The sequence below is a fragment of the Streptomyces sp. NPDC002734 genome (assembly GCF_040295685.1).
Lineage (GTDB): Bacteria > Actinomycetota > Actinomycetes > Streptomycetales > Streptomycetaceae > Streptomyces.
In genome coordinates this window covers 56,584-98,213 of sequence record NZ_JBEOVU010000030.1, presented here as the reverse complement: position 1 = coordinate 98,213, position 41,630 = coordinate 56,584, and the positions used below count along the sequence as shown (strand labels likewise).

The window sequence follows — 41,630 nt, the reverse complement described above, 5'->3', positions numbered from 1 at the left end:
TTTGTACTGACCCTCTCGGGCTTTCCTCCGGGCGCTTCCTTCGTTTCCGACTCTATCAGACCGTTTCCGTTCCGATTTCCTCGGTGCTTTCCAGGTCCTTCGCCTTTCGGCGTTTTCCCTTTCCGGCGGTTCCGACTTTATCAGAAGTTCTGAGTCGGTTTTCCCGCCCTCCGGGTCAGGCACCCCCGGACGCCGTAAGCGTTGCGGGTGCCCCCTGGGCGGGAGCCGTAAACGTACTGGAGGGGAGCGCCCATGTGCAAATCGAGGCGCTCCCCTCCTGGTTCACGCGTGGATCACGCGCTGACCAGGGCTCAGACGTCGACCACGACCGGCAGGATCATCGGCCGGCGGCGGTAGGTGTCGGACACCCACTTGCCCAGGGTCCGGCGGATGAGCTGCTGCATCTGGTGCGGCTCGACCACGCCCTCCTGGGCCTGGCGCTCGAGCACCTCGACCAGCTTGGGCAGGACGTCGCCGAAGGCCTTGTCCTCGATGCCGGAGCCGCGGGCCTGGATGTGCGGGCCGGCGCTGATCTTGCCGGTGGAGGAGTCCACCACCACGAAGACCGAGATGATGCCCTCGTCGCCGAGGATCTTGCGGTCCTTGAGCGCGGGCTCGCCCACCCCGCCGACGGACAGACCGTCGACGTAGACGTAGCCGGCCTGCACCTTGCCGGTGATCCTGGCCTTGCCGTCGATCAGGTCGACGACCACGCCGTCCTCGGCGATCACGATGCGGTCGTGCGGGACGCCGGTCAGGGCGCCCAGCTCGGCGTTGGCCCGCAGGTGACGCCACTCGCCGTGCACCGGCATCAGGTTCCGCGGGCGGCAGATGTTGTAGAAGTACAGCAGCTCGCCGGCCGAGGCGTGGCCCGAGACGTGGACCTTGGCGTTGCCCTTGTGGACGACGTTGGCGCCCCAGCGGGTCAGACCGTTGATCACCCGGTAGACCGAGTTCTCGTTGCCCGGGATGAGCGACGACGCCAGGATCACCGTGTCGCCCGGGACGATGCGGATCTGGTGGTCCCGGTTGGCCATGCGGGACAGCGCGGCCATCGGCTCGCCCTGCGAACCCGTGCAGACCAGGACCACCTCGTGGTCCGGCAGGTCGTCCAGCGTCTTGACCTCGACGACCAGGCCCGGCGGCACCCGCAGGTAGCCGAGGTCACGGGCGATGCCCATGTTGCGGACCATCGAGCGGCCGACGAAGGCGACTCTGCGGCCGTACTCGTGGGCGGCGTCGAGGATCTGCTGGACGCGGTGGATGTGGCTCGCGAAGCTCGCCACGATCACGCGCTTGCGGGCGCCGGCGAAGACCGACCGCAGCACGTTGGAGATGTCGCGCTCCGGCGGCACGAAGCCGGGGACCTCGGCGTTCGTCGAGTCGCTGAGCAGGAGGTCGATGCCCTCCTCGCTCAGCCGCGCGAAGGCGTGCAGGTCGGTGAGGCGGCCGTCCAGCGGGAGCTGGTCCATCTTGAAGTCGCCGGTGTGCACGACCATGCCCGCGGGGGTGCGGATGGCCACCGCGAGAGCGTCCGGGATGGAGTGGTTGACCGCGACGAACTCGCAGTCGAAGGGGCCGAGGCGCTCCCGGTTGCCCTCCGAGACCTCCAGGGAGTACGGACGGATCCGGTGCTCCTGGAGCTTGGCCTCGATCAGCGCCAGGGTCAGCTTGGAGCCGACCAGCGGGATGTCCGGCCGCTCGCGCAGCAGGTAGGGAACGGCGCCGATGTGGTCCTCGTGCCCGTGGGTCAGGACGATGGCCTCGATGTCGTTCAGGCGGTCCCGGATGGACGAGAAGTCCGGCAGGATCAGGTCGATGCCGGGCTGCTCCTCCTCGGGGAACAGCACGCCGCAGTCGACGATCAGCAGGCGGCCGTCGAACTCGAAGACGGTCATGTTGCGACCGATCTCGCCGAGACCGCCGAGCGGGGTGACCCGCAGTCCGCCCTTGGCAAGCTTGGGCGGCGGGCCGAGTTCAGGGTGCGGATGACTCAAAAGACTCTCCTCACCACGTACGCCACGTGCCCGGGGGCACGTGGCGCGCGTGACGTTCGTGCGTAAGCAGTTGTCGTGTGAAGGTGCAGGCGCGATCGCCCTGCGTATTCAGTTGTGAAGTCCGGTGCTCAGAGCTGTACCCCGCCCTCGACCAGATCGATCTTGAGCTGGTCGAGCTCTTCGGGGCTCAGCTCCACGAGCGGGGCGCGCAACGGGCCGGCGGGCAGTCCCTGCAGGGCAAGGGCCGCCTTGACGGTCATCGCGCCCTGGGTGCGGAAGACGCCCCGGATGACGGGGAGCAGCTTGTGGTGGATCTCGGCGGCCTTGTGCACGTCGCCGCCGAGGTGCGCCTCGAGCATGGCGCGCAGGTCGGGGGCGACCAGGTGGCCGACGACCGAGACGAAGCCGACCGCGCCGATCGACAGCAGCGGCAGGTTCAGGATGTCGTCGCCGGAGTACCAGGCCAGTCCGGAGCGGGAGAGCGCCCAGCTCGCGGCGCCCAGGTCGCCCTTGGCGTCCTTGTTGGCGACGATGCGCGGGTGCTCCGCGAGGCGGACCAGCGTCTCCGTGGCGATCGGGACGCCGCTGCGGCCCGGGATGTCGTAGAGCATCACCGGCAGGCCGGTGGAGTCGGCGATCGCCGTGAAGTTCTGGTACAGGCCTTCCTGCGGAGGCTTGTTGTAGTACGGGGTCACGGTGAGCAGGCCGTGCGCGCCGAGCTCCTCGGCCGCGCGGGCCAGCTCGATGCTGTGGCGGGTGTCGTTGGTGCCGACGCCTGCCACGACGTGGGCGCGGTCGCCGACCGCCTCCAGGACGGCCCGCAGGAGGGCCGCTTTCTCCGCGTTGCTGGTGGTGGGCGACTCACCGGTGGTGCCGTTGACGATGAGACCGTCGTTGCCGGCGTCCACGAGATGGGTGGCAAGCCGCTGGGCGCCGTCGAGGTCGAGCGCGCCGTCCGCCGTGAACGGAGTCACCATGGCGGTAAGGACCCTCCCGAAGGGGGTCTGCGGAGTGGAGGTCGGTGCCATGGCTAACACGCTACTCGCTGCACCGGGCCTGGTGCGCCGTCGGGGGCCGGACATTGTGGACGAACGGGATCCCGGCACTGCCTGCTCGGGGGTTCAAGCAGTGCCGGGTCCGTATCGTCAGGCTAGATGAACTTCTCGAAATGCCGCAATCCGGACACTTCGAGCGAGGGGCGCGTTCGCCTTCGCGGGAAGGCCCGGGCGAGGGCCGTCGGTGTGCCCGCCGAGCACGTCAGGGGGCGACCCGGCCGTTGGTGTTGAAGGCCTCGTAGGTGAGCGGCATGAGCTTGGCCCACGACTGCTCCATCTGCTCCGCGACCATCTCGATCTCCCGCTGGGGGAACGACGGCACCCGGGCCAGCTCGTGCTTGGTGCGCAGGCCGAGGAAGTGCATCAGCGACCGGGCGTTGCAGGTGGCGTACATCGAGGAGAAGAGCCCGACGGGCAGGACCGCGCGGGCGACCTCGCGGGCGACGCCTGCGGCCAGCATCTCCTGGTAGGCGCGGTAGGCCTCCTGGTAGGCCTCCGTCATGGTGCGGGTGACCGTCTCCTGCTGCTCGGCGGTGCCGTCGACGAACTCGTACTTGCCGGGCCGGCCCTGCTGGACCAGCTTGCGGTCGGCGCCGGGGACGTAGAAGACGGGCTCGAGCTGCCGGTAGCGGCCGCTCTCCTCGTTGTAGCTCCACCCCACCCTGTGCCGCATGAACTCACGCATGACGAAGATCGGCGCGCTGACGAAGAAGGTCATCGAGTTGTGCTCGAAGGGGCTGCCGTGCCGGTCCCGCATGAGGTAGTTGATCAGCCCCTTGGAGCGCCCGGGCTCCTTCTCCAGCTCCTCCAGGGACTGCTCGCCCAGGGTGGAGACCCGGGCGGCGAACAGCACGTCGGCGTCCGAGGCGGTGTGCTTGACCAGCTCGACGGTGACGTCGCTGCGGAAACTTGCTGTGAGGTCGTCGGCGGGGGTGTCGGTCACGGTGGAGGTTTCCTTCGGCAGGGATCTCGGCGGTGGGTTCGACCCGGGTGGGCGGCCTTCGGCAGGCAGTCGCTCACTCTACGACGACGGCATGCGCCGATTGGACCCCGTCCGCGGCTTTCGGCCGCCGCCGGTGGCGGCGTGGGGGCAGCCCCTGGGTGGTGGGCCCGGACGCGGCTCGGTAGCCTCACCGGAGTTCGTTCGTGTGTATGGATCGTGGATCGAGTGAGGACCCGCCGTGCCCCTGCCCTTTCTGACGGCCGACCGCGCGTTCGACGAGCAGGCCGACGACGTCGTCCTCCCGTTCCACGACCGGCAGCGGTGGCGGCGGCCCTACCGGCCGGGGCCGTACCGGGTCGGGCTGGCCGCGCTGGTGCTGCTGCTCGCCTCGTTCGTGCTGGTGGCGGCGGTGATCATCGCCGCGACGACCTCGGTGACGACCGCCTGGGTGTGGTTCGGTCTGGCGGTGCTGATGATCGCCGGCGCGCTGCGCGGGCTGCGGACCGGCGTCTGGGTGAGCTCGGCGGGTCTGCGGCACGTGATGTTCTTCGCCACCCGCACCACTCCGTGGGCCCGTGTGGGGGCGCTGCGGGTCCTCCAGCAGCCTGTCCGGTGGATGGGGCTGCCGAGGACGGTGCAGGGCCAGGGACTCGTCCTGCAGCCCCGTGGCGGGCGCGGTGGCGCCGCCGCGGACGGCCGGGTGGTGCTGCTGAGCACGCACGGCGCGGACTTCCTGGGTCAGCCCGAGGTCTTCGACCGTGCGGCGGACACCGTCGAGGCGTGGGCGGACGAGTACCGGACGGTTCCGGGACGCTGAGGACGCCGCAACGGCCCCGTCGCCCGGTGGGCGGCGGGGCCGTCGTCGTGTGCCGGGCCGGCGGCGGCCGTCAGCCGCGGGTGCCTGCGGTGGGCCGGCCGTCGTGCAGCTGGATGGCGCGCTGCATGGCCTTGCGGGCGCGGGTGGTGTCGCGGGCGTCGTGGTAGGCGACGGCGAGACGGAACCAGGAGCGCCAGTCCTCCGGGGCGGCTTCCGTCTCGGCCTTGCGGCGGGCGAAGACGGCGTCCGCGGAGTCGCGGTCGATGCGGCCGCTGGGGGTGCGCTCCAGGTCGTCGACCGGGAGGCCGCCCTCGGCCTCGAGTTCGGCGGCGAGGGCGCCGGCCCGCTGGGCGAACCGGGTGTTCGCCCAGAGGAACCACAGGCCGACGGCGGGCAGCACCAGCACGGCGCAGCCCAGGGTGACGGTGAGCGGGGTGCCGACCTGGACGAGCATGACGCCGCGGCTGCCGGCCAGGACGAAGTAGGCGATCAGGGCCAGTGCGGTGACGGCGTAGGTGATCTTCGCGCGCATGGGTCAGCCCAGGTCCAGGAAGTGCTCGAGCCCGAAGGTCAGGCCCGGGGTGTCCACCACGCGGCGCACGCCGAGCAGGACGCCCGGCATGAAGCTGCGGTGGTGCAGGGAGTCGTGGCGGACGGTGAGGGTCTCGCCCTCGCCGCCGAGCAGGACCTCCTGGTGGGCCAGGAGGCCGCGCAGCCGGATGGCGTGCACGGGGACGCCCTCGACGTCGGCGCCGCGGGCCCCGTCCAGGGCCGTGGCGGTGGCGTCGGGCATCGGGGCGCTGCCGGCCGCCCGGCGGGCCTCGGCGATCAGCTGGGCGGTGCGCTGTGCGGTGCCGCTGGGCGCGTCGGCCTTGTCGGGGTGGTGCAGTTCGACGACCTCGACGGACTCGAAGTACGGCGCGGCGAGCTGGGCGAACTTCATGGTGAGGACGGCGCCGATGGAGAAGTTCGGCGCGATCAGGACGCCCGTGGAGGGGGACGCCTTGAGCCAGCCGTCGAGGGCGGCCAGGCGGTCGTCGTTCCAGCCGGTGGTGCCGACGACGGCGTGGATGCCGTTGCCGACGCAGTACTCGAGGTTGGTCATCACGGAGTCGGGGGTGGTCAGCTCGACGGCCACCTGGGCTCCGGAGGAGGTCAGGACCTCCAGGCTGTCGTGGCGGCCGAGGGCGGCCACCAGCTCCAGGTCCTCGGCGTCCTCGACCGCCTTGACGGCCGCGGAGCCGATGCGCCCCTTGGCGCCGAGTACCGCCACTCGCAGCTTGCTCATGTTGCTCCTGCTTCCTTTCGCGGGCCCCGCGGGGTCCGGTCGACGAAGGTCCGGTCGGCTCAGGACACGGCCTCGTGCAGCCGGGAGGCCTGCTTGTCCTTGAGGGGGCCGATGACCGAGAGGGAGGGACGGCGGCCCAGGATGTCCCGGGCGACCTCACGGACATCATCGGGCGTGACGGCGTCGATGCTCGCGAGGACGTCGTCGACGGACATCTGGTCGCCCCAGCAGAGCTCGCTCTTGCCGATGCGGTTCATCAGCGCGCCGGTGTCCTCGAGGCCGAGGACGGTGGAGCCCTTGAGCTGGCCGACGGCGCGGGCGATCTCGTCGTCGGGGAGGCCTTCGGCGGCCGCCCGGTCGAGTTCGTCGCGGCAGATCTTCAGCACGTCGGGCACCTGGCTGGGCCGGCAGCCGGCGTAGACGCCGAAGAGGCCGCAGTCGGCGAAGCTCGAGGTGTACGAGTACACGCTGTAGGCCAGGCCGCGCTTCTCCCGGACCTCCTGGAAGAGGCGGGAGGACATGCCGCCGCCGAGGGCGGTGTTGAGGACGGCCAGGGTCCAGCGGCGGTCGTCGGTGCGGGCGATGCCGGGCATGCCGAGGACGACGTGCGCCTGCTCGGTCCTGCGGGCGATCAGGTCGACCTTGCCGGCCGCGCGCAGGGTGCGGCTGCCGGTGCGGGGGCCGACCGGGACGGCCTCGTGGTCGGTGAGCAGTCCGGCCTTCTCGAAGGCGGTGCGGACCTGCCGGACGACCTTGGCGTGGTCGACGTTGCCGGCCGCGGCGACCACCAAGCGGGTGGGGTCGTAGTGCTTCTTGTAGAAGCGCCGTATGCGGTCGGCGGTGAGCGCGTTGACGGTGTCGACCGTGCCGAGGACGGGGCGGCCGAGGGGGGTGTCGCCGAGCATGGTCTGCGCGAACAGGTCGTGCACGCAGTCGCCCGGGTCGTCCTCGGTCATCGCGATCTCCTCGAGGATGGCGCCGCGTTCGACGTCGACGTCCTCCTCGCGGATCAGGGAGCCGGTGAGCATGTCGCAGACCACGTCGATCGCGAGCGGGAGGTCGGTGTCCAGCACGCGGGCGTAGTAGCAGGTGTACTCCTTGGCGGTGAACGCGTTCATCTCGCCGCCGACCGCGTCGACCGCGGCCGAGATGTCGAGGGCGCTGCGCCGGGAGGTGCCCTTGAAGAGCAGGTGCTCGAGGTAGTGGGTGGCCCCGTTCAGCGCGGGCGTCTCGTCGCGGGAGCCGACGTTGGCCCAGATGCCGAAGGTGGCGGAGCGCACCGAGGGGAGGGTCTCGGTGACGACGCGCAGGCCGCCGGGGAGGGTGGTGCGGCGGACGGTGCCGCTGCCGTTGGTGCCCTTGATCAGGGTTTGGGTACGGGCGACGGCCCGCACCGGGGAACCGGTGCGGGCCGTCGTCGTGGAGCTACGAGAGGTCACTTCTCGCTGTCGTCCTTGTCTGCCTGCTCGGAGTCCTCGCCCTCGATCACGGGGATCAGGGAGAGCTTGCCGCGGGAGTCGATCTCGGCGATCTCGACCTGGACCTTCTGGCCCACACCGAGGACGTCCTCGACGTTCTCCACGCGCTTGCCGCCGGCCAGCTTGCGGATCTGCGAGATGTGCAGCAGACCGTCCTTGCCCGGCATCAGGGAGACGAACGCGCCGAAGGTCGTGGTCTTGACGACCGTGCCCAGGTAGCGCTCGCCGACCTCCGGCATCGTCGGGTTGGCGATGGCGTTGATCGTGGCGCGGGCGGCCTCGGCGGCCGGGCCGTCGGAGGCGCCGATGTAGATGGTGCCGTCGTCCTCGATCGTGATCTCGGCGCCGGTGTCCTCCTGGATCTGGTTGATCATCTTGCCCTTGGGGCCGATGACCTCACCGATCTTGTCCACCGGGATCTTGACGGTGATGATCCGCGGGGCGTTCGGGGACATCTCGTCGGGCCGGTCGATGGCCTCCATCATCACGTCGAGGATGTGGAGACGGGCGTCGCGGGCCTGCTTGAGGGCCGCGGCCAGGACGGAGGCCGGGATGCCGTCCAGCTTGGTGTCGAGCTGGAGGGCGGTCACGAACTCCTTGGTGCCGGCGACCTTGAAGTCCATGTCGCCGAAGGCGTCCTCCGCACCGAGGATGTCGGTGAGGGTGACGTAGTGGGTCTCGCCGCCGATCTCCTCGGAGATCAGGCCCATGGCGATGCCGGCGACCGGGGCCTTGAGGGGCACACCGGCGTTCAGCAGCGACATGGTGGAGGCGCAGACGGAGCCCATGGAGGTCGAGCCGTTGGAGCCGAGGGCCTCGGACACCTGACGGATCGCGTAGGGGAAGTCCTCGCGGGCCGGCAGGACCGGGACGATGGCGCGCTCGGCGAGGGCGCCGTGGCCGATCTCGCGGCGCTTGGGGGCGCCGACGCGGCCGGTCTCGCCGACGGAGTACGGCGGGAAGATGTAGTTGTGCATGTAGCGCTTGCGCGTCACCGGGGAGAGGGTGTCCAGCTGCTGCTCCATGCGGAGCATGTTGAGGGTGGTGATGCCCAGGATCTGGGTCTCGCCACGCTCGAACAGGGCGGAGCCGTGCACGCGCGGGATGGCCTCGACCTCGGCGGCCAGGGTGCGGATGTCGGTGACACCGCGGCCGTCGATGCGCTTCTTCTCCTTGATCACGCGCTCACGGACCAGCTGCTTGGTGAGCGAGCGGTACGCGGCGGAGATCTCCTTCTCGCGGCCCTCGAACTCCGGGAGGAGCTTCTCGGCGGCGAGCGCCTTGATGCGGTCCAGCTCGCCCTCGCGCTCCTGCTTGCCGGCGATGGTGAGCGCCTGCGAGAGCTCGGGGCGGACGGCGGCGGACAGGGCCGCGAACACGTCGTCCTGGTAGTCCAGGAAGATCGGGAACTCGCCGGTCGGCTTGGCGGCCTTGGCGGCGAGGTCGGCCTGGGCCTTGCAGAGCACCTTGATGAAGGGCTTCGCGGCGTCCAGACCGGAGGCGACGATCTCCTCGGTGGGGGCCTCGGCGCCGCCCTCGACGAGCTTGACGGTCTTCTCGGTGGCCTCGGCCTCGACCATCATGATCGCGACGTCGCCGTCCTCGAGGACGCGGCCGGCGACCACCATGTCGAAGACGGCGTCCTCGAGCTCGGTGTGCGTCGGGAACGCGACCCACTGGCCGCGGATCAGCGCGACGCGGACGCCGCCGATCGGGCCGGAGAAGGGCAGGCCGGCCAGCTGTGTGGACGCGGACGCGGCGTTGATCGCCACGACGTCGTACAGGTGGTCGGGGTTGAGCGCCATGACGGTGGCGACGACCTGGATCTCGTTGCGCAGGCCCTTCTTGAAGGACGGGCGCAGCGGGCGGTCGATGAGGCGGCAGGTGAGGATCGCGTCCTCGGAGGGCCGACCCTCACGGCGGAAGAACGAGCCGGGGATCTTGCCGGCGGCGTACATCCGCTCCTCGACGTCCACCGTCAGGGGGAAGAAGTCGAGCTGGTCCTTGGGGTTCTTCGAGGCGGTGGTCGCCGACATCACCATGGTGTCGTCGTCCAGGTAGGCCACGGCGGAGCCGCCGGCCTGCCGGGCCAGGCGGCCCGTCTCGAAGCGGATGGTGCGGGTGCCGAAGGCGCCGTTGTCGATGACGGCCTCGGCGTAGTGGGTCTCGTTCTCCACCAGTGTTCTTCTCCTCGTCTTTCGTCCCGGGCTGCCCGTGTGGCAGGGGGACGTCGGCGGAGAAGCGCGCCGTACCTTGCGGGCCGGTCTTCGATCGAAGCTCCCGGGTGTGTCTCCCCGGGGGCCACTACCGAGGACCGGCGGCGGCGAGGTGCGCTTCCCCTCGTTCGGGTGAACCGCTCGCGTGAGCGGTCCGGTCGTGCGGCCAGTGATACGTGGTACCCCGTGTGGGTCCGACGCTCACCGGTGATCATGGTGTGTCGTGCGTGGTGCGTTGTGCTACCACACTACAAAGTGTGGGTGACACCTCGCACGTTTCCGTACATACGGCAAAGGGAGCGGTCCCCTACCCGGGAACCGCTCCCCTCACGGCGTCTTACTTGGCGCCGCCGGCCGCACCACGGCGGATGCCGAGGCGGTCGACCAGGGCACGGAAGCGCTGGATGTCCTTCTTGGCCAGGTACTGCAGCAGACGGCGACGCTGACCGACCAGGATGAGCAGACCACGACGGGAGTGGTGGTCGTGCTTGTGGCTCTTCAGGTGCTCCGTCAGGTCGGAGATGCGGCGGGTCAGGAGCGCGACCTGGACCTCGGGGGAGCCGGTGTCACCTTCCTTGGTGCCGAACTCGGTCATGATCTGCTTCTTCGTAGCGGCGTCGAGCGACACGCGTACTCCTTGGTGATGTCCTGATGGCCGCCGAGTGCCCCCGGTCTGTGTCTCGGGGGAGCTTCCGTTACTCGGGAGGCGGGGATCCGCTGGGCGCGTCCTCCAGACCGCCGTCGGGCAGGTCCGGTGGTGCGTACACAAACGGCCGTCGCCCAGAGTACCAGGCCGGACAGGGGGCCCTGGGCCCGGGTCGCACAAGTCGGCCGGGGACCCCGGCGCGCGCACTAGGGTACGTCGCGGATCGACCCGGCCCGGTTCGGGCCCGTTCGGAAGGGGCTTCGCATGGCGGAGACAGAGGAAGACGTGAAGGCCCGCAAGGAGCGGGAGCGGGACGAGTTGTACGCGCTCGACATCTCCGGGGTGGAGTGGCGCAGCGCGCCCGGGACGGAGCGGGACGAGGAGCGGGTGGAGATCGCCCACCTGCCGGGCGGCGCGGTGGCGATGCGGTCGTCGCTGGACCCGGGGACGGTGCTGCGGTACACCGAGGCGGAGTGGCAGGCCTTCGTGCTGGGCGCGCGGGACGGGGAGTTCGACCTCGAGCCCGCCGCCGAGGGCTGAGCGGAGGGGCGACCCCGAGAAACGCCGAGGGCGGGCGCGACGGTCCGCGCCCGCCCTCGGCGTGTGGCGCCCGGCCGGCCTGCCGCCGGGCGACTGGGTCAGCTGGTCATCGCCCGGGCGGCCTCGTAGACGCCGAAGACCGCGAGGGCCAGCGGGACCAGGGTCAGCAGGACGAAGGACTCGGCGATCTCCAGGAACCGCCCCCAGAACGGGGTCGGGCCGCCGCGCGGGGCGATCAGGCCGATGCCGGTGATCAGCGCCGTCGCGGCGGCGACGGCGGCGACCAGCCACAGGGTGCGCAGCTCCAGGGCCGACGGGTCGGCGGTGGCCGGCGGGTTGAGCGCGAGCCCGAGGCCGAGCAGCACCAAGGAGGCGAGGCCGGCCGCGAGCAGCGGGCCCACCTGCGCGGTGTAGCGGAACAGGGTGGCCCGCATGATCAGCGCGATGCCGGTGGCCAGGGCGAGGAGCCGCGCCCACAGGCCGTCGGAGAAGCCGAGCACCGCGCAGGCGACGACGGCGACCAGGGCGCAGCCACCGACGAGACCGACCAGCAGTTCGTGGCCGCGGCGGGTGCGTTCCTCGATGCGGTGCAGGTCGACCGGTTCCTGCGGCTCGGTCTCCAGAGCGCCGTAGGCGCTCGCGGTGCCGGTCTGCGGCGGGTCGAAGCCGATGGGCAGGCGGGCGAAGCGCAGGGACATGCCGGGCAGGAAGGCGAGGGCGCCGACGGCGAGCGGGGCGCACAGGGCGGCCGTCTCGGTGGCGTTCCAGCGCAGCGCGAGGGCGGCGAACAGGGTGGCCACACCGATCGCCGAGGCGACCACGCAGGCCACGAAGGGGCCGTCGCCGCGCGGGGAGCACAGCGTCAGGACCACGGCGGCGACCAGGACGGCGGCGCAGGCCAGCAGGACCTGGAGCTTGCCGATGCCGCTGCCGTCGGCGAGCGGCAGCAGGCCGGAGCCGGCGACGCCCATGTTGGGCAGCGCCCCGAGGCCGAGCGCGAGGGCGGCCTGGCGGTCGTCGTAGACGCGGGCGCGGACGCAGGCCAGGACGACGAGAACCACTCCGGCGATGGCGGCGAGGACGCCCGGCAGGCCGTGCATGTCGTGGCCGGGGTGTGAGGTCCAGGCGACGAAGGCGAGAAGGGCGGGCAGCACTCCCCCGGCGACCAGGCCGCCGGTGCGGGTGAGGTCGCCGGACCACAGGGTGTGGTCGCGGGAGACGGCGGAGGCGACGGCCTCGGAGACGTCGTCGAAGACGGCGGGCGGCAGCGAGGCGGAGAAGGGCCGCAGGGTGAGCAGCTCGCCGTCGAGGATGCGCTGGGCCGCGAAGGAGCGGGCGCTGTCGAGGACGGTGCCGTCGCGGCGGACGAGGTGGTAGCCGACGGGCGCCCCTTCGGCGGGGCTCTGCCGGGAGAGCCTGAGGATCTCCGGGTAGAGGTCGGCGACCGGGATGTCGTCGGGCAGCGCCACGTCGATGCGGCTGTCGGGCGCGACGATGGTGACCCGGCAGAAGCCGAGTCCGGAGGCGGCGCCCGTTCCGGACGGGCCCGCGGGTCCGGGACCGGCCTGTCCGGTGGCCGGCGCGGAGGCCGTGGTGCTCACCTTCTGCTCCCCCTCGGTGGTGGTGTGCTGTGGTGGTCTGCGGTGGCGGGTGCGCGTGACGGATTCGTGTGGCGGGTGCGGCGGTCCGGTGACCGCGGGTGGCGCATGGGCGTCCCCGCGGCGGCCGAACGTCCTTGTTGTCCGGTGTCGTTCACGTGTGTCCGCGCCAACCTGCGGCCCTGGCCGTCCGGTCGGGGCGAACATCCGGCACCATACCGCTCACCGGTGCTGCGTGGACTCAGTAGGATCACGCCGCGGCCCGCATACCCGGACCACGGGGAGCCCTGGACAACGGCAGGGCCCGGCAAGGGGATTGGTGACCAGTGAGCCACATCGTCGTGAAGCGTCCGCCGAGGGCGCTGCCGTCCGAGGTGCCCACGGAAGAGATCGTGCTGCAACCACCGCCGGAGTTGCCGCGCGGGCATCAGGAGAGCGTGCTGATGCAGTTGCTGCCGACGCTCGGCATGGGCGGTTCGGTGGTGTTCTTCTTCATGAGCGACAAGCCGTTCATGAAGATCATGGGCATGGTGATGATCGCCTCCACGATCGCCATGTCGGTGGCGATGGTGGTGCGGTTCCGGCGGGGCAACCAGGGGCAGCTGGCCGATCTGCGGCGTGACTACCTGGGTTATCTGACGATGACCCGGCAGCGCGCTGTGGACACCGCGAACGCGCAGCGGGACGCCCAGTACTACCTGCACCCCTCCCCCGAGCAGCTGTGGGCGCTGGTCGCCGAGGGCAGCCGGGTGTGGGAGCGGCGGCCCGGCGACGAGGACTTCGCGCAGGTGCGGATCGGCCTGGGCCCGCAGCAGCTGGCGTCGCCGCTGATCGCTCCGCAGACCGGGCCGGTGGACCAGTTGGAGCCGTTGACCGCGGGCGCGATGCAGCGGTTCGTGGCGGTGCACTCGACGCTGGAGGACCTGCCGATGGCGGTGTCCCTGCGGGCGTTCCACCGGGTGACGGTGAGCGGCGAGCAGGAGTCGGTGCGCGCCCTGGTGCGGGCCATGACGGGGGCGCTGACCTCGCTGCACTCCCCGGAGGACATGGTCCTGGCGGTGGCCGCGGGCCAGGGCGCGCTGGAGCACTGGGAGTGGGCGAAGTGGCTGCCGCATGCCCAGGCTCCCGGCGCTCCGGACGGGGCGGGTTCGCGTCGGCTGATCTCCGGGGATCCCCGGGTGCTGGAGGACCTGCTGTCGGGCAGCCTGTCGGGCCGGCCCCGGTTCCATCCGGCGGCTCCTCCGCTGCCGGAGACGCCGCATCTGGTGCTGGTGCTGGACGGGGTGTCGCTGCCGCACGACTCGGTGCTGGCGAGCCCGGAGGGTCTGCAGGGCGTCACGCTGATCGAGGTGGTGCCGGGCGAGCAGGTGGGCGCTCCGGGCGACCTGGCGATGTCGGTGCACCCGTCGTCGCTGCGGCTGGAGTCGGCGCACGGCGCGGTGTACGAGGGGACGCCGGACACCATGTCGTACGCGTCGGCCGAGGCGCTGGCGCGGCAGCTGGCTCCGCTGCGGATGGCGTCGGGCGGTGACGACGACGAACCGCTGCTGGCGAACCTGGAGTTCACCGACCTGCTGAACCTGGGCGACGCCGCCTCGGTGGACCCGAAGCGGACCTGGCGGCCGCGGGCGCTGGCGGAGCGGCTGCGGGTGCCGATCGGCGTCGGCGAGGACGGCCGTCCGGTGATGCTGGACCTGAAGGAGGCCGCGCAGGAGGGCATGGGCCCGCACGGCCTGTGCGTGGGCGCGACCGGTTCCGGCAAGTCGGAGCTGCTGCGCACCCTGGTGCTGGGCCTGGCGGTCACGCACTCGTCGGAGACGCTGAACTTCGTGCTCGCCGACTTCAAGGGCGGCGCGACCTTCGCCGGCATGGCGCGGATGCCGCACGTGGCGGCGGTGATCACCAACCTGGCGGACGACCTGACGCTGGTGGACCGGATGGGCGACTCCATCCGCGGTGAGCTCAACCGCCGGCAGGAGATGCTGCGCGACGCGGGCAACTACGCCAACATCCACGACTACGAGAAGGCCCGCGCGGCGGGCGCCCCGCTGCAGCCGATCCCCTCGCTGGTGCTGGTCATCGACGAGTTCAGCGAACTGCTCAGCGCGAAGCCGGACTTCATCGAGATGTTCGTGCAGATCGGCCGCATCGGCCGATCGCTCGGCGTGCATCTGCTGCTGGCCTCGCAGCGTCTGGAGGAGGGACGGCTGCGCGGTCTGGAGACCTATCTGTCGTACCGGATCGGTCTGCGGACGTTCTCCGCGGCGGAGTCGCGGGCGGCGCTGGGCGTTCCGGACGCCTACGAGCTGCCGAACGTGCCGGGTTCCGGCTTCCTGAAGTTCGGCACCGACGAGATGGTGCGGTTCAAGGCGGCCTACGTCTCCGGCGTCCACCGTTCGGGGGCGCAGCAGGCGGCGCTGGCCGGCGGGCCGCTGCCGGTGGACCGGCGGCCGGTGCTGTTCACGGCGGCCGAGGTGCCGGTGCGCTACGCGCAGGTGCCGCGGCAGCGGACCGAGTCCGAGAGCGCGGCCGGCGACGACGCGCTGGCGGACACGGTGCTGGACGTGATCGTGAAGCGGCTGGAGGCGCAGGGGCCGGCGGCGCACCAGGTGTGGCTGCCGCCGCTGGACAGTCCGCCGTCGCTGGACGGTCTGCTGCCGGGCCTGACGGCCGTGCAGGGCCGTGGCCTCACCCAGCCCGGTTACGAGGGCGCGGGGCGTCTGGTGGTGCCGGTGGGCATCGTCGACAAGCCGTACGAGCAGCGGCGTGATCCGCTGTGGGTGGACTTCTCGGGCGCGGCCGGTCACATGCAGATCCTGGGCGGTCCGCAGTCCGGCAAGTCGACGCTGCTGCGCGCTCTGGTGTCGTCGTTCGCGCTGACCCACACCCCGCAGGAGGTGCAGTTCTACGGGCTGGACTTCGGTGGCGGCGGCATGGTGTCGATCGAGGGGCTGCCCCATGTGGGCGGCGTCGCCTCGCGGCTGGACCCGGAGCGGGTGCGGCGCACGGTGGCCGAGGTGTACGGCGTTCTGAACCGGCGTGAGGAGTACTTCCGGGCGGCGGGCATCCCGTCGATCGCGGAGTTCCGCCAGCGGCGGGCGCGCGGCACCATCTCGATGACGGACCAGCCGTGGGGCGACGTCTTCCTGCTGATCGACGGCTGGGGCAACTTCAAGGGCGAGTACGAGGCGCTGGAGCCGATCGTGCTGGAGATCGCGGCGCGCGGTCTGGGCTACGGCGTCCACCTGGTGCTCACCGCCTCGCGGTCGATGGAGGTCCGCTCGAACCTCAAGGACCAGCTGATGAACCGCCTCGAGCTGCGGCTCGGCGATCCGATGGACTCGGAGTTCGACCGCAAGGTGGCGGCGAACGTGCCGTCGGGCGTCCCGGGCCGCGGTCAGTCGCCGCAGAAGCTGCACTTCATGGCGGCGGTGCCGCGCATCGACGGTCTGACCTCGGACTCGGACCTGGCGGACGCCACGGCGGCGCTGGCCTCCGAGGTGACCCGGCACTGGACGGCGCCGGGAGCGCCCAAGGTGCGGCTGCTGCCGCGGCAGCTGCCGCTGGCGGAGCTGCCGGCCGGCGACCGCTTCCCGGAGCGGGGCGTGGCGTTCGGGCTGGACGAGAACACGCTGGAGCCGGTGTTCCTCGACTTCGACCAGGACCCGTTCTTCCTGGTGTTCGGCGAGAGCGAGTCCGGCAAGTCGAACCTGCTGCGGCTGCTGATCAAGCAGCTCACGCAGCGCTACCCGGGCGACGCGTGCAAGCTGTTCGTGGTCGACAACCGGCGTTCGCTGCTGGACGTGACGCCGGACTCGCATCTGGCCGAGTACATCCCGATGTCCAACACGATGGACCACCACATGGCGGCGCTGGCGGACCTGATGCGGCGCCGTGCGCCCACCGCCGACGTCACCGCGCAGCAGCTGCGGGACCGCAGCTGGTGGAGCGGGCCGAACGTGTTCGTGGTCGTCGACGACTACGACCTGGTGTCGACCTCGCAGGGCAACCCGCTGGCCGGGCTGACCGAGCACCTGCCGTTCGCGCGCGACGTGGGCGTGCGGTTCATCATCGCCCGCTCCACCGCGGGCGCCGGGCGGGCGGGCTACGAAGCGTTCATCCAGCGGATCAAGGAGCTGGGCGCCCAGGGCCTGGTGCTGGCGGGCGACCCCGGCGAGGGCGACCTGCTCGGCGGGGTGCGGCCCCGGCCGATGCCGGCGGGGCGGGGCGTCTTCGTCTCGCGCCGGCGCGGCAAGCCGCTGGTCCAGACGGGACTCGTGCCGGAGGGGATGTACTGATGGGCGGCCTGATGGTGTTCGGGCTCCTCGTCGCGCTGATACCCGGCGTGCTGGGGCTCCTCGACCAGAAGAAGATGTGGTGGCGCTTCCAGGCGAAGAACTACGCCCACCCGGAGCACAACGAGCCTTCGGAAGGGGCATACCGACGGCAGCGGGTCGCGCTGATCTGCTGCTCGCTGGGATTCGTGGCGCTGATCGTCTGGCTGTGGGCGACGGCGCCGTCACCGAGCTGAAGTGGGGGAGATCATGGCATGGGACGAGTGGGAGCAGCTGAAGTCCGACGCGGCGGAACGCGCCTCGGGCAACATGCAGCTGAACCGGTTGCCGGACGACATGGGCGGCGGCTCCGGCCGGCCGCCGTCGTCCGCGGGTGACCTGGAGGTCCACCAGAAGGACCTGGTCGCGATCGGCAAGGAGGCGCACACCCTCTACGACCAACTGTGGGACAAGGCCCGCCTCAAGGAGGCCGTCGACGGCGCCGCCGGCGACCTCACCGGCCAGGGCTTCGCGCTGGGCGCCGGGCTGAGCCACGTGTCGCTGAGGTGGAGCACGCAGCTGAACTCGCTGCTCGACGCCTGTGCGCACATCAGCAACCACATGCAGGTGACGCGCACGATCCACGCCAACGACGAGGACTACATCCTGCGTCAGATGAGCAGCATCACCGCCTTGGACGCGGGCTTCGACGAGCGGGTCGGTGACCCCGGGAAGCCGAACCCGGCCTACGGCGACAAGAGCGACAAGAACTGACAGGGGGAGGCCGACGATGGACCTCAGTGCGCTCCGATTCGCCAATTTCGCTCAGCTCGACGCAGCCGTCGAGGAGTGGGGGTTGGTTGCCAAGAACCTCGAGACCCTGGCCAAGGACGCCCAGGACGGCTTGCGTGCCTCGGCGAACAAGGCCAACTGGTCCGGCGAGAACAGCCAGGTGACCAAGGAGTTCATCGGCAAGACGGCCGGGGAGTTCCAGGACGCCCACACCCAGGCCACCACGATCCACAACATCCTCAAGGACACCACTGGTGAACTGAAGTCCCTCAAGCAGCAGTTGACGGACGCGATCGAACGCGGTCTGAAGAAGAACCTGACCGTCATGGACACCGGCAACGGCGGCTTCACCGTGACGATGAACGTCCACCCCGACCGTGCCGCCAAGGGTCACACCCCACCCGAGCACGACGCGAGCGACGTCACCGCCCTGCGGGACGAGGTGCAGGGGATACTCACCAAGGCCACCGAGAGCGACGAGAGCGCCCGCAAGGTCCTCACCGCGATAGCCGACCAGAGCCGTCTGGGCTTCTCCGACGCCAAGTACTCCGACCGCGACAGCGCTGCGGACGCGGTGCGGGACGCCGAGGAACTGGCCAAGCTGGCCAAGCAGAAGCCCGAGGACATCTCCCCCGAGGAGTTCGACCGCCTCAACGCGGGCCTCAAGGAGCACGCCGGCGACCCGCTGTTCGCCGAGACCTTCGCGACGACTCTCGGTCCGAAGGGGGTGCTGGACTTCTGGACCGGCATCAACGATCGGCTCGGCACCGGGGAGCACCTGTTCCGCGCGCGGGAGGATCAGTTCGACGACCTCCAGAAGAACCTCAGTCTGACCCTGGCCGCCGCCACGCAGAGCGACTCCCCGGCGATGGCCGACTGGCAGACCAAGATGATCGCGCTGGGCGACAAGCCGGTGCGGGAGGGCTACAGCCCGCTCGGCTTCCAGGTGATGAGCAACCTGATGCGCGCAGGCGACTTCGACGACAGCTTCCTCACCCGCTACGGCACCGCACTGATGGAGACCGAGCGCAGCCGGTCCTACAACGGGGACTACGCGGAGCAGGCGTGGGGAGGCCGCATCCATTGGGACCCCTGGCTCAACCACATGGGCGAGGACAGCGGCGACGATCCGGTCACCGGGTACCTCAAGGCGCTGTCGAACAGCCCGGACGCGGCCACGAGCTTCTTCAACCAGGAGTTCATCGCCAAGGACGCGGAGAACAACCCGTTCGAGCGGGACACCGACGGCAACGGCAAGAAGGGCGCCGTCGGCCTCACCAACTTCCAGTACCTCTTCGAGGAGCGGGACTGGCCGCCGGAGTACGGACCGGAGGACGACAAGGTCCACATCGGCAAGAACTACCTCGGCCTCGCGCTCGAGGCGGCGACGACCGGACATCCGGCGGGCGAGATGCCGACACTGGACACGCCCGCCCACAACGCGGAGCAGGCCAGGCTGTTCGAGGCGATCACCGCTTCGGTGTCGGAGGACGCGGGACGGCTCACCGACCGCGGCTACATGTCCGACAGCATCGGCCAGATCACCTCGGAGTACCTGCCCGACATCAACCGTGCGCTGACCGACGACTCCGACGGGGACACGGACCGCCTGTATCCGGTCTCCGGGACCGCGGCGGAGGTGACCCATCGTGACGCGACGCGGCTGATGTTCACCCTCGGCCAGAACCCGGAGGCCTACGCGGCGGTCGAGGTCGGCCAGAAGACCTACATGGGTAACTTGATGGAGTATCACCTGAACCCCGACCTGCCGGAGGCGCTGCGCTACTCGGAGGACCCGCAGTTCGTGGTCGAGCAGATCGGCAAGGGCTCCGGCGAGGTGTCCGGGACGCTGGCCCAGGGCCGGGCCGAGGAGGTCGCGGGCGAGGCCGAGGAGAAGGACAAGGCCTACGAGCAGTCCGTCGCCCAGCGCAAGAACGTGATCTCGGGTGTCGTCGGCACGGCGGCCGGGGTCGGTGTCTCGTTCATCGCTTCCCCCGTGGCGGGCGCCGCGGTCAGCGGCGTGGTGGGCGGGGCGACAAGTGTGATCCTCGAGGGGGTCTTCGCCGACGCCGAGGGCAAGGCCAAGGAGGAGGCCGGCCCGGTGATGGGTGAGCTCTGGGAGAGCGGCAAGGACAGCAACGCCAAGTACACGGAACTGGCGGCCGAGACGGCGGCGAAGAACTACCACCTGGACTTGCCGGACGTCGGCGAGTGGGCCCGCGACGGGGCCCGGGAGGGGTTCACCGACTCCGGTGTGAACGTCGGCGCTACGGCGGCGGACCTGAAGACGGACATCTGAGTCCCCGCCCAGGTCGTCTCCGGCCCCCTTCCGTCATCTCCCCCCTGCAAGGAGCACCGTCATGAAGTCGTCCGCCCGGACCCGGACCGTCGCCCGCACCTGCGCCGTGATCGGCGCCTCCGTCGTCATGGCCGTCGGCCTGACAGGCTGCGGAGGCGGGGAGCGGGAGTACGCCGTGCCGAAGAGCCTTTGCGGGGTCGAGGTACCCGCCGACGAGCTGGCGCCCTTCCTGCCCGCCGGCAAGAAGATCGAGGTCAAGGAACGGGACGCGACGGACGAGCTGAGCTGGAAGACGGGCTGCATGGTGTTCGTGGACGGGAAGGACGTCCTGGCCACGACGGTGGAGTGGAACGAGCCGGACACCCGCACGGGCGACTTCGCCGGAGGTGTCACTCTGAAGCATCCGGACCACAGCACCGGCGACGGCCACTTCCTGTGGTCCGACCGAGAGGGCTTCGGACGGACCGGGTGTACCGCCCCCGACGACGGTGACCGGCTGTTCACCGCTGTACGCGCCTACGGTTCCGAGCACCGTGACGCCGACGCCATGAAGCGCATCATCGACGCCTTCACCAAGGCTGTCGAGAAGTCGGACGCCTGCGAGTCGGGCGGGGAACTCTGAGCGGCCGGCATCGCCCGGACGACAAGGAACCGGGGCGGGGCGCCCTCCGTGCGCGTCCCGCCCCGGTTCCTGTGTCGCGGCTCGGCCTGTGGAGCAGCCGTAGCCGGTGGATCAGCCGTGGAAGTAGCTGGCCGCCTTCAGGTCGCCACCGCGGTAGTCACCGCCGGCCTGGGAGACCTTCTGACCGATCTGCGTCAGGGCCGTGTGGATGGCGTTGGCGTGCTTGTCCCACTCCACCATGACCTCCTGGAAGGCGGTCGCGGCCTCGCCCTCCCAGCCGGTCGCCGCCTGGGCGATCGCGGACTTCAGCGCGCCGAGGTCCTGCTCCAGCTTCTGCGCCTGGGTGCCCAGCTCGGTGGTCAGGGCGTCGAGCCCGCCGTACTTGACGGCAAGTTCATCTTGGTTCATCGACATGGTTCCCTCGTCTCATGCTCGTCGTGGGTGCTCGCTGTGCGGGGGTGCCCGCCGGCGTGCGGTCAGTAGCTGTTGATCGCGGAGGTCTTGCCGCCGTACTGCACGTCGATGGAGTCGATCGTGCCCCGCACCTCGTCCTCGAGGTTGTCCTTGTCCTTGCGGGTCATGTTGATGTTGTCGAGGAACTTCACGAGCAGCTGGCCGATGTCGCGCATGTGCTCGTTGATCTCGACCTGCTTCCGGTTGAAGGCCGCGGCGCCGATGCCCCGCCAGTGGCCCTCGAGCTGGTCGATGGTGCCCTGCAGCCGGGTCATCTGACCCTTGATCGACTCGAAGCGGTCGACGATGTTCTTCTGGAGGGCTTCGACCTCACTGTCCCGGAGAAGCTGTCCATCTGAAGCCATGGCCTGTGATCCCTTTCGTCAGCGGTCTTGATGTGCCGGTCGGTCTGTTGGTCGGAGTGGTCCGGTGCGGAGCGGATGCCGTGATCAGCTCAGACGGTGCGCCGTTTCCGCATGACGACGAAGGCGACGACGCCGCCGATCACCACCACGGCGGCGGCCGCGCCGGCGATCGGCCACAGGGCACCGCTGTCGCCGTCCTGCGCGGCGGCGGTGTCCGTGTCCGTCGCCCCGGCTTCCTCGCCCTTGCCGCCGGGGGCGGGCTCGGCGCCGTCCGCGGGGGTCTTGGAGGAGGCGTCGGCGGGGGTGGTGGGGGTGGGTGACGGGATGGGCTGGAAGGCTGAGTCCCCGCCGAACTGGGCCTCATGCTGCTTCAGCAGGGGATCGAGGTCAGGGGGTCCAGGGTTGAAGGCCGGGTCTGCCAGCACCAGACGGGGACGGACCAGGCCGTGCCCGAGGTAGACGCTCGTCTCGTCCCGCGGCCAATCCCGGCTGGCGGTTTCGATCAAAGCGTTCAGCACCTGGTTGTTGGTCCAGTCGGGGTGGGCGGACCAGATCAGCGCCGCGGATGCGGACGCGACAGCGGTCGCCGAACTGGTGCCTTGCACGGAGCAGTACCGCTGGAAAGTGGCATCGCACCAACCCGGGAGAGCGAGGCCCGGTGCCGCGATGTCCACTCTCACGCCGTGCTCGGAGAACTTGCCCGCAGTGCCGCTCTTGTCAGCGGCAGCCACTCCCACGACATAGGGGTAGCCGGCGGGGAAATCGACGTTCTCACCATCCCGGTTCTTCTCGCCTGCTGCATTCCCGACCGCCGCAAACAGCAGCTTCCCCTTGGAGTAGGCGTACCTCACTGCCGCAGCATCGTCACCAAAGATGAAAGTCCCGCCGAACGACATGTTGATGATTTTTGCGTCACTGTCGGCCGCTGCCCTGACTGCCTCGCTGAAGGTGGGAGCCTTCTTTCCCTCGGTCTTGTTCTTGAATTGCTCCAAGTCAAGGCGGATGGGCAGAATCTCAGCTCCTGGCGCCAGCCCTTTCAGGCCACCGCCGGCACCGGTACCGGCAATGGTCTCGGCCATGGTCGTGCCGTGTCCGTCGTAGTCAACCGTCGCCTTGTAACCGACCGAGGCAGGTACACCGTCCTCGACGAGTTGGCCCTTGAGAGACGGAGTGTCAGGGTTCACACCCGTGTCGAGGACAGCGACAGTCACACCCTCACCGGTACTGGTCTTCCACATCTGCTCGGCCTGCATGGCCTCGAGATGCCAGGCATCCGGAGCCTCGGCCGCCGAAGCAGCCGGGACGGTACCCAGGGACACCATAGTCAGCGCGCCCAGGGTCGCCCCGATCGTGCACAGTCGTCCGCGAATGCCTCCGCTCCCCGCAGCTCTTCGCCCACCGAATCTGCTGATGCCCGACCCCATGTCTTTGCCTGCCCTCGCTCTGCTCCGTCAGCCGCCGGTGGGCGGCGTCTCACGCCGGTCACCATCGGTCGATCGCTTCTTGTCGTGGTTGCGCCGGGAGGCGGTGCCGCTCGGCGCGCCAACCACTCCGCCGGGCGCGACGTTGGGGCGCTGCCCCGGCTGGCGTCCCGGCCTTACCGCGCCTGCGGTCGAGCCACCGGGGGCACCGACCACTCCTCGGCGCCCAGGCTGTTCACCCGATCCGCGGGCGAGGCCGTCGGAACCGCCGATCACCGTTCCACGAGGCACGCGGGTACCGTTGGGGCCGTTCGGTGTGGTGCCGGTGGGTCGTCCGCCCACCACCCCACCGGTGGCAGCCGCACCGCCCTGTACCAGACGTGAGCCCTGCCCACCAGTCGACGCGTTGTTCCGCGGGACTCCGCCGGCGACTCCGTGCGGGGCAGGCGTGGCACCGGTCACGCGGCCGGCTCCGCGCCCCCCGGTCTGACGGCTGGTGACTGGCTGGGTCTGGCCCGTCGGTCCCATCGCACTGCGAGGGCCAGAGCCGCCCGCACGTCCCGTAGCTGACGCCTGACCACCGGGACCCATCGGGCCCCGAGCACCCGCGCCCGCACGGCCCGTGCTCGCCTGCTGCCCCATCGGACCCATCGGACCGCGAGCACCAGCACGACCCGCTGCCGAAGCTTGACCACCCGGACCCATCGGACCTCGAGTACTGGTACCACCCGCGCGACCAGCGGCCGCCTGCTGCCCCATCGGCCCCATGGGACCGCGAGCACCAGCGCCGCCCCCACGACCCGTAGCCGAAGCCTGACCACCCGGGCCCATCGGCTGCATCGGGCTACGGCCGACTGCCTGGCCAGGCTTCGTACCGCCGCCACCGGTCACGCCACGTGGAGCCTGACCCTGGGCAGAAATCGGCATCTGACGGGGGCCGGACCCACCCGCCCGACCGACCGCGGTCACGGGACCACTTCCGCCAACCGGCGGAACAGGGGTACCGGTCGCCGCAGGAGCAGTTGCTGGAGACGTAGCGATGGGCTTGGAAGCCTCCTGCGGAGGGGCCACTGTGCCCACACTGTCGATCTGCATGGACGGGTCGACGCCCGGCTCCACGGCGGGAGCAACACCCGCGACGGCACCATCCACTCGGCCACCCGGGACAGCAGCATCGGCTACCCCTGTGCCCCTCGATGCGATGACCGGATCTCCCGCATAGCCAACCCGACCCGGCTGCCCTGGCTCTTCGCGCGCGCCGTAGTGCGGCGGCGGCACCGCCACATTAGGCATCGGATCGAACGTCGGCGGCTCCTGTCCCGCCAGGGCCTCCTCCGACACCGCGTAGAACGACGACAGGCGGATCATCTGGTTGATCGCCTCCTGCCGATGCTGCTCCGCCTTGACCGCGGCGGCGTACTCCTCGTTGCTGTCCACACGCGCGGGCGAGGGGATGTCCGAGACCGACTTCGGATCTACGCGGGTGTCACGCGGCGGCATCGACTTGCGGACAGAGGCGAGACCGGAGCCGGCCAGGGTGATCTGCTGGCCCACCGTGTCCGAATAGGTCGCCAGCGCCTTGGCCTTGGTAACGAGGTTGGTGCTCCAGGTCTCGAACGCTTCGGCCGACTCGCCTTCCCAGTCGACCTTGGCGATGTCGACCCGAAGCTGTTCCGCCGCCTCATCGATGGCCGTGCTCGCCTTGAGCAGCGCGGAGCCGACCTCCTCGACCTGCTCGGGGTTGGCGGGCTCCACCATGTCGATCATGTCGTTGAGGCGGTGACCCTCGAAGTTCGTCCGGCCGAAGAACCGCCCGCCACCACCGGGCAGGATGGCGCCGAAGACACGCTCCAGCGTGTTGACCAGGTCGATGACTTGGGCGTTCCCCTGCACCTCTTCGAGGTCGTCCTTGATCTGCTCGTCGTAGTACTTGTCGTCGTGGCCGCCGTGTCCGCCCATCAGAAGCCACCCTTCGCACGGTTCTTGGTGTTCGTGGCGAGGTCGTGCTCACGCTCCTGCTCGCGGTCCAGGTCCATCCGGATGTCATGGAACCGCCGCCGCGCTTCTTCCTCGAGGTTGTCGAACCCGATGTCCGCGCCGTGCACGGCGATCTGGAGGGCCTCTATCTGCAGGCCGAGCGTCCTGGACAGCGTCGAGATGCGCGCATGCGCCTGGGCGTACTGGGCGTAGAGACCGACGGCCTCGCCGAAGGCGGAGCCGCCGGCGAGCGACTCGCGGGTCAGCGTCAGGCTCTCCACCTGACTGGCGTTGGCCGGTGACGCGTCCAAGGTGTCGAGGACCGCGTCGACCTTCTTCTTGAACGAGCTGAGCGCTTCGACTCCCCGCTTGAGGTAAGCGCCACCCGCGCCATCATCCAGCACGATCGTGTCATCTCCCCGTTGTTGTCGCCCGCTTCAGGGGCCTCCGCTGCCGACCCGTGATGCGTTCATGTCGCAACAAGACCACTGTAGTCACTTCGCGTGACTCTCCCAACTGCCTTCTGCAACGGCCTTGATACAGCTTGCGATCATGAACGGCGAGCCGAGGCCTCGCGCGGCAGCGGGCTTCTACGTCTACACCAAGAGGCTCAAGTCCGCCCAGCGGCCCCGATGTTCCGGCATACCCGGTCACCGTGATGTGCAACACCTGAGAGTGAAGGTGCAGTTCAGCACGTTGATCACCAAGGGGTCGGATTCGCGGGCGCGAGGCCCGGGGGCGCATGGATCGTCGGTCACGCTGCGATGACGACGACTCCGCCCACTGCTACCTTCCGTCACGAAGTCATCACGCAAAACGCACAGAAGTTGACGAAGGGGCACATAGGTGGCGGCGGAGGAGTCGGTGGAGGTCGGGTCCGTGCCAGGGACGCAGCCGGACCTGGTGGCGTCCCCGGTCAGGAAGAAGGCGGCGGCCCGGGCGCTGGAGGTGCACCTGGAGCCGGGGACCCGTGCGGCCGGCCGTACGGCGGAGTCCGGTACCGAGCGGGCGGTGAAGGCGCTGGCCGCCGCGGACGGGGACGGGTGGGCCAGCGGCAAGGCGCTGCGCGACGCGCACAGGACCTGGAACGAGCAGGTGACGAAGCTGATGAACCGCCTCGGCGCGGAGAAGACCGCGCTGCGCGGCACGGCGCGTCTGTACACCGGCACGGATCGTGCGATCGGGAACGGGCTGCGCCTGGTCTCGCCGCTCGACTCCTTCTAGGGAGGGCGGCTCACGGTGCCGACGTACCACGAGATCATGACCACCGAGCTTCTCTCCCTCATGACCGCTGCCGAGCAATGGGAGGCGATGGCCGGGGAGTTCGTCGCGCAGGAGGAGGACTACCTGCGCGAGGTGCACGCCGTCGCGGCGGGCTCCGGACAGCCCGGCCGGTGGACGGGAGTCGCGGCGGGGGCTGCCAGGTCGGGCTTCGACGTCACCCTGGCCGAGTACCGGGCGGCCCGCAAGGAGGCCTTGGCCGTGGCGTCGTTGCTTCAGGACGCGTACGCCCAGTTTGCGACGCTCCACAAGCGGCTGGATGCGGTCCGCACGGAGGCGCAGGCGGCCGGACTGCGGGTCTCCGAGCGGGGCGTCGTGTCGGTGGACGAGAGGACGGCCGAGCCACCGAAGCCCGGTGAGACGTGCGGGTCGGTCGACGGCTGGCAGCAGCGGATCGACGACGCGGTGAGGGCGGTCGACGACGCCGACCGGGGCGTCGCGATCGCCCTCCGCGCGGTGACGGGCGACGGACGGCCGAGCGACGGCACGGCGGGCGGCTTCAACGCCCACGCGGTGCACGACGTCGAGGTGTACGAGGCCCGCGCCGGCAGTGAGCTGGCGCAGCGCATGGCCAAGGGCGAGAAGCTGAGCCCGGCGGAGACCGACGAACTGCGGCGGCTGTTCCGGGACAACCAGCACGACCCGCGTTTCGCCCGGACCTTCCTCGGCGGACTGGGGGCGGAGGGAATGCTCGCCGTCGCGCGTCAGGCCAACGGCATGGCCCACCTACCCGGCGGCGGCGACGAGGCGCGCGGGATGGCGGAGGTCACCTCCGGGCTCTCCCGGGCACTCGCGACCGCGACCCGCGACACCGACTCGCCCTGGTATGAGCAGTGGCGGTCCGACATGCGCGAGGCCGGTCTCGAGCAGCACGGATCACGGTTCGCGGCGGAACGTCTGGCCGAGGAGCGCGGCTACCAGTCGCTGGTGAGCCTGATGGGGCAAGGCGGAGACTTCGGGTCCCAGTACCTCGCCGACCTGGGCGACGACCTGATCGACGCGGAGCGGAAGACGGCCGACCTGTGGCACATCAAGGGCCCGATCACCGGGAAGGACGGCTGGTTCGCCAACGACCCGCTGGACGGCGTGCTCGGGCTGATGAGCCGGGACCCGGAGGGAGCGGCCGCGTACCTGCGGGACGAGGACCGGATGAAGTACCTGACCGCCGACCGGAACTGGAACACCCTGGCCCTCGAGTCAGCGGGCGCGCCCCGCTTGGAGCACAGCGCGGACACGCGTGACGCGGACGCCCACGCGGGCTTCGCAGCGGCGCTGGAGGCGGCGGCCACCGGGATCCCGCCCGCGTCGCCGGGAGCCGGCTTCGTGGAGCACACGGCGGCGAACGACGAGGTGTTCCAGCGGTCGGTGCGGCACCTGGCCGGTATGGAGGACCGGTTCCCGGAGCCGCTGCGTGAGGCGATGGGGCGGATCATGGCCAACCACGGGGCGACGGTGCACCAGGTGGCGTCCGGGTTCGACATCGACGGCACCGTCTCGCAGCCGGACCTCTTCGAGGTCGCGAAGCAGGTGTCCCGGGACCCGCACGGCTACGCGGCGCTCAACGTGGGGCTGAACACCCCGATGGTGGAGGGCATCCACCGGCCGGACCAGACGTACCCGAAGGACTCGTTGGTCCAGGCGGCGCGGACCGTCGGGTTCATGGAGGAGGTCCGTGCGCAGGCGGTGCAGCTGGAGTCGAAGCCGCCGGAGCCGCCGGGGTGGGCGGCCGTCGCCAATGGCGTGGCCGCGCACGTTCCGGTGGTGGGCTCGGATCTGCAGGCCGGGCTGGCCGTGTTGACCGACAGCTGGGTGGAGGACGAGCAGACACGCTTCGAGAAGGGTCTCGGGCAGGACCGCCAGAGCGATTACCGAAGCCGTGGCGTACTCCTGCACGCCCTCGCTCAGGAGTGGTGGAAGGTGCACGGACGGGCCGGTGAACCTCTGCCGAACGAGTTGGAGACCCAGGTCTACATGACGGCCGACAGCGGAATGGCACACGGCCGCGGCATCACAGGAGCGCGGCGATAACCCATGACCTCTCGAGTGACGGCCGCCGCTTGCGGCCTCGCATTCCTGGCGGCCATCGGTGCCTGCGGCCCGGCGAAGGACACAGCGGTGCCACGGAAGCTCTGCGGCACACCGATCAGCGCGGATCGGCTGGCTCCCCTGCTCGGAGGGGGTGACACGGTGCGCGAGTGGACCAGCGGTAGCTTCCGGGAGCCCTCCTCAACCGCCTGGTGCGTGGTGTACGTCGGCAGGAAGGAGGTCCTGCAGCTCTACTTCTCCTCAGGCGGAGGAAAGCCCGACCTCATGGCTCTCGCCCGGAGCGGCCCCACCTTCGGCCTGTTCGATCCCCGGCCCGTCCACGGCATCGGCGAACGCGCCGTGCTCGCCAACGACGGGGCCATCGCCGTCACGTCCTGCCGCGACTCCGGGGGCGCCGACAGTTTCCTGCTGGCGCTGAAGATGACCGACAGCCCCATCACCCCCCGCCGTGAACGTCACGTCGAGCGGTTCATGCGGGCGTACATGCCGGCCACCGTCAAGTCGCTGCACTGCCTGGAGGAGTGACTCCTCCGCGTCGGCGGCGGGCGTCGCGGAGGGCGACGGCGGTGCCGGTGAGGGCGGCGACCGTGGCGGCGGCAGCGAGGGCGACGTAGGTGCCGAGGCGGGCGTCGCGGTCCTCGGGGGCTTCGCCGAGGGTGACGGGCGCGGGCCGCGGGGGCTCGGCGCCCGCCATGCCCTCGTCGGCGACCGGGGTGCCGCTGGGCCGCTTCTCGTCGTCGGTGAGGGCCCGCACCGGGTCCACCACGCCCCAGCCGACCCGGCGGTCGCGTCCCGCGACGGTCCGCTCCGCGGTCGCCTCGATCTGCGTGACGATCTCCTCCTGCTTCCAGTCGGGGTGCTTGGCGCGCAGCAGGGCTGCGACGCCCGCCACGTACGGGGCGGAGAAGCTGGTGCCGTTGTCGGCGCAGTGGCCCCCGCCGGGCATGGTGGAGACCATGTCCACGCCCGGTGCGGCGACGTCCACGAAGTCGCCGGACTGGGAGAAGGGCGCGCGTTCGTCGTTGCGGTCCGAGGCGGCCACCGCCAGAACGCCCTCGTAGGCGGCGGGGTAGGAGTTCTTGCTCCCGCCGCCCAGGCCCTCGTTGCCGGCCGAGGCGACGACGACGACGTCCGCGGCCAGCGCGCGGTCCACGGCCTGCTTGAGCTGCGGGGTGGAGTCGACGGGCGAGCCGGTGTCCTGGGAGATGTTGATGACCTTGGCCCCGGCCTCGCGGGCGTGGTCGATGGCCTTCACCATCTCGTCGACCTTGCCGTGGCCCTCCGCGTCGTTGTGCTTGATCGGGATGATCGTCGCCCCGGGGGCGAGGCCGACGAAGCCGGTCTTGTCCGAGGGACGGGCGGCGATGATCCCGGCCACCTTGGTGCCGTGGCCGACCTGGTCGTCGGTGCCCTTGAGGCTGCCTCGCTCGAGGGGCTCGCCGTCGGCCTCCTTGGGGAGGAAGTTCGCGCCCCGGCTCGCGTCGACCGCGTCGCGCAACTGGGGGTGCTTGATGTCGACCCCGGTGTCGATGACCGCGACGCGGACGCCCTTGCCGGTGGACTGCTCCCACAGCTCGTTCAGCAGCACCCGCTGCAACGCCCAGGGGCGGCCCGGGTAGTTCTCGGCCGGAATCGTGCACTGGCCGCCCTCGTCCGCGGCGGCCGGGGCCGCGCCGGTCAGGCAGACCGGGAGCGTGATCGCCGCCGCGGCGAGCACGGTGGCCGACCTGCGCACGGTGGCCGACGCGCGCACCCTGGCCGGCCTGCGCCTGGGGGTCACTGCATTGCCTCCCTCACGTTCGTCCCTCACGTCCGCGCACCTCACGTCCGCCCCTCGCGCCGGGCCCTCGCGTCCGTCCGTCACGAGCCCTGCGGCTGCCGGGCGTCGGCGGTGGACAGGCGGGGTCCGGTGGGCAGGTACGCGGACCACGGCGCCGGCACCGCCGCCGGCTTCACATCGGCGTAGCCGAGGAGTTTCTGCGCCTGCAGTTCGGTCTGCTGCTGCGCCTCGCGATCCTGGGCGGAGCGGCCGATCCCGGTGTCCTCGCCGGTGCTGTCCCCGTTGGACTGCAGGACGTACCGCAGGCCGGTGTCGGTGACCAGGAAGACCGGGCCGACGTCCGTGGCGCTGCCCTTGTACTGCTGGTACACCTGGCCCGAACCGGGGGTCACGTAGGCGCTGGTGGAGCCGGTGGCGAGCGGGGCGGGGAAGGCGGCCCCGGCCCAGGTCCGCAGCGTGGTCCGGCCGGACGCGCGGTCGACTCCGGTCAGCACGTTACAGACGGTGTCCCGGGCCTTGCCGACGCCGGAGGGGTCGTTGACCGCCGAGGGGGTGGCGTCGGGCCAGTTCCGGTCGTCGCCGAACGTGCCGCTGGGCTGGAGCGCGCCGGGGCTGACCTCGAGGGCGTTGCCGTCCTGGCCGACCGGTACCAGCTGGCTGCTGGCGAGCAGCAGGGTGGCGACGAAGTCGGAGACGGGCGAGACGCGTCCCGGCAGGACGACGTAGTGCTGGTCCCGGTCGCCGTCGCGCGCCTTGAGGACCATGCCGACCCGGTCGGCCTTCTGGTTCAGCTGACCGGGCGCGTTCGCGGGCTCCCCGGGCGTTCCCTCGATCTCGGGGAAGGCGAGCGGGTCGCCGTGGTGCAGCGTGTCCAGCCAGCCGCGGGTGACGCTCTGCGGGCGGCGGTCCGATCCGACGACGGCGCGCAGGAGGTTGGAGAGCTCGGTCTCCTCCTTCTCCAGTTCGTCGACGCGGTACGCGGTGCCGGTGGCGTCGACGACGTAGCGGGCCTTGTCCGGCCCCTGCTCCTGCACGTAGAGGAGCTGGCCGCCGCCGAGCTTCTGCGGGCCCTCGATCTTTCCCCAGTCGCGCTGGGCGAGGACGAACGCGGCCTTCTGGACCGCGTCGCCCTGTCCCGCGCGTTCGCAGACCGCCCAGCGCTTCTCGGCCGCGGCCTCGGTGTCGTCGGGGAGCCGGTCGGGGGCGTAGGGGATGCCGACGGTGACGCCGTGCTGGATCTTGGTGTCCAGGATCTTCTCGTCGACCGTGATCACCGCGCCCTTGCCGTCCTTGAGCAGCAGCTTGGCGGAGGCCATGTTGAGCACGGGGTGCAGGTACTTCTTGCCGTGCGTCTCGAGGACGACGTAGCGGGTGGTCGACTTGTCGGCGACGATCACCTTCTCGTAGGCCGCGTCCCAGCCCTTCGGCGCGGTGGGCTTGAACATGCCCCAGGCGCCGAACACGGCCATCACGACGACGCCGGTGATGATTCCCGGCAGGATGCCGCGCAGCGGTCGCGGGGCGCTCTCCTCCGAGCCGCCGCCGGCGGAGTGGGTGAAGGACGCGAGCATGCGGCGCTTCGCGAACGTGTAGGCGTTGAGCTGGTCTCTCCGGGATGCCATCGGTGCCCTGCTTCTCCCCGTGTTCCGCCGCGTTGTCGGACGGCCCCCTACTATGCCTGGTACGCGAGAGGCCTGGTACCCGAGGGGCCTGGTGGAGCGGGTAGGGTACCGAAGCCTTCAAGGTACCTATGCGGCAACGGATTTGCGGAACCGGCCGGTCGAATCGGTTCGGCCGGGCGGACGACGGCGAGCACTGCGGGGGTGTGGGTGATGGCTTCCGGGACGCGAACGCGGTCCCGTGACCGGTCACGGACGGCGCGGGGCTCCTCGGCGACGCCTCCCCCGGCGGCGGGAGCCCCGGCGGCTGCGGCCCGTCCGGCGGCCGCGTCGGGTGCCGTGCAGCTCAGGTCACGTGCGGGGCGCGGCAGTTCACAGGGTCTGCGCCGAGCGGTGCTGGTCGAGCTGGCCGCTGCCGCGCTGGTGGTCGGCTGGCTGATCGGCATGGTGGCGCTGGTGGCCGCCGGGGTGGTCGCGGCCCTGCTGCTGGTGCTCGCGGTGGTCCGACGGCGTGGTCGCTCGCTGCCCGAATGGTTCGCCACGGCACGGGCGTTGCGTACCCGGCAGAAGCGTGCGGCGGCCATGGAGGTGCCGCCGGGCACCGAGCCGGGCCTGGCCCCGGCGGTGGAGTGCGAGCCGGCGCTGCGCACCTACGTCCACGGCGGACGGGACCGCCGTCCGGTGGGCCTGGTCGGCGACGGCACCTTCCTGACCGCTGTGCTCCAGGTGGAGGCGGACGCCACCGCCCTGCGCGCCGAGCGCAGCCGGCGGCCGCTGCCGCTGGCGCTGGTCGGGGACGCGCTGGAGGTCGACGACATCCGGCTGGAGTCCGCGCAGATCGTGCTGCACACCCAGCCCGCTCCCGCGCTGCATCTGCCGCAGCAGTCCGTGGCGGTGACCAACTACGCACCGCTGCAGGCGAGTACGGGCGCTCCCGCGGTCCGGATCACCTGGATCGCGCTGAAGCTGGACCCGGAGCTGTGTCCGGAGGCGGTGGCCGCGCGCGGCGGCGGCGCCACCGGAGCGCAGAAGTGCGTGGTGCGGGCCGCCGACCATCTGGCCAGCCGGCTGACCGGCGCGGGTTTCCGGGTGAACATCCTGGACGAGGAGGAGCTGGTCGCGGCGATAGCGACGTCGGCGTGCGCCAATCCGCTGGTCACCGCGGAGGCGGGCCGTACGGAGGCGCGCGAGCGCCGCACCGAGGAGTCGACGCGCAACTGGCGCTGCGACAACCGCCGTCACACCGCGTACTGGGTGCGCCGCTGGCCCTCGCTGGGCGGCCGCGGCACCACCCTGCCGCAGCTACTGGCCCAGCTCACCGCCGTCCCGGCGCTGGCCACCACGTTCAGCCTGACCCTGGCCCGCCCCGACGGTCACGGGCAGGCGGTGGCGCTGACCGGCCACCTGCGGGTGACCGGGCGCAGCGCCGACGAACTCACCGCCGCGAGGCGGGCGTTGCAGGACTCCGCGCGGCGCAACGGCGTGGCGCTGGCCCGGCTCGACCGGGAGCAGCTGCCCGGCGTGCTCGCCACTCTGCCCCTGGGAGGCGCCCGATGATCACGCGCGGTTCGGGCCTGCTGGGGCCCCGGCACGGACGGCACAGCGTTCCCCTGGAGCAGCTGGAGTCGCTGACCCTGCCGATCGGTGACGACGGCGTGGTGATCGGCGTGGACGCCGAGGGCCAGCCGGCGGTGCTCGGCCTCAACCGGCCCACGCCGTACGACATCGTGCTGATCGGCAGCCTGTGGACGGCCCAGGTGCTGGCGCTGCGGGCCGCCGCGACGGGTGCGCGGGTGGCCGTGGAGACCGGTCGTCCGCAGGCCTGGATGCAGATGGTGCACGCCATGGGCGGCGGGCAGAACGGCCTGTCGGTCTACGACGTGGGCCGGGTGCCTCCGCAGGGCGCCTCGGCCGGCAACCCGGTGCTGGTGGTGCGCGACTGCGGCATGCGGCCGCCGCGCGGACGCGTGGTGGCGGGTCCGTGGCAGGCCGTCCTCACGCTGCTGCCGTACCTGTCACCCGTCGCGCCGCGGCTGATGCGGCAGGCGCGCCTGGTCGGCGTGCAGCGGCTCTCGCCGGACGAAGCGGCCGAGACGGGACGGGCGTTGGCGTTGCCGCGGGGTGACGTGGATTCGCTGCCGACGCTGGCCGACGGTGTCACCCTGTGGTGTGCGGACCGTGACCGCCAGTACGTGATGACCCAACCCACCGACGCCGAGGTCGGGTTGCTGGGTACCCCCCGGCGCATGGACTGACGCCGTCCGGGTCGGCGTCCCGCGTCTGCGCGGACCCTCCCCGCTTTCCACCGGTCGACGGCCCTGCCGCTTCGGTGACCGGCGTGATTAGGGTGGGATCCTGCGTTCGACCAACCAGGAGGAATTGTGAACAGCGATCGGGACGGTATCCACGGGGGTTGGACCACACCGGGCGATGACCAGTCCGACGCGGAGTCCGCCGTCGAGACGACGGGCGAGTTCACCATCGACTACGACACCCCTGCCTGGTACCGGGAGAACGCGGGTCAGGCGGCCAACCCCGGTCCCGCTGCCGGTGGTTCCTCGGACGAGGACGCGTCCGAGGGCGCCGGCCTGCCGTTCGGCGGCGGCAGCCTGGAGAGCGGCGCGACGATGCGGATCTCGGCGTCGGCGCTGCGGCAGGAGATCGCGGAGCGGGCCGCCGCGGCAGTCGAGTCCGTCTCGTCCGGCCCCGGTCCCGGCGGCGAGCCCTCAGGGGCGGGTTCGGAGGCCGGTGCTGACGGTGCGGCGGAGGGCGATGCGGCTGCCGGCGACGACGCGTTCGTCACGGGCGGCCCGGTCGAGGCCGGTTCCCAGGGTTCTGCCGGTGCGGGTGACCCGGTCGGCGCCGATGCGGGCGCCGGGTCCGGGGAGAGTGGCGGCCAGGGGGCGGTGGAGGCCCTGCGGGTCGTGGGCGCCGAGGGCGAGCCGGCCGGAGCCGCGGACGTGACGTCGGCCGCGTCGCAGGCCACGGCCGCACCGGGTCACTTCGGCGCCCCGGTGGAGACACCCGACGCCGAGGGTGAGGGTGCGGACCAGGGCGCGGGCGCGGAGGCGTCCGCCGGTCCGTCCGGTGAGGTCGGGGAGGACGGGGCCGGGACGGCGTCGGAACCGGCCGGTGACGCCTCGGTGGAGCATGCCGAGGCCGGGCGGGAGACGGCGCCGGAGTCAGCGGCCGCCGCCGAGCCGCAGGGTGCTCCGGAGGTCGCACGGCCGGAGGAGGGTGGCGAGGGCGGCCTTGCCGCGGCGGCGCCCGGACAGCCCGCCGCGCCCCAGGGATGGGCCCCGCAGGTTCCTTCGCAGGAGGTTCCGCTCCAGCAGCCGCCGCAGCCTCAGCCGGCGCAGCCCCAGCAGCAGCCGGGCGCGCTCCCGCCGCTGCCGCCGCAGTACCAGCCGGCCGCGCCGCAGGCTGCCGGGCAGTGGCCCGTACAGCCGCCGCAGGCGCCGGTCCAGCCGCCCGCGCCGCCGCAGACCCCGTTCCCGCCGCAGGCCCCGCAGACGCCCGCGCCCTGGGGCGGCCAGCCGCAGGGCGCGCCGGCGCCGCAGGCGGCCCAGCAGGCGCCGTCGCAGCCGGTGCCGGGTGCTCCGGGTGTGCCCGGAGTTCCCGGGGTGCCTCCGCAGGCGCAGCCTCCCGCCGAGCAGCAGCCCGGGCAGGGGTACGGGTTCCCGCTCCCCCAGCCGCAGGCCGGACAGCACCAGCCGCCGCAGGGGTACGGCTTCCCACAGCAGCCTCCGGCCCAGCAGCAGCCGGTGCAGCAGCCCCCGGCCCAGCAGCAGCCGGTTCAGCCGCCGCACGGCTACGGTGTGCCCGCCGCGCCTCCGGTACCGCAGCCCGGGCAGCCGCCGCAGCCGCAGCCGCAGCCGCAGGCCCAGGGGTACGGCTTCCCCCAGCCCCCGGCGCAGCAGCCGCACGCGCAGCAGCAGCCGCAGGCACAGCCCCAGCCGCATCAGCCGGGCGTTCCCCAGCAGCCGGCCGACCCCAACTCCCCCGCCGAGCAGTCGGGTTACGGGTTCCCCCAGGCAGGCCCGGCGCAGCCGCCCGCTCCGCCGGTGGATCCGCGCACCCCCGGGGCCGCGTGGCCTCAGCCGGTGCAGCACGACCAGCGGCAGCCGGTGAACCCCGGCGCCGCGCCGCTGGGTTACCAGGCCGCGGTGGAACTGTCGTCCGACCGGCTGCTGAACAACAAGCGGCAGCGGGCCAAGAGCGCCCGCCCGGCGGCCGCGGCCTCGCGGTTCCGTATCGGCGGCAAGAAGGAGGAGGCCGAGCGGCAGCGCAAGCTCCAGCTGATCCGCACGCCGGTGCTCTCCTGCTACCGGATCGCGGTGATCAGCCTCAAGGGCGGCGTCGGCAAGACGACCACCACCACGGCGCTCGGCGCCACGCTGGCCACCGAACGGCAGGACAAGATCCTCGCGATCGACGCCAACCCGGACGCCGGAACGCTCGGACGCCGGGTCCGGCGGGAGACCGGTGCGACCATCCGCGACCTGGTGCAGGCGATCCCGTACCTCAACTCGTACATGGACATCCGCCGGTTCACCTCGCAGGCGCCCTCCGGGCTGGAGATCATCGCCAACGACGTGGACCCCGCGGTCTCCACCACCTTCAACGACGAGGACTACCGGCGGGCCATCGACGTCCTGGGCCGCCAGTACCCGATCATCCTCACCGACTCCGGCACGGGTCTGCTGTACAGCGCCATGCGGGGCGTGCTGGACCTGGCCGACCAGCTGATCATCATCTCCACGCCCTCGGTGGACGGCGCGAGCAGCGCCAGCACCACGCTGGACTGGCTCTCCGCGCACGGTTACGCCGAGCTGGTGCAGCGTTCCCTGACGGTGATCTCGGGTGTCCGGGAGACCGGCAAGATGATCAAGGTGGAGGACATCGTCAGCCACTTCGAGACCCGCTGCCGGTCGGTCGTGGTGGTGCCGTTCGACGAGCACCTGGCGGCCGGCGCGGAGGTCGACCTCGACATGATGCGGCCGAAGGTGCGGGAGGCGTACTTCAACCTGGCGGCGCTGGTGGCCGAGGACTTCGTGCGGCACCAGCAGGCCCAGGGGCTGTGGACCTCGGACGGGAATCCGCCGCCGGTGGCCGCGCCGCCGATGCCAGGACAGTACGGGTATCCGGCCGCCCCGCAGGCCGGTGGGTACGGCCAGGTTCCGCCGCAGCAGCCGGGACCGTACGGGCAGGTTCCCCCGCAGCAGCCGGGGCAGTACGGGCAGGTCCCGCCGCCCCAGCCGCCTCAGCAGCAGCCGCCCCAGGGCCACCCCGGGTACCCGCAGCAGCCGCCGGGGCCGCCGCCCGCGCAGTGAGCTTCGGCCGGCGCCCGCGCCCGCAGCCGTGCGGGTGCGGGCGCCCCGCGGGTCTCAGGCTTCGGCGATGAGGTCGCGGCAGCGCTGGACGTCGCGGGCCATGGCGTCCAGCAGGTCGTCCAGGGTGGCGAACTTGGCCTGGCCGCGGACGAAGGCGAGGAAGTCGACGGACGCGTCGAGGTCGTACAGGTCGAGCCCCACGCGGTCGATCGCGTAGGCCTCGACGGTGCGCTCGGTGCCGGCGAACTGGGGGTTGGTGCCGACGGAGATCGCGGCCGGCATGGACTCCCCCGCCACGTTCAGCCAGCCGGCGTACACCCCGTCGGCCGGGATCGCGCTGAACGGCAGGGTGTCGATGTTCGCCGTGGGGAAGCCCATCTCGCGGCCGCGCTGCGCGCCACGGACCACGACGCCCTCGACCCGGTGCGGGCGGCCCAGGATCTCCCGGGCGCCCTCCACGTCGCCGGCGGCGACCAGGCGGCGGGTGAGGGTGGAGGAGAACGGCTCGCCTCCGCCCGCCTCGCCCCTGACCTGGAGGTCGATGACGTCGACCTCGAAGTCGTAGGTCCGCCCCTGGTCGGCCAGGAACGCCACGTCGCCCGCGGCCCGGTGCCCGAAACGGAAGTTGGGGCCCTCGACCACGGCGCGCGCGTGCAGCTTGTCGACCAGGACCTTCACCACGAACTCCGCGGGTGAGAGCTTGGAGAACTCCTTGGTGAACGGCAGCACGAGCACCGCGTCCACACCCAGCTCGGCCGCCAGCTCGGCGCGCCGCGCGTGCGGGGCGAGCAGCGGCGGGTGGCTGCCGGGGCGGACCACCTCGCTGGGGTGCGGGTCGAAGGTGACGAGCACGGAGGGGACGCCGAGGGCCCGCGCGCGCTCCACGGTGTGCCGGATGATCAGCTGATGTCCGCGGTGCACCCCGTCGTAGGAGCCGATGGTGACGACGCTGCGCCCCCAGTCCTGGGGGATGTCCTCCAAGCCACGCCAGCGCTGCACTGTGACCGCTCCTCGTCGAACCCGTGTCCGTGTGTGCCTGTGATGCAGCTCCAAGAGTGCCATGCCGTGGTCGGCGCACCGGCATCGGCATGGGTGATCGCCGCCGTCAGGTGATCTTGGGCCGGACGTCCGGCGCCCTCGCCCACCCCGCTCGGCACCCCGCACCCGCCCCGCCGCCCGGCGCGGTCACCACCGCGACCGCCGCCCGGCGCGGTCAACACCATGACCGCCGCCCGGCGCGACCGCCTCGGTCTCCGCGACACGGCGGCCGCCCCGGCCACCGCCCACCCAGCTCGGCGGCCCCTCGTCGCGGACGCACGCGCAGAAGCCGCCGACAGGCCGTCGCGAGGCCCCCCGATCCCTCGCGATGCCTCAGCCCGCGGGGACCCCCGCCGCGGCGCCCTCCACCCGGTCCGGACCGGCCACCGTGACAGGCGTGACCGCCCCGCCCCGCACCGGGTCCTCCTCGTCGGCGAGGAGCCGGGCCAGCAGCTCCTGCCGCAGCGGCCGTGACGCGGGTGTCCCCGGCCGGGCCAGGACCGCGGCCAGCGCGGCGCGCACCGGCGGCGGGCCGTCCGCGATGAGCCCGGTGACCAGCGGCAGCAGCACCGCCCGCACGGTCGGGCCGTGGTCGAGCCGCCGGTCCACGTACCCGGCGACCGCGGCGGCGACAGCGGTCGCCCCGCGCGCCGGGCCGCAGTTCGCCACCGCCTCGCGGATCAGGGCGGAGATCCTGCGCGCCAGCGCGGGCGCGGTCACCTCGGCGAGAGCGTCCAGCGCCTCACCGCCGCCCGGCTGCCGCAGCCGGTCCCGGAAGGCGTCCAGGACCGGTTCCGGATGGGTGACCAGTGCGGGCACCAGCGCCTCGGCGGGCACCTGCGGGTCCCCGGCGACGAAGCGCCGCAGGGCGTCCGGGAGATGACGGGCCCGGGTGCGCGGGTCGCGGACCAGCATGGCCAGTGCCCCGCCGTGCAGGGCGGCGTCCTCGGGCCGGGCGAGCAGGGCCAGCGCCGCGTGGCGCAGCAGGTCGCGGTCGGCGTCCGAGCGGACGTGCCGGGCGGTGAGGCGGCCGTAGGTGACGGCGGCGGTCCGGCGGGCCGTCCGCGGGTCGTGGGTCCAGCGGTCGACGGCACGGCAGAGCGCGGAGGGCTCCTCCTCCGCGAGCACCGTGAGCAGTTCCGCGGCCTTGGGGTGGGCGCAGTCGGCCAGCGCCTCGGCGAGGTCGTCGAGCCCGCGGTGGCGGTGCGCGTAGAGCAGCGCCTGGGCGGCCACGGCGACCGTGGCGTGCGGGGCGGCGGGCAGCGGACGGTCGTCGTCGAACCAGTGGGTCAGCTGCCGCTGGGCGGCGGCGGGGCCCTCGGCGAGCAGCCGTGCGGCCGCCTCGAGCCAGCGGCCGCCGGTGCCCGCCGGGGCGGTGACCACCAGGCGGTGCAGCAGCCCGAAGCGTTCCCCGGCGTCCAGCGGCACGGCGGCCCAGAAGTCGGGTCCGAACTCCTCCGGGGCGGGCTGCCCCTCCCGCTGGCGGGCGGCGATCCGGTCGGCGAGCAGGCGCAGCAGCGAGGTGTACGGGGAGGCGTCGGGGAGGCCGAGAAGGGCGCCGGACAGCAGTCGGGCGGCCCACCAGGGATCGGTCGAGGTCTCCGTCGCGGCGGCCAGCGCGGTCAGACGGCGGCCCAGTTCGGCGGTGCCGCGGTCGCGGCCGAGATGCAGGAGTGCCTGGACGACGGGGCCGATGCGGTGGCGCGGCACCGGCAGCGGGTGGCCGGCCTCCTCCCCGGTGCGGCGGCGCAGGACCAGGGCGCGCAGCGCCTCGTCGATGTCGAGGTGGAGCCCTTGGAGCCAGTCGGCGAACTCCTCGTCGGCGAAGCGGTAGCCGGCGCCGGCGGGGACCAGCAGGCCTTCGGTGAGGACGGCGCGGGCCCAGCCGGTCCCGCCGCCGAGGCGGGCGGGGGCGGGACGCCAGGGGAAGACGGCCTCGAAGGACGCCCGGTCGAGCTCGCCCTGGCCGGGGCCGAGGCTGCGGCGGGCCGCCTCGTGGACCTGTCCGGCGACCTTGGCGGCCAGCCGGCGGATGGCGGTGCCCCGCTGCCCCCCGGCGGCGGCGAGACGCACCGCCACGCGCAGGCAGGTGAGGTCGAGGTGGGCAGAGAACACCTCGTGCCGGCTGAGGGGGCTGTCCTCCGCGTCGGGCAGCGCGGTGCGCACGGCGGCGAGCAGTCGGAGGGTGAGCGGGTGGCGGGCGTCGGTTCCGCGGAGCACGCCGTCGGGGATGCGGAACCGCTCGCGGGCCAGGCGGGCCTCCTCGGCGGTCAGCTCGCCCAGGCGTACGCAGGGCGGCAGCGTGCCGGTGCGCCGGGCGTCGGCGGCGGGGGTGTGCAGCAGTTCGGGCGGGAACTCGGCGCCGGCCCGCTCCCAGTACTCGGCGCGGCAGCCGACGGCCATGCGGGCGCCGGCGGCCAGGAGCCAGTCGGCGGTGCCCTCGGTCCAGGCGGGCAGGCGGTGGGCGAGCAGCGGCGACATCTCCTCGGGACCGTCCAGGACGATCAGCAGCGGGCGTCCGGCCTCCCGGGCAATGCGCGCCACCCGTTCGGGCGAAAGGTCGCCGAGCCAGGACGTGTCGGGACGGCCCTCACCCGCCTCGCCCGCCCCGGCGGCGCGCGGAGGGAAACGGGCGGCGGCGGCGATCCGGGCGGCCCGGTCGAGAGCGCGGCGTGCGGCGTCGGCCACCGAGGTGTCTGCGTCGTGGAGGTCGGCGCCCCGCAGCCAGAGGGTGGGCGCGGCCGTGTCCGCGGCACGGTGCCGGCGGGCGGCGATCTCGGCGAGGGCGGTGGTCCGGCCGCTGCCGGGCGGACCGACCAGTCCGAGCACGGCGGCCGCGCCCCGCTCGAAGGCGGCGAACTCGCGCTCCAGGGCCTGTCTGGGCACGGGCTCCACGGGGCCGCGGGACGGTCCGTCGGAGGCGACCGAGGTGGCGGTGAGCTCGACGAGCGCGGCCAGGTTGAGGTCGGGGCCGTGGGCGGGGACGGTGGCGGCGTTGCGGGCGAGCAGGTCGGCGAGCGGGCCTTCGGCGGGTCTCAGCGGCAGTGCGTACCCGGCCGCCCGGTGGCCGCCGAGCAGGTCCGGGTCCTCGACGGCGTCCCGGGCGCCGCCCGGCGGGCAGGACCGCAGGTCGGTGGCGACGACTCCGAGCACCGCGCCGGTGACCGTGTCCAGCACCGGCCCGCCGGCGGACCCGCCACCGGGCCGCAGCGCCTCGCGGCCGGCCGTGCCGATCGCGAGTTCCAGCACGTCGGGCAGGAGGTGGTCGCGGTGGACGGCGTGGGTCACGCCGAGCACCCGGGCCTCGCGCAGGCCCGCGGCGACGATCCGGACGTAGGCCCCGGGGCCGACGGCGGCGCGCGGGGAGATCGGCAGCGGGGCCGCCTCGAGCCCTTCCGCCCGCACCAGGGCCAGGCCGAGGGCGGGCAGCGGGACGACGGCGCCCTCCACGGTGGCGACGGTCCGCCCGCCCGCCTCGACGAGCAGGCGCGGCATGCCGTCCACCACCTCGTGGGCGGTGACCACGGTGCCGTGGTGGTCGGCGGCGAATCCGGTGCCGCGCGGGCGTCCGGCCGGGTCGCGCAGGGTGACCAGGGCGGCCTCGGGTACGGCGTGTCCGCCGTCGCTCCGCCGCCGGACGTCCTCCGTCCCCGCGTGCGCTCCCGCCATGCCCCGTCCTCCCCGCCGCCGTGCCGTTCCGGCTCCGACGGTAGGACGGACATGATCAGCGGGCGGGCGAGCGGGAAAACGCG

31 protein-coding genes are annotated in these 41,630 nt (G+C 72.1%); 13 read left to right on the top strand and 18 right to left on the bottom strand.

Translation table 11 applies throughout. From position 1 onward, the window contains the following. Positions 1–311 precede the first annotated feature (311 nt). The 3 genes from ABT026_RS24400 to thyX all read right to left on the bottom strand — a co-directional run bounded on the left by ABT026_RS24400 (position 312) and on the right by thyX (position 3,995). The gene (locus tag ABT026_RS24400) at positions 312–1,997 is read right to left on the bottom strand and encodes a ribonuclease J (protein WP_351117274.1); all 1,686 of its coding nucleotides are present in this window, start codon (positions 1,995–1,997) and stop codon (positions 312–314) included. 128 nt (positions 1,998–2,125) lie between these two features. Continuing rightward, positions 2,126–3,025, bottom strand: coding sequence for a 4-hydroxy-tetrahydrodipicolinate synthase (gene dapA, locus ABT026_RS24395; protein WP_351117273.1), 900 nt, complete (start codon positions 3,023–3,025; stop codon positions 2,126–2,128). A gap of 229 nt (positions 3,026–3,254) precedes the next feature. Then, positions 3,255–3,995, bottom strand: coding sequence for an FAD-dependent thymidylate synthase (gene thyX / locus ABT026_RS24390; RefSeq protein WP_351117272.1), 741 nt, complete (start codon positions 3,993–3,995; stop codon positions 3,255–3,257). Positions 3,996–4,233: 238 nt separating this feature from the next. Between thyX and ABT026_RS24385 the strand changes: the two genes are divergently transcribed. After that, the gene (locus ABT026_RS24385; RefSeq protein ID WP_351117271.1) at positions 4,234–4,812 is read left to right on the top strand and encodes an SCO5741 family PH domain-containing membrane protein; all 579 of its coding nucleotides are present in this window, start codon (positions 4,234–4,236) and stop codon (positions 4,810–4,812) included. A 70-nt stretch (positions 4,813–4,882) separates the two neighbouring features. Here ABT026_RS24385 and ABT026_RS24380 read toward each other — a convergent pair whose 3' ends face one another. The 5 genes from ABT026_RS24380 to rpsO all read right to left on the bottom strand — a co-directional run bounded on the left by ABT026_RS24380 (position 4,883) and on the right by rpsO (position 10,422). Then, the gene (locus ABT026_RS24380; RefSeq protein WP_351117270.1) at positions 4,883–5,344 is read right to left on the bottom strand and encodes a tetratricopeptide repeat protein; all 462 of its coding nucleotides are present in this window, start codon (positions 5,342–5,344) and stop codon (positions 4,883–4,885) included. Positions 5,345–5,347: 3 nt separating this feature from the next. Continuing rightward, positions 5,348–6,100, bottom strand: coding sequence for a 4-hydroxy-tetrahydrodipicolinate reductase (dapB, locus tag ABT026_RS24375; RefSeq protein ID WP_351117269.1), 753 nt, complete (start codon positions 6,098–6,100; stop codon positions 5,348–5,350). Between the two features lie 59 nt (positions 6,101–6,159). After that, a complete protein-coding gene (locus tag ABT026_RS24370; RefSeq protein ID WP_351117268.1) occupies positions 6,160–7,539 on the bottom strand; it encodes a M16 family metallopeptidase in 1,380 nt (459 codons plus the stop codon). Further along, a complete protein-coding gene (locus ABT026_RS24365) occupies positions 7,536–9,755 on the bottom strand; it encodes a polyribonucleotide nucleotidyltransferase (RefSeq protein WP_351117267.1) in 2,220 nt (739 codons plus the stop codon). Before ABT026_RS24365 ends, ABT026_RS24370 begins: the two co-directional genes overlap by 4 nt. Before the next feature lie 376 nt (positions 9,756–10,131). Further along, positions 10,132–10,422 carry a 30S ribosomal protein S15 gene (gene rpsO / locus ABT026_RS24360; RefSeq protein WP_151775557.1) on the bottom strand — a complete coding sequence of 97 codons (291 nt, stop codon included), beginning with the start codon at positions 10,420–10,422 and terminating at the stop codon, positions 10,132–10,134. A 282-nt stretch (positions 10,423–10,704) separates the two neighbouring features. Here rpsO and ABT026_RS24355 point away from each other — a divergent pair, with 282 nt between their 5' ends. Beyond that, entirely contained in the window at positions 10,705–10,980 is a 276-nt protein-coding gene (locus tag ABT026_RS24355; protein WP_351117266.1) for a DUF397 domain-containing protein, read from the top strand. Between the two features lie 98 nt (positions 10,981–11,078). Here the strand turns inward: ABT026_RS24355 and eccD are convergent, their stop codons facing one another. After that, entirely contained in the window at positions 11,079–12,581 is a 1,503-nt protein-coding gene (gene eccD / locus ABT026_RS24350) for a type VII secretion integral membrane protein EccD (RefSeq protein ID WP_351117265.1), read from the bottom strand. A 323-nt stretch (positions 12,582–12,904) separates the two neighbouring features. Between eccD and eccCa the strand changes: the two genes are divergently transcribed. The 5 genes from eccCa (at position 12,905) to ABT026_RS24325 (ending at position 20,565) form a co-directional block, all read left to right on the top strand. Then, a complete protein-coding gene (gene eccCa / locus ABT026_RS24345; protein WP_351117264.1) occupies positions 12,905–16,876 on the top strand; it encodes a type VII secretion protein EccCa in 3,972 nt (1,323 codons plus the stop codon). After that, on the top strand, positions 16,876–17,109 hold the full coding sequence (locus ABT026_RS24340; protein ID WP_351117263.1) for a DUF6199 family natural product biosynthesis protein: 234 nt from the start codon (positions 16,876–16,878) through the stop codon (positions 17,107–17,109). The genes eccCa and ABT026_RS24340 overlap by 1 nt, the downstream gene beginning before the upstream one ends. 13 nt (positions 17,110–17,122) lie before the next feature. After that, positions 17,123–17,626 carry a hypothetical protein gene (locus ABT026_RS24335; RefSeq protein WP_351117262.1) on the top strand — a complete coding sequence of 168 codons (504 nt, stop codon included), beginning with the start codon at positions 17,123–17,125 and terminating at the stop codon, positions 17,624–17,626. 16 nt (positions 17,627–17,642) lie between these two features. Then, positions 17,643–19,943 carry a hypothetical protein gene (locus ABT026_RS24330; RefSeq protein ID WP_351117261.1) on the top strand — a complete coding sequence of 767 codons (2,301 nt, stop codon included), beginning with the start codon at positions 17,643–17,645 and terminating at the stop codon, positions 19,941–19,943. Between the two features lie 61 nt (positions 19,944–20,004). Next, positions 20,005–20,565 (top strand): hypothetical protein, encoded by a 561-nt coding sequence (locus ABT026_RS24325; protein WP_351117260.1) that lies wholly within the window; start codon positions 20,005–20,007, stop codon positions 20,563–20,565. Positions 20,566–20,676: 111 nt separating this feature from the next. On the opposite strand, the gene ABT026_RS24320 is transcribed toward ABT026_RS24325, so the two are convergent. The 5 genes from ABT026_RS24320 to ABT026_RS24300 all read right to left on the bottom strand — a co-directional run bounded on the left by ABT026_RS24320 (position 20,677) and on the right by ABT026_RS24300 (position 25,185). Next, positions 20,677–20,973: a WXG100 family type VII secretion target gene (locus tag ABT026_RS24320; RefSeq protein ID WP_448317949.1), complete on the bottom strand. Its 297-nt coding sequence runs from the start codon at positions 20,971–20,973 to the stop codon at positions 20,677–20,679. Positions 20,974–21,041: 68 nt separating this feature from the next. Beyond that, a complete protein-coding gene (locus ABT026_RS24315) occupies positions 21,042–21,383 on the bottom strand; it encodes a WXG100 family type VII secretion target (protein ID WP_351117258.1) in 342 nt (113 codons plus the stop codon). A gap of 89 nt (positions 21,384–21,472) precedes the next feature. After that, positions 21,473–22,636, bottom strand: a complete 1,164-nt coding sequence (locus ABT026_RS24310; protein ID WP_351117257.1) for a S8 family serine peptidase — start codon at positions 22,634–22,636, stop codon at positions 21,473–21,475. A gap of 198 nt (positions 22,637–22,834) precedes the next feature. Continuing rightward, the gene (locus ABT026_RS24305; protein ID WP_351117256.1) at positions 22,835–24,763 is read right to left on the bottom strand and encodes a hypothetical protein; all 1,929 of its coding nucleotides are present in this window, start codon (positions 24,761–24,763) and stop codon (positions 22,835–22,837) included. Then, positions 24,763–25,185 carry a DUF2563 family protein gene (locus ABT026_RS24300; protein ID WP_351117255.1) on the bottom strand — a complete coding sequence of 141 codons (423 nt, stop codon included), beginning with the start codon at positions 25,183–25,185 and terminating at the stop codon, positions 24,763–24,765. The genes ABT026_RS24305 and ABT026_RS24300 overlap by 1 nt, the downstream gene beginning before the upstream one ends. 475 nt (positions 25,186–25,660) lie before the next feature. Between ABT026_RS24300 and ABT026_RS24295 the strand changes: the two genes are divergently transcribed. The 3 genes from ABT026_RS24295 to ABT026_RS24285 all read left to right on the top strand — a co-directional run bounded on the left by ABT026_RS24295 (position 25,661) and on the right by ABT026_RS24285 (position 28,633). Beyond that, entirely contained in the window at positions 25,661–26,005 is a 345-nt protein-coding gene (locus tag ABT026_RS24295) for a hypothetical protein (protein ID WP_351117254.1), read from the top strand. Positions 26,006–26,041: 36 nt separating this feature from the next. Further along, on the top strand, positions 26,042–28,090 hold the full coding sequence (locus tag ABT026_RS24290; RefSeq protein ID WP_351117253.1) for a DUF6571 family protein: 2,049 nt from the start codon (positions 26,042–26,044) through the stop codon (positions 28,088–28,090). 87 nt (positions 28,091–28,177) lie between these two features. Next, positions 28,178–28,633, top strand: coding sequence for a hypothetical protein (locus ABT026_RS24285; protein ID WP_351117252.1), 456 nt, complete (start codon positions 28,178–28,180; stop codon positions 28,631–28,633). Here the strand turns inward: ABT026_RS24285 and mycP are convergent. Together mycP and eccB are read right to left on the bottom strand one after the other, a co-directional pair. Next, positions 28,605–29,888 (bottom strand): type VII secretion-associated serine protease mycosin, encoded by a 1,284-nt coding sequence (gene mycP, locus ABT026_RS24280; RefSeq protein ID WP_502968048.1) that lies wholly within the window; start codon positions 29,886–29,888, stop codon positions 28,605–28,607. The two genes, ABT026_RS24285 and mycP, sit on opposite strands and share 29 nt — an antisense overlap. An 80-nt stretch (positions 29,889–29,968) precedes the next feature. After that, complete coding sequence (gene eccB / locus ABT026_RS24275) at positions 29,969–31,510, bottom strand: type VII secretion protein EccB (RefSeq protein ID WP_351117251.1); 1,542 nt, start codon at positions 31,508–31,510, stop codon at positions 29,969–29,971. 210 nt (positions 31,511–31,720) lie between these two features. Here eccB and eccE point away from each other — a divergent pair, with 210 nt between their 5' ends. The 3 genes from eccE (at position 31,721) to ABT026_RS24260 (ending at position 36,840) form a co-directional block, all read left to right on the top strand. Continuing rightward, positions 31,721–33,064, top strand: coding sequence for a type VII secretion protein EccE (gene eccE, locus ABT026_RS24270; RefSeq protein ID WP_351117250.1), 1,344 nt, complete (start codon positions 31,721–31,723; stop codon positions 33,062–33,064). Next, entirely contained in the window at positions 33,061–33,762 is a 702-nt protein-coding gene (locus ABT026_RS24265) for a hypothetical protein (RefSeq protein ID WP_351117249.1), read from the top strand. Before eccE ends, ABT026_RS24265 begins: the two co-directional genes overlap by 4 nt. A gap of 126 nt (positions 33,763–33,888) precedes the next feature. Then, on the top strand, positions 33,889–36,840 hold the full coding sequence (locus ABT026_RS24260; RefSeq protein WP_351117248.1) for an SCO5717 family growth-regulating ATPase: 2,952 nt from the start codon (positions 33,889–33,891) through the stop codon (positions 36,838–36,840). Between the two features lie 54 nt (positions 36,841–36,894). Here the strand turns inward: ABT026_RS24260 and ABT026_RS24255 are convergent, their stop codons facing one another. Then, entirely contained in the window at positions 36,895–37,839 is a 945-nt protein-coding gene (locus ABT026_RS24255) for a bifunctional riboflavin kinase/FAD synthetase (RefSeq protein WP_351117247.1), read from the bottom strand. Positions 37,840–38,211: 372 nt separating this feature from the next. Beyond that, complete coding sequence (locus ABT026_RS24250; protein WP_351117246.1) at positions 38,212–41,547, bottom strand: trypsin-like peptidase domain-containing protein; 3,336 nt, start codon at positions 41,545–41,547, stop codon at positions 38,212–38,214. Positions 41,548–41,630: the final 83 nt, after the last annotated feature.

What these genes read in the sequence shown, in the direction of transcription:
- dapA (WP_351117273.1), bottom strand. Translation starts at nt 3,025, where the DNA reads ATGGCACCGACCTCCACTCCGCAGACCCCCTTCGGGAGGGTCCTTACC.
- ABT026_RS24290 (WP_351117253.1), top strand. Translation starts at nt 26,042, where the DNA reads ATGACCACCGAGCTTCTCTCCCTCATGACCGCTGCCGAGCAATGGGAG.
- ABT026_RS24305 (WP_351117256.1), bottom strand. Translation starts at nt 24,763, where the DNA reads ATGGGCGGACACGGCGGCCACGACGACAAGTACTACGACGAGCAGATC.
- dapB (WP_351117269.1), bottom strand. Translation starts at nt 6,100, where the DNA reads ATGAGCAAGCTGCGAGTGGCGGTACTCGGCGCCAAGGGGCGCATCGGC.
- eccB (WP_351117251.1), bottom strand. Translation starts at nt 31,510, where the DNA reads ATGGCATCCCGGAGAGACCAGCTCAACGCCTACACGTTCGCGAAGCGC.
- ABT026_RS24320 (WP_448317949.1), bottom strand. Translation starts at nt 20,973, where the DNA reads ATGAACCAAGATGAACTTGCCGTCAAGTACGGCGGGCTCGACGCCCTG.
- eccE (WP_351117250.1), top strand. Translation starts at nt 31,721, where the DNA reads ATGGCTTCCGGGACGCGAACGCGGTCCCGTGACCGGTCACGGACGGCG.
- ABT026_RS24265 (WP_351117249.1), top strand. Translation starts at nt 33,061, where the DNA reads ATGATCACGCGCGGTTCGGGCCTGCTGGGGCCCCGGCACGGACGGCAC.
- ABT026_RS24380 (WP_351117270.1), bottom strand. Translation starts at nt 5,344, where the DNA reads ATGCGCGCGAAGATCACCTACGCCGTCACCGCACTGGCCCTGATCGCC.
- ABT026_RS24310 (WP_351117257.1), bottom strand. Translation starts at nt 22,636, where the DNA reads ATGCAGGCCGAGCAGATGTGGAAGACCAGTACCGGTGAGGGTGTGACT.
- ABT026_RS24325 (WP_351117260.1), top strand. Translation starts at nt 20,005, where the DNA reads ATGAAGTCGTCCGCCCGGACCCGGACCGTCGCCCGCACCTGCGCCGTG.
- ABT026_RS24355 (WP_351117266.1), top strand. Translation starts at nt 10,705, where the DNA reads ATGGCGGAGACAGAGGAAGACGTGAAGGCCCGCAAGGAGCGGGAGCGG.
- ABT026_RS24330 (WP_351117261.1), top strand. Translation starts at nt 17,643, where the DNA reads ATGGACCTCAGTGCGCTCCGATTCGCCAATTTCGCTCAGCTCGACGCA.
- ABT026_RS24315 (WP_351117258.1), bottom strand. Translation starts at nt 21,383, where the DNA reads ATGGCTTCAGATGGACAGCTTCTCCGGGACAGTGAGGTCGAAGCCCTC.
- ABT026_RS24335 (WP_351117262.1), top strand. Translation starts at nt 17,123, where the DNA reads ATGGCATGGGACGAGTGGGAGCAGCTGAAGTCCGACGCGGCGGAACGC.
- ABT026_RS24340 (WP_351117263.1), top strand. Translation starts at nt 16,876, where the DNA reads ATGGGCGGCCTGATGGTGTTCGGGCTCCTCGTCGCGCTGATACCCGGC.
- ABT026_RS24250 (WP_351117246.1), bottom strand. Translation starts at nt 41,547, where the DNA reads ATGGCGGGAGCGCACGCGGGGACGGAGGACGTCCGGCGGCGGAGCGAC.